The organism is Flaviramulus sp., assembly GCF_982512915.1.
This window is the reverse complement of the sequence record NZ_CEWOCJ010000009.1, coordinates 1-57,671: the sequence shown is the minus strand read 5'-3', so window position 1 is coordinate 57,671 and position 57,671 is coordinate 1. Positions and strand designations below refer to the sequence as shown.

Here is a 57,671-nt window from a genome sequence, read left to right as displayed (position 1 = left end):
GTATTACAACAACTTTTGTAGATGCTGATAATCCTGAGAATTTTGCAGCTGCCGTACAACATAATACACGTGCTTTTTTTGTAGAATCTTTAGGAAATCCAAAATTAGATGTTTTAGATATTGAAGCTATTGCAAAGCATTCAAAAGCAGCAGGTGTGCCATTTATTGTAGATAATACGGTTGCTACCCCTGCTTTGTTAAATCCCATAAAACATGGAGCTAATATTGTTATTCACTCCTTAACAAAATATATTGGTGGTCAAGGAAATTCATTAGGAGGTGCTATAATTGATGGTGGTAATTTTGATTGGGCTAATGGGAAATTTCCCGAATTCACCCAGCCTTCCGCAGGTTATCATGGTTTAAAATATTATGAAACTTTAGGAGCTTCTTCCTATACATTTAAATTAATTCTTGAAGGTCTACGAGATTTTGGAGGTGCTTTAAGCCCTACAAATGCTTTTAATATCATTCAAGGATTAGAAACACTTTCTGTTAGAATCAAACAACACAGTGAAAATGCTTTAGCATTAGCAAAATGGTTAGAAGCACAAGATGAAGTAGCTTGGGTAAATTATCCTGGTTTAGAAAGTAGTAATTATAAAGGCTTAGCTAAAAAATATTTGCCTAATGGTCAGAGTGGAATTGTTACCTTTGGCGCCAAAGGTGGTTTTGATGCAGCAAAAGCTATTGCAGATAACACTAAATTATTTTCATTATTAGCAAATATTGGAGATACAAAATCATTAATTATTCACCCTTCTAGTACAACACATCAACAATTAAATGAAGTAGAACAACAATCTGCAGGAGTAACTTCAGATTTAATTCGTTTATCAGTTGGAATCGAAGATTTAGAGGATTTAAAAGCTGATTTGAAAGCTGCTTTCGCAACCATATAATAAAATAAGTTAATTGAAGCATTTATTGCAACATATCATCATTAAAAACTTTACTACACAAAGTAAAGTCTTAATCCTAGAGATAAAATTGAGTTATCAAATTTTTGGGAAAGCTTTAGGTTCTGCGCCTGTTATACTTGTAAATCATGCGCTAACTGGTAACAGTAATGTTGCAGGCGAAAATGGCTGGTGGAAAGATTTAGTAGGAGCAGATAAAGTTATCGATACCAATCTTTACACCGTTGTAGCTTTTAATATTCCAGGAAATGGGTTTGATGGTTTTGTAATTGAAAACTACAAAGATTTTGTTGCCAGAGATATAGCAAAACTGTTTTTAATAGGCTTAAACAAATTAAAATTAGGCAAACTATTTGCAACAATTGGAGGTTCCTTAGGTGGTGGAATTGCATGGGAAATGGCGGTATTACAACCTGATTTCACAGAGCATTTAGTTGTAGTGGCTACCGATTGGAAATCGACTGATTGGCTGATTGCAAATTGTCAAATACAAGAGCAGTTTCTGCTAAATTCTAAAAACCCTGTTCACGATGCAAGAATGCATGCAATGTTATGTTACAGAACACCTGAATCTTTTAAAGAGCGATTTCAACGATCAAAAAATGAAGATTCAGAAATTTTTAATGTAGAAAGTTGGTTGTTGCATCACGGAAAGAAATTACAAGAACGTTTTCAACTTTCAGCTTATAAATTAATGAATCAATTGCTAAAAACGATTGATGTTACTAAAAACCGAAAATCTGATTTAAATGTTTTGGAAGCCATTCAGGCTAACATACATATCATTGGCGTTGATTCTGATTTATTTTTTACAGCTGAAGAAAATAGGCAAACTCATAAGCAATTGGCAGTAACGCATGCAAATGTTACTTACAATGAAATTAATTCGGTACATGGACATGATGCGTTTTTAATGGAATATGAGCAATTAGAAAAAATTGTAGAAGGCATATTTGTACCAGATTCAAAAAAGAAAAAAATGAAAGTATTAAAGTTTGGAGGAAAATCTTTAGCTAATGGAGAAGGCTTAAATAAAGTGATTTCTATCATCGAAAATAAAGTAAATGCTGGAGAAAAAATAACAGTTGTAGTTTCAGCTCGTGGTAATGCTACCGATGAGCTTGAAGACATTCTTAATAAAGCCCATAAAGGATTAGATTATAAAAATGATTTTGAATTTTTTAAAAATTATCAAAAAGAGCCATTAAGTACGATTGATTTTTCAGAAGAATTTTCAGTTTTAGAAAAATTATTTGAGGGTGTAAGTTTATTAAGGGATTTTAGTAAAAAAACTAAAGATGAAATTTTAGCACAAGGCGAATTATTATCTGTTAAGATAGTATCAGAATTATTGAAGTTAAAAGCTATTAAAGCGAAAGCTACAGATGCTAGAAAACTTATAAAAACGGATGGTAATTTTGGGAATGCTAAACCAATAGCACAACTTTCAAAAGATAATATTAAGGGGTATTTTAAAATAAATAGTAGCAATACCGTTCATATTGTTACGGGTTTTATAGCCTCAAACACCGATAACGAAACCACAACTTTAGGTAGAAATGGTAGTAATTATACAGCGGCTTTATTAGCAAATTATTTAGATGCTGAAGAGTTGCAAAACTACACACATGTAAGTGGTATTTATACAGCAAACCCGGATTTTGTCGAGGATGCTCAAAAAATAAGAGAGCTGTCATTTAGTGAAGCTAACGAGTTGGCCAATTTTGGAACCACAGTATTACATGCAAAAACCATTATTCCGTTAGTTGAAAAAAACATCAACTTACGTATTTTAAACACCTTTAATTCGGATGATGAGGGCACTTTAATTACAGCTAAACCAAACTCAAAAGAGGTAACATCATTATCCGTTTTAGATAATGTGGCACTTTTAAATTTAGAAGGTAGAGGTTTGTTGGGTAAAAGTGGTGTGGATGCCAGAATTTTTGGTGCATTAGCCAATAAAGATATTAGTGTAAGCATCATTTCTCAAGGATCTTCTGAAAGAGGTATTGGTCTTATTATTGATGCAGACCAAGCTACCCAAGCTGTTATTGCATTAGAACGCGAGTTTGAAAAAGATTTTTATTCTCAAGATGTTAATAAAATTGATGTGGTAGATGATGTGGCTGTAATATCCATTATTGGTATTGAATTAAGTTCATTTCATAAACCATTTAATGCCCTTATAAAAAATCAAATTACACCTTTACTTTTTAATAATACGGTAACGGGTAGAAATGTGAGTTTGGTAGTTAAAAAGAGTCAGCTTCATAAAGCTATGAATGTTATTCATGGTGAGATTTTTGGTATTTCTAAAAAAGTAAACATTGCTATTTTTGGTCATGGATTAGTTGGAAGTGCGTTGATAAATCAGATTTTAAAGTCTAAAAACGACATTGAAAAACGTAAAGGAATCCATCTAAATGTATTTGCTATTGCAAATTCTAAACAACTTCTTTTAAATAAAAAAGGTGTTGATTTAAATTGGAAATCGGATATAAAAACAATTCAGACTAAAAGTTCTATTGATGATATTATTGCTTTTGCAAAAGCAAATCACATGGAAAACTTAATTGCTGTTGATAATACAGCGAGTTCAAATTTTTATCAAAATTATATACCTTTGGTAGAAGCTGGTTTCGATTTGGTGTCTTCAAACAAAATAGCCAATACTATTACTCATGATTTTTATAAAGAATTACGAGTGAAATTAAAGGATAATAATAAACAGTATCTATACGAAACTACAGTTGGTGCAGGTTTACCTTTAATTGATACCATTAAGTTATTACACGAATCGGGTGAAAATATTACTAGAATTCGTGGTGTATTTTCTGGGACATTGAGTTATTTATTTAATAATTTCTCAGTGCAGAATAAACCTTTTAGTACCATTATTCAGGAAACAATTGATAAAGGTTTTACCGAACCAGACCCAAGAGAAGATTTTTCTGGAAATGATGTGGCTAGAAAATTATTAATTTTAGCAAGAGAGTTAGATTTGCAAAATGAATTTGAAGATGTTTCTGTTCAAAATTTAATTCCAGAAGCGTATCAGAATATTTCTGTAGACTCTTTTTTAAATCAGTTAGAAGTTCTTGATGATGAATTTCAGAATATAAAACAGAATCAAGAAACAGGTCATGTATTACGATATGTTGGGGATTTATCAGGTGATTTGTCACTGGATAAAGGGCATTTAGAAGTAAAATTAGTATCTATTCCAGAAGATAGTACTCTAGGGCATGTAAAAGGTAGTGATGCTATTTTTGAGATATTTACTGAAAGTTACGGTGAACAACCTATAGTGATTCAAGGAGCAGGAGCAGGAGCGGAGGTTACAGCTCGTGGTGTTTTTGGAGATATTTTAAGATTGTCTAAACATATAAATTAGTTTGTAACACTGATTCAGTTGAAGTGTGATAATAATTTTGAAGAAATAATTCAGCCAGTAATACACGAATCTTTTAAAAGTAAAACATTTTTTGAATTCGTGGCCAAACAAAATTAAATGAGCGAGAATAAGAAGAAATTTGAAACAGAAGCGATTCGGACACAACTAGAACGGACTGATTTTTTAGAACATAGTGCACCATTATATTTAACTTCTAGTTTTGTTTTTGAAGATGCTGAAGATATGCGTGCATCATTCACTGAAGAAAAGCAACGAAATATATATAGTCGTTTTACAAATCCAAATACATCAGAATTTGTTGATAAAATTTGTAAAATGGAAGGAGCGGAAAGTGGTCATGCTTTTGCTACAGGGATGGCAGCGGTGTTTTCAACTTTTGCGGCTTTATTAAATAGTGGTGATCATATTGTATCTGCGCGCTCAGTGTTTGGTTCTACACACACATTATTTACAAAGTTTTTACCTAAATGGCAAATTACAACCAGTTATTTTAATATTAACGAGCCAGAAACTATTGAACGTTTTATCACGTCAAATACAAAAATATTATATGCAGAGTCTCCAACAAACCCAGCTATCGATATTATCGATTTAGAGTTATTAGGAAACATCGCAAAAAAGCACAACCTTATTTTAGTAATAGATAATTGTTTTGCAACACCCTACATACAACAACCTATTAAATATGGAGCGCATCTAGTTATTCATTCGGCTACCAAGTTAATTGACGGACAAGGTCGTGTTTTAGGTGGCGTTACCGTTGGGAGAGCCGATTTAGTAAGAGAAATTTATTTGTTTTCTAGAAATACAGGTCCTGCATTATCACCTTTTAATGCTTGGGTTTTATCTAAAAGTTTAGAAACTTTAGCCGTAAGAGTTGATAAACATTGTGAAAATGCATTAAAAGTGGCTGATTTTTTAGAAAATCATCCTAAAATAAATTGGGTAAAATATCCGTTTTTAAAATCGCATCCACAATACGAAGTGGCTAAAAAACAAATGAAATTAGGGGGCAATATTGTTGCTTTTGAAGTAAAAGGTGGTATTGAAAAAGGACGTAATTTTATTAATGCGATAAAAATGTGTTCGCTTTCTGCTAATTTAGGTGATACGAGAACTATTGTAACACATCCCGCATCTACAACACACAGCAGTTTAGCAGAAGCAGACAGATTAGTGGTAAATATTACGGATGGTTTAGTGCGTGTTTCAGTTGGTTTGGAACATGTAGATGATATTATTTCGGATTTGGAGCAGGCGTTAAATTAGTATATATTAGCATCATGCTATCCAAAAAAACTAAATACGGTTTAAAAGCACTTACTTACATTGTCAGAAATGCAAGTGACGTACCTGTTCAAGTTGGAGCTATTGCCAAAGGTGAGCAAATACCTCAAAAATTTTTAGAGAGCATATTACTTACCTTAAGAAAAGCTGGTATTTTAGGATCAAAAAAAGGTAAGTATGGTGGGTACTATTTAAGAAAACAACCTTCTGAAATTTTGATGACAGAAGTAATGCGTGTTCTAGAAGGACCAATTGCTATGGTTCCTTGTGTTAGTTTAAATTTTTATGAAAAATGTGATGATTGCCCTGATGAGGTTTCTTGTAGTGTACATAAACTTATGATCCAGGTGCGTGATAGTACTTTAAATGTATTTAAAAACACAACCTTAGCTGACTTATCCAGTAATTAATACTGCGGATTTATCAATTCAATTGCTTTTTATTAATTCTTTTTCTTTTTTTATTCTATAAAATTCAATTATTCTAAAAAAGTATTAAAACTGTTTGTGCTTTAATAATAAGTTTTATATTTGTATTTCCTATTAAATCGATAGGATTAATATTAAATATTTTTTAAATGATTATTGATAGCGTTTTAACTAGACATACAAAACAAGAAAAAACATCAGACTTAACTGATAAGCCCAACGAAAAACTTAAAAGAAGTTTAGCGAAAACAATAAGTTGGAGAATTGTTGGGACACTTGATACGGTTTTAATTTCTTGGTTAATAACAGGTACTTTAGCTTTAGCTTTTTCAATTGGTTTAGTAGAATTGGTTACCAAAATGGTACTGTATTTTTTTCATGAGCGTGCTTGGAATAATATAAAATGGGGGAAATAATCATGGACAAGAATATAATAGATGAATTAAATATTCAATACAAAAAAGCCTTACCTAATGAAATTATCAAAAAGGCTTTTGAACTCAGTAATGAAGCTGTTGTAACTACAAATTTTAGGCCTTATGAATCAGCTATACTTCACGCCGTAAGTAATGTAAATTCTAAAATACCAGTTGTATGGTGTGACACCGGTTACAATACGCCGCAAACGTATAAACATGCCGAGGTTTTAATAGCGGATTTAGGTTTAAACATTTTTTTATATGTGCCAAAACAAACGGTCGCACATCGTGATGTGGTTATGGGAATTCCAAGTATTGACTCTCCGGAACACAGTTTATTTACTGAACAGGTAAAGTTGGAGCCTTTTAAACGTGCTTTGGAATTTCATAAACCAAAAGTTTGGTTCACAAACTTGCGCCAAGGACAAACTTCCTTTAGAGATAGTATCGGAATTTTTAGTTTAAGTAAAGATGACGTTTTAAAAGTAAGTCCTTTTTATTACTGGTCTGATGAAAAATTAGACACATATTTAGTAGAGAATAATTTACCAAACGAGTTTAAATACTTCGATCCAACAAAAGCTTTAGAAAACAGAGAGTGTGGTTTACATGCTTAAGAAAATTGATGAAATAAATATGGCTAATAAAGATACATCACACATAAATTCGCTTGAAAATGAAGCGATATATATCATAAGAGAAGTAGCTGCACAGTTTGAAAAACCAGTGCTGTTATTTTCAGGAGGAAAAGATTCTATCACTTTAGTTCGGTTAGCAGTAAAGGCTTTTTATCCTGCAAAAGTCCCGTTCCCTTTAATGCATATTGATACAGGTCATAACTTTCCTGAAACTATTGAGTTTAGAGATCGTTTAGTAGAAGAATTAGGTTTAGACCTAATTGTTAGAAATGTTCAAGATTCCATTGACGAAGGAAAAGTGAAAGAAGAATCTGGAAGATATTCTAGCAGAAACATGTTGCAAACTACAACCCTATTAGATGCTATTGAAGAATTTAAATTTGATGCCTGTATAGGTGGTGCAAGACGTGACGAGGAAAAAGCGAGAGCTAAAGAACGTATTTTTTCAGTGCGTGATGATTTTGGACAATGGGATGAAAAAAACCAACGTCCAGAGTTGTTTGATATGCTAAATGGTCAAATCGATCACGGACAAAATGTACGTGTTTTTCCTATTTCAAATTGGACAGAACTGGATGTTTGGTCTTATATCGAAAGAGAAAATATTGAAATTCCTTCTATTTATTTTGCCCACACAAGAGCCACATTTTTACGTGACGGTTTAATTTGGTCTGCTGATGATGAAGTTGTTTATAGAGATGAACACGAAGCGGTTGAAGATCGTTTAGTACGTTTCAGAACCGTTGGAGACATGAGTTGTACTGCAGCTGTTTTATCTGATGCAACAACAATTTCTAAAGTAGTTAAGGAAATTAGGGAATCTACTATTTCAGAACGAGGCGCACGTATTGACGATAAACGTTCAGAAGCAGCCATGGAAAAACGTAAACAACAAGGTTACTTTTAAAAATTTACTAGAGCAGATTTAATTTAATTAACATGAAAACTTTAAAAAAGGTTAAGGGAATTAGCCAATAGCATAAAAAATGGAAGTATTAAAAATAGCAACAGCTGGGAGTGTAGATGATGGAAAAAGCACCTTAATAGGTCGTATTCTTTACGATACTAAATCATTAACTACAGATAAACTAGAAGCCATTGAAAAAACAAGCAAGCAACGTGGATATGATTATTTAGATTTTTCATTAGCTACTGATGGCTTGGTAGCTGAAAGAGAACAAGGAATTACCATTGATGTCGCACATATTTATTTTTCAACACAAAAGAAAAGTTACATTATTGCTGATACTCCAGGGCATGTCGAGTATACCAGAAATATGGTTACCGGAGCATCAACATCACAAGCAGCCATTATTTTAATAGATGCAAGAAGAGGTGTAATTGAGCAAACAAATCGTCATTTTTTTATTAATAATTTATTGAGAATTAAAGATGTTGTAGTGGCGATCAATAAAATGGATTTGGTAAGTTATTCTGAAGAAATTTACAATAAAATCAAAGCTGATTTTTCAGAATTGATGCGTAAAAGAGATTATCAAGACCAAAAAATCACATTCATTCCGGTAAGTGCTTTAAAAGGCGATAATGTTGTTAATAAATCTAAAAACATGCCTTGGTATAGAGGCGAAGCGTTATTGGAGCATTTAGAGCAACTTGATAAAAAAGATATTTACAATGTAGGTACACCACGTTTTCCTGTGCAATATGTTATCAGACCAAAAACTGAAGATTTTCATGATTTTAGAGGTTACGCAGGAAAAGTTTATGGAGGTGAGTTGAGTGTTGGAGACGATATTATGGTATTACCTTCAAAAACAAAATCTAAAATAAAAGACATTTTTTTCTATGATCAAAAATATCAAACAGCTTCAAGACGCTCATCGGTTACGATAACTTTAGAGAATGATATCAATGTGAGTCGAGGCGATATGATTGTTAAATCTGGCGACTTGCCTATTATCGATAAACAATTTACAGCAACTGTTTGTTGGATGGATGTTCAGCAATTAACTACAGGTGCTAAATACGTGTTACAACATGGCATTAATAAGGTTTTAGCAAAAGTTGATAAGATTAATCATAAAATCAATCCAGATTATTCTGGTATTGAAGAAAATGTTTCTGGTTTAAAAGTAAATGATATTGCTTCGGTTACCTTCAAATTAAATAAACCTATTTTTTACGATCCATTTAAAAATCACAGAACTAATGGGTCTTTCATCCTAATTGATACACAAAATAATAACACCGTAGGCGCTGGCTTTATTCAATAAAAAGAGAATATGCAAAGTTTTAGAACAGAAATTGAAAATCCAGTTATTGAAAAAGATATTATCGAATTAGCTAATAAAATTGAGCTTTTCAATAATGGAAAAATAGACGAAGAAAAGTTTAGAAGTCTGCGTTTAGCTCGTGGTGTTTACGGGCAACGTCAAGAGGGCGTTCAAATGATACGTATCAAATTACCCTTTGGAAAAGTAAAGTGTAATCAACTAAAAAGAATTGCAGACGTATCCGATGAATATTCAAGAGGGCGTTTACATATTACAACACGCCAAGATATTCAAATTCATTATGTAGATTTAAATAGAACACCAGAACTTTGGGCAGAATTAGAGCGAGATGATGTAACCTTAAGAGAAGCTTGTGGGAATACGGTTAGAAACGTCACAGCAAGTGAAACAGCTGGTATAGATATTAATGAGCCTTTTGATGTATCGCCTTATGCAGATGCCTTATTTCGTTTCTTTTTAAGAAATCCAATTTGCCAAGAAATGGGACGAAAGTTTAAGGTGTCTTTTTCATCTTCAGATGAAGATACAGGGTTGTCTTACATGCACGATTTAGGATTTATTGCTAAAATTGAAAATAACGTTCGAGGTTTTAAAGTCATGATTGGTGGTGGTTTAGGCTCACAACCTCGACACGCAGACGTGCTTTACGATTTTCTACCTTCAGATAAAATTATTCCAGTTATGGAAGGGGTTTTACGAATTTTTGATAGGTATGGAGAACGTAAAAGTCGTGCTAAAGCTAGAATGAAATTTTTAATAAAGGATATTGGTTTAGAGGCTTTCAGAGAGTTAGTCAGCGCAGAGCAAAATGCTATAGAGTTTGATGTGGTAGCTATTAATGCAAATACATTTGAAGCCTCTAAACCAGTATCAGTTAATATGCCAATAGTTGAAATTAAAGACCAAATTGCTTTCAGTTTATGGAAGTCAACCAATATAATTCCGCAAAAGCAAGAAGGTTATGTGGCAATTGGGATTAAAGTGCTTTTAGGAGATTTTTATACGGATAAAGCACGATTGTTGGCGGATTTAGTTGAAAAATATGCTGCAGGAGAAATTCGTTTAACACTACGTCAAAACATATTGATTCCATTTGTTAAAGAAGACTTAATCCCTTTTTTCTATACAGAATTAGATAAACTTGGTTTTGTTGAGGCAGGATATAATAAGGCAGTTGATATTACTGCTTGCCCAGGAACAGATACGTGTAATTTAGGAATTGCAAGCAGTACAGGGATAGCAGATGAGTTGGAACGTGTTATTAAATCTGAATATCCACAATATTTAGAGAATAACGATTTGGTAATAAAAATAAGTGGTTGTATGAATGCTTGTGGGCAACATACTATGGCAAATATTGGATTCCAAGGCATGTCTGTTCGTACACCAAATAAATTAGTGGCACCTGCATTACAAGTATTGTTGGGTGGTGGAAATTTAGGGGATGGTAACGGTGTTTTTGCTGATAAAGTCGCAAAAGTACCTAGTAAAAGAGGTCCAGAAGCATTACGTAGAATTTTGAATGATTTTGGATCCCATGCGGAAGGAAAGAAATTTGTAGATTATTATAAAGAAAAAGGTGAACGTTATTTTTACGATTTGTTAAATGATTTACAGGATGTTACAAATTTAACTCAAGAAGATTTTATCGATTGGGGAACCAATGAAGCCTATGTTAAAGAAATTGGTGTAGGAGAATGTGCTGGTGTTGTTATAGATTTAATAGCTACTTTGTTTTTAGAAAGTGAAGAAAAAATAGAAAATGCCAAAGTATCCTTTGGTAATAAAGTGTATTCAAATGCTATATATCATGCTTATAGTTCTTTGGTTAATTCGGCAAAAGCTTTGCTGTTAGCTGATAATATATCAACAAATACTCAAGCAGGTATTATTTCTCAATTTAATGAGTTTTTTATTGAAAGTGGTAAAATTGATTTAGGGACTTCTTTTCCAGAATTAATTTATCAAATTAATAAACAGGCACCTACTGAGGCATTTGCTATAAAATACATAGAAAATGCGCGTGGTTTTTTACAAAAAGTAAGAGATTTTAGAGAACAAGAAACTAGTATTTCAAATATTTAAACAGTTAATAAAAGGGAATAATGAATTTCAAAACTCCAAAATTAACTGTTGTAGGAGCAGGACCTGGTGATGCAGATTTAATCACTTTAAAAGCGATAAAGGCAATAAAGGATGCAGATGTTATATTATATGATGCGCTAATAAATGAGGCATTATTAGAATACGCATCCAATAATACCGAATGTATTTATGTTGGGAAACGAAAAGGTTGTTATGCCTATCAACAAGATCAAATTAACGAACTTATTGTTGTAAAGGCTATAGAAAAAGGACACGTTGTACGTTTAAAAGGAGGTGATCCTTTTGTTTTTGGAAGAGGTGCCGAGGAAATTGATTATGTAAGACCATTTGGTTTAGAAACCTTTGTGGTTCCTGGTATTTCATCAGCATTAGCAGTTCCGGCTTATCAAGGCATTCCATTAACAAAACGAGGTACTTCAGAAAGTTTTTGGATAGTTACTGCAACCACAAAATCTCATCAATTATCAAAAGATATTTTTTTGGCAGCACAATCAACTGCAACGGTTGTTATTTTAATGGGCATGCATAAATTGGATGAAATTGTAAAAGTGTTTTTAGGAGAAAACAAACAAGAGACTTCGGTAGCCATCATTCAAAATGGTACTACAGAAAACGAAAATGTGGGTATAGGTACCATAAGTTCTATTCAACAAATTGTAAAAGAAAAGCAATTAGCATCACCAGCTATCATTGTAATTGGAGATGTTGTGAAAGAACGCGTTGTATTAAACTCTATTTATAACAAGGTAGCCGTAAACTATTAGATTTTGGAAAGAAATAATTTATACCCTATTTTTTTAAAAACAGTAAATTTAAACATACTCATCATAGGTGGTGGTTTTGTAGCAGAGGAGAAGTTAACGTTCTTATTAAAATCGAGTCCAGATGCATCTGTAATGATGGTATCACCAATGTTTAGAAAAGATACAATATCTTTGTCAAAAAAAGGAAACGTTACCTTAATTATGGATACTTACAAAGAAAAGTATTTAAAAGGAAAGCATATGGTAGTCGCAACGACTGATGTTCCGGAAGTGAATGTGAAAGTTTACAGGCACTGCCGTAAAAGAAGTATTTTAGTAAATGTAGCTGATAATCCACCGTATTGTGATTTTTACATGGGTGGTATTGTTACTAAAGGTAATGTAAAAGTGGCTATTTCCACTAACGGAAAATCGCCAACTACAGCTAAACGTTTACGTCAGTTTTTTGAGGATGTTATTCCTGAGAATATAGACGATTTGGTTAAGAATTTAAACGAATATAGAAAAACAATAAAAGGTAATTTTGAAGAAAAAGTGGAGACACTTAACGAATTTACTAAAGGATTAATTGAGAAAAAGGAATCTTAAAATGATTAAAACAGATATACTTATCATAGGAGCAGGACCAACTGGTTTATTTGCCGTTTTTGAAGCAGGATTGTTAAAATTAAAATGTCATTTAATTGATGCATTGCCACAACCCGGTGGGCAATGTTCAGAGATTTATCCAAAAAAACCAATTTATGATATTCCAGGATTTCCTGAAATTTTAGCTGGCGATTTAACAAAAAACTTGTTAGAACAAGGTAAGCAATTTGAGCCAGGTTTTACTTTAGGAGAACGTGCAGAAACTATACAAAAACAGGATGATGGTTCCTTTATTGTAACAACAAATAAAGGGACTAAACATCAAGCGCCAGTAGTAGCTATAGCAGGTGGCTTGGGATCGTTTGAACCCAGAAAACCAATTATTGAAGGGATTGAGAATTATGAAGATAAAGGTTTAGAGTACTTTATAAAAGATCCAGAGGTATACCGTAATAAAAAAGTAATTATTTCTGGCGGAGGTGATTCTGCTTTAGATTGGAGTATATTTTTAGCTGATATCGCATCATCTGTAACTTTAATTCATAGAAGAAATGAGTTTAGAGGTGCACTCGATTCAGTTGAAAAAGTTAGAGAATTAACACTACTTAATAAAATTAAATTAATTACGCCAGCTGAGGTAACAGCATTACATGGCGATGGAAAAATTGAAGCAGTAACGGTTGTTTCTGATGGAGAAACAAATAAAATAGAAACCGATCATTTCATTCCCTTATTTGGTTTATCTCCAAAATTAGGTCCTATTGGAAATTGGGGATTAGAAATTGAAAAAAATGCTATTAAAGTTGATAATTCCTTAAACTATCAAACTAATATACCTGGCGTTTTTGCCATCGGGGATGTTAATATCTATCCTGAGAAGCTAAAATTGATTTTGTGCGGTTTTCACGAGGCAACTTTAATGTGTCAAGCTGCTTATAGAATTATAAATCCTGGTAAAAAGTACGTTTTAAAATATACAACCGTAAGTGGAATTGATGGTTTTGATGGTACACGAAAAGAAGCTCCCAAAGCAGTGGTTCAATCCATTAATTAAAATCTAATTTAAAAAAAGACCTCAATATTTTTATGAAAAATCAAGGGCAATTTAGATTTACTTTCTTTACAAATAAATATGTTGAAACGCTTGAATTTTACAAGGATAAGCTTGGTTTTAATTTAGAGCATATTTGGGATAGAAATCAAAATGACAAAGGGGCATTGTTTCAAGCAGGCAATGGATTAATTGAAGTTATGAAGTTTCCAAATACACATGAAATTCAGATTTCTGGTTTGGATTATCGAACACCTCAGGGTGTTTTTATGTGTATACAAGTTTGGAATATTGATGAATTATACGATAAATACAAATCAATTAACATACCTTTCAAGCAGGAAATCACAAATCAATCATGGGGTCACAGAAGTTTTTCTATTACAGAACCTAATGGTCTTATTTTATTTTTCTTTCAAGAACAATTTTAAATTATTAAACATTTCAATTATAAGTTTAAGATCATGAAAAGCTATAACGTTTGTTTAAAAGACACCGTTAAAACATTTACAAAAAGATTGTTTTATTCATTGTTTGATTCTAATCAAGAGATAGCCCAAAAAGAGTATTTAGAAAAAACCTTCCTTAAAATTCTTAATAAGTTAGAGATTGAGAATGGAAAAGAAATTTGGAATGTTTTTAAAAAACAACTGCCTAAAATAAGACAAAAGTTAGATTTAGATGCTATTGCTTTTGAAAGTAATGACCCTGCTTCGCATTCTTTGCAAGAAATATATTTGGCCTACCCAGGGTTTCATGCTATTTCAATTTACAGATTGAGCCATGAGCTTCATAATTTAGGTGTTTATATTTTGCCCAGAATGATGAGTGAGTTCATTCATGGCGTTACTGGTATCGACATACATCCAGGGGCTACAATTGGAGATTCTTTTTATATCGATCACGGAACAGGTATCGTAATTGGTGAAACTGCAATTATTGGTAATCAAGTTAAAATTTATCAAGGAGTTACTCTTGGAGGTATTCAAGTATCTAAAGATTTAGCAAAAGTAAAAAGACATCCAACTATTGAAGATCATGTTTGTATTTATGCAAATGCAACTATTTTAGGAGGAGATATTGTAATAGGAGAAAACAGTACAATTGGTGCCAATGTTTGGATAACACAATCGGTTCCAAAAAATTCTTTAGTCACCTATCAAACTGAAATAAAAATAAGACCCAAAAAAAATGGCATTCGAGAATAGCATAATAGGTCAAATTGGAAATACGCCCTTAGTAGAAGCAACACATCTGATAAATAAAAAAGGCGTGCGGTTGTTTTTAAAGTTAGAAGGTAATAATCCTGGTGGAAGTGTGAAGGATCGACCTGCATTTAATATGATTAACCAAGCATTGAAACGTGGTGATATTAAAAGAGGAGACACGCTTGTTGAAGCTACTAGTGGAAATACAGGAATTGCATTAGCTTTTATATCAAAATTATTGGGTTTAAATATGGTGCTTATTATGCCCGAAAATTCAACCGAAGAGCGTGTTAAAACGATGAAGGCTTATGGCGCTGAGGTTATTTTAACTCCTTCTGATATTGGTATTGAAGGTTCCCGAGATTTGGCTTTTAAATTACGTGATGAGAATGGGTATACTCTTTTAAATCAATTTGAAAACAATGATAATTGGAAAGCGCACTATAAAACTACTGGGCCAGAAATTTGGAGAGATACCAAAGGTAAAATTACCCATTTTGTAGCAACCATGGGAACAACAGGAACTATTACTGGTACATCAACCTTTTTAAAAGAACAAAATAAAGATATTACTGTTGTTGGTGCACAACCTGCTGAAGGGGCAAGAATTCCAGGAATTAGAAAATGGTCTCCAGAGTATGTGCCTAAGTTTTTTGATCCAAAAAAAGTAGATATAGTAATTGATGTTTCAGAAGAAGATGCCAAAAAAACAACTCAAAGATTAGCAAAGGAAGAAGGTGTTTTTGCAGGAATGAGTAGTGGTGGTTCTGTATTTTGTGCATTAAAAATAGCAGATCAAATTGAAGAAGGTATTATCATTGCTATTATTTGTGATAGAGGTGATAGGTATTTATCTTCTACTTTGTTTGAATAACAAAAATATAGTTCCTATTTTTGTGCTCTAGTTCATAAATGTATTAATAGTGTTATCAAGAAAGGTAGAGGGAATAGACCCGTTGAAGCCTTGGCAACCCTTTAGCTTTAAAGAAGGTGCTAAATTCTACTAATAATTTTTTAAGATTATTGGAAAGATAACGAAAAGTTTTTTTCACTTTTCTTGATGACAGATAGATGTAAATAATATCAATGTCAAATATAAAACAAGCTTTACAAGATCGTATTTTAGTGCTAGATGGCGCAATGGGTACGATGCTACAAGCTTACAAATTTACCGAAACAGATTTTAGAGGAAATCGTTTTAAAGACTATCCAACGTCTTTACAAGGGAATAACGATTTATTATCTATCACTCAGCCACAAGCTATAAAAGAAATTCATGCTAAATATTTTGAAGCAGGGGCAGATATAGTTGAAACCAATACTTTTTCAGGTACAACTATTGCTATGGCAGATTACCAAATGGAAAATTTAGTATATGAATTAAATTATCAATCAGCTAAAATAGCTAAAGAAGTCGCTGATTTGTTTACGGCTAAAGAACCTCATAAACCACGTTTTGTAGCAGGCTCAATTGGGCCAACAAATCGAACAGCTAGTATGTCTCCAGATGTTAACGATCCTGGCTACAGAGCTGTAACATTTGATGAATTACGATTAGCTTATAAACAACAAGTTGAAGCATTAATTGATGGTGGTGTGGATATTTTATTAGTCGAAACTGTTTTTGATACCTTAAATGCTAAAGCAGCCTTATTTGCAATTGAAGAAGTAAAAGATGATCGAAATTTAGATATACCAATCATGTTAAGTGGTACTATTACAGATGCTTCTGGTAGGACGCTTTCTGGTCAAACTGCTGAGGCTTTTTTAATTTCAGTTTCCCATATCCCATTATTATCTATTGGTTTTAATTGTGCTTTAGGTGCTAACTTATTACAACCACATTTAGAAGCCATTGCAAACAAAACTGATTTCGCAATTTCTGCACACCCAAACGCAGGTTTGCCCAATGCTTTTGGAACTTATGATGAGTCACCCGAAGATATGGGTGAACAAATAGAAGAATATTTTAAAAAGAATCTTATCAATATTATTGGCGGATGTTGTGGTACATCACCCCAACATATTAAAGTTATTGCTAAAATAGCTTCAAAATATAAACCAAGAAGGGTTACTGAAATAGTTGAATAATGAAAGTGAAGCAAACAAAATACATGCGTTTATCTGGATTGGAACCACTAATCCTGAATGAAAACAGTAATTTTATAAATGTAGGTGAAAGAACCAATGTAGCAGGATCTAGAAAGTTTCTTCGATTAATTAAAGAAGAGAAGTTTGATGAGGCTTTAGATATTGCCCGTCATCAAGTAGATGGTGGTGCTCAAATTATCGATATCAATATGGACGATGGACTTATTGATGGAAAAGAAGCGATGGTTCGTTTTTTGAATTTGATTGCTGCCGAGCCCGATATTTGCAGAGTGCCAATTATGATAGATAGCTCTAAATGGGAAATTATTGAAGCTGGTTTGCAAGTTGTACAAGGTAAATGTGTTGTAAATTCTATTTCGCTTAAAGAAGGCGAAGAAAAATTTATTTGGGAAGCAAAACAAATAAAACGTTATGGTGCTGCTGTTATTGTGATGGCTTTTGATGAAGTTGGACAAGCTGATAATTATGAACGCAGAATCGAAATAGCAAAAAGATCGTATGATATTTTGGTTAACAAAGTTGGTTTTCCATCTGAAGATATTATTTTCGATTTAAATATTTTTCCTGTAGCAACAGGAATGGATGAGCATAAAAGAAATGCTATCGATTTTATAGAAGCAACACGTTGGGTTCGTCAAAATTTAGAAAATGTGAGTGTTAGTGGTGGTGTTAGTAACGTATCGTTTTCATTTAGAGGAAACGATGGTGTTCGTGAAGCGATGCATTCTGTGTTCTTATATCACGCCATTCAAGTTGGTATGAATATAGGTATTGTAAATCCAGCACTTTTAGAGGTTTATGATGATATTCCTAAAGATTTATTAGAGCATGTTGAAGATGTTATTTTAGATAGAAGAGACGATGCCACCGAACGTCTTTTAGATTTCGCTGAAACTGTTAAAGGCTCAAAAGTTGAAAAAGGCTTGGATTTATCATGGCGACAAAATTCACTTCAAGATAGAATTACACACGCTTTGGTTAAAGGAATTGACGCTTTTATTATTGAAGATGTTGAACAAGCTAGATTGGAAGCAGAAAAACCAATTGAGGTTATTGAAGGCCATTTGATGATTGGAATGAATGTAGTTGGTGATTTGTTTGGTGCTGGAAAAATGTTTTTACCACAGGTGGTAAAATCGGCACGTGTAATGAAAAAGGCAGTTGGCTACTTAAACCCTTTTATTGAAGCTGAAAAAGGCGATTTTCAAGAGCCTGTTGGAAAAATATTAATGGCAACTGTTAAAGGTGATGTCCACGATATTGGTAAAAATATTGTAAGTGTTGTGTTGGCTTGTAATAATTATGAGATTATTGATTTAGGGGTGATGGTACCCCCAGAAAGAATAATTCAGACAGCCATTGATGAACGTGTAGATGCTATAGGTTTAAGCGGATTAATAACACCATCACTTGATGAGATGGTTTATTTAGCGAAAGAAATGCAACGACAAAATTTTGAGGTGCCTTTATTGATTGGAGGCGCTACCACATCAAAAGCACATACGGCTGTAAAAATTGATACCCAATATCAAAATGCAGTTGTTCATGTTAATGACGCATCGAGAGCGGTAACGGTTGTTGGCGATTTATTGAACAAAAAAACATCACATGAATATACCTCAAAACTAAAAGCAGATTATGAGGATTTTAGAACTAAGTTTTTAAAACGAGGTAAGGAGAAATCATATATCTCAATTAATGAAGCTCGAAAACGTAAATATAAAATTGATTGGAATACCTCTAAAATTTTGAAACCTAAAGAATTAGGTATCCAAGTTTTAAAGCAATTGAGTTTAAAAGAATTAGAACCTTTTATAGATTGGAGTCCGTTTTTTAGAAGTTGGGATTTACACGGGAAATATCCTGAGATATTAACGGATGATGTGGTAGGTGAACAAGCTACTCAACTATTTGATGATGCTAAAGAAATGATGAAGCAAATTATTTCAAAACAATCCTTAAAACCTCAAGGTGTTTTTGGCTTATTTGAAGCAAATGCAGTTTTTGAAGATGATATTTCTGTTCAGAAAAAAGGAGAAGAAATAGCTGTTTTTAGAACTTTGCGTCAGCAATTAAGTAAAAGAGATGGGATTCCAAACATAGCGTTATCAGATTTTATAGCCCCAAAACAAACTGGAAAAACAGATTACATTGGTGCTTTTTGTACGGCTATTTTTGGAGCTCAAGAGTTAGCAACCCTTTATAAAGAGAAGGATGACGATTATAATGCTATTATGGTACAAGCTATTGCTGACAGATTTGCAGAAGCTTTTGCTGAATATTTACACAAGCAAGTAAGAACTAAGCATTGGGGTTATGACGCAAAAGAAAATTTAACTAATGAAGATTTAATTAAAGAAAGTTATAAAGGCATTCGTCCAGCACCAGGTTATCCTGCATGCCCTGATCATTTAGAAAAAGAAACAATTTGGGAACTTTTGGATGTTGAAAAAAATATAGGGGTAACTTTAACAGAGAGTTTAGCTATGTGGCCTGCGGCAGCAGTTTCTGGGTACTATTTTGGTAATCCGGAAGCTAAATATTTTGGTTTGGGCAAAATTACAGACGATCAAGTAACAGATTATGCCGTAAGAAAATGCATTACCAAAGAAAAAGCTAGAAAGTGGTTGCATCCAAATTTAGCTGAAGAGTGAGCAAGCGTTAGAGATTGAAACAGAAAGCCAGCAGCGAGGTATGAGCGAGGACTTGTATTGTAAAGCGCGACCCTTGTGGTAACGCCAAAAAAAATAATAACCATATTAAAAGTATCCTTTTTAAGGATTGAGATTTATGAAAGTAACCGAACATATTAAACAAGCTAAAGGGAATACGTTATTTTCGTTTGAAATTATTCCGCCGCAAAAAGGTAGAAATATTCAAGAGCTTTATGATAATATAGACCCATTGATGGAGTTTAAACCGCCATTTATTGATGTAACCACCTCGCGTGAGGAATATGTGTATATTGATAAAGGTGACGGGCTTTTAGATAGAAAAATAACGAGAATGCGACCAGGAACAGTTGGGATTTGTGCCGCTATTAAGCATAAATATAACGTGGATACGGTGCCGCATGTGTTGTGTGGTGGTTTTACGAAGGAGGAAACCGAGTATTTGTTGGTTGATTGCCATTATCTTGGTATTCAAAATGTTATGGCGTTGCGAGGTGATGCGATGAGTCATCAAAAATATTTTGAGCCTTCTAAGGGTGGACATCAGTTTGCTAAAGATTTGGTTAGGCAAATACAGAATTTAAATACTGGAAAATATTTACATGATGTGATGGAGGCTGAGCATAAATCGGACTTTTGTATTGGTGTTGCTGGGTATCCTGAAAAGCATATGGAAGCACCATCATTACAAACAGATTTGAGACGTTTGAAAGAAAAAGTAGATGCTGGAGCTGATTATGTGGTTACACAAATGTTTTTTGATAATGAAAAATATTTCAAGTTTGTAGAAATAGCTAAACAAGCTGGTATTCATGTGCCAATTATACCAGGAATTAAGCCAATTGCTGTAAAACGCCATTTACAATTATTACCGCAAGTTTTTAAAATTGATATTCCTGAAGAATTGATTAAAGAAGTAGAAAAATGTAAGGATAACGCTCAGGTTAGAGAAGTGGGTATTGAATGGGCAGTAAAACAATCTGAAGCACTTAAAAAAGCTGGAGTACCTGTTTTACATTATTATTCTATGGGTAAAAGTGATAATATAAAAGCGATAGCATCACAGTTGTTTTAAATATTCGGTTATTTTTGCTTCGCAAAATCTATTTATGAGGCTTTTTCTTTTTTGTGTTTTTCTTGTCTATTGTATTTTTTCTTTTTCACAAGAAAATCAAAACACATCATATTTTGATGTTAATTACTTTAAAGGGAATATTGCATTGCACAACAATGATATTCTTCATTTAATACAGGGGCATCCAGAAGGTTTTATTTTAAGTTGGAATAAAAAAACTTATGGGTTTAAGTATTGGGAACAACGTTTTAATTATCCAGATTACGGCGTTTCCTTTGCGTATCAAAATTTAAAAAATGATGTTTTAGGAAATGTACCTTCGATGTATGCGCATTATAATTTTTATTTTTTTAATCGTAACTTAATGTTTCGGATAGGTCAAGGTTTGGCATATACTAATATGCCCTATGATAAAGAAAATAATTTCAGAAATATTGCTTTTGGGTCTAATTTGATGAGTAGCACTTATGTGATGCTTAACTATAAAAAAGAACGAATTATTGATAATTTTGGTTTACAAGGTGGCTTGTCCTTTTTACATTATTCTAATGCCAATGTAAAAGCACCTAATGCGAGTATTAATTCGCTAACATTCAATTTAGGAGTTGTGTATAATTTGGATGATGAAGAACCAGAATTTCAAAAAACATTAGCGGAAAACGATAAAAAGTTTACAGAACCTTTAAAGTATAATATTGTATTAAGAGCTGGAGTTAATGAAAGTGATGTTGTTCGAAGTGGACAATTTCCATTTTATATTTTTTCTGGATATGTTGATAAACGACTTAACAGAAAAAGCGCTTTGCAATTTGGTACAGATGTATTCTTTTCAAATTTTTTAAAAGAATTGATTTATTATAAAAGTGTTTCATTTCCTGAAGAAGGTGTTTCAGGTAATGAAGATTTTAAACGTGTTGGCGTTTTTGTTGGACATGAATTGTTTGTAAACAAATCATCAATATTAACCCAGTTGGGTTATTATGTTTATTACCCATTTGACTTTGAAGGGAGAACGTATTTTAGAGTTGGATTAAAAAGGTATTTCGCTCAAAAATGGTTTGGAGCTTTAACTTTAAAATCTCATGGGGCTAAAGCAGAAGCTGTTGAATTTGGAATTGGCGTTAGGTTATGAAAAAATACATATACATCTTTTTTTTTAGTTTAATTTTTTCTTGCGATAGCGAAAATACTGGAGATTGTTTTCAAAAAACAGGAGCCATAATACAACAAGAAATTACAGTTGATGTGTTTGATAAAATTCTTGTAAATAGAGATATTGAACTCATAATATCCGAAGGTTTTCAGCAGAAAGTAATTATTGAAACTGGTAGTAATTTAATTAATGATGTTACAGCAGTTGTTGTAAATGGAAAGCTAACTTTAACTGATAATAATTCTTGTAATTTTATACGTGGTTACGGGATTTCGAAGGTGTTTATAACATCTCCAAACATCATTGAAATTAGAAGTTCGACACAATACGATGTAACTTCAAAGGGGGTATTGACTTATCCGAATTTAACTGTTTTTTCAGAAGATTTTAGTGTTCCAGATTCTTTTACTAGTGGTGATTTTAAATTACAAATTGATAATAATTCATTTAGTTTAGTTTTTAATAACTTATCTAATTGTTTTATTTCAGGTAGAACAAATACTATGAATATCACTTTTGCTTCAGGAACGTCACGATTTGAAGGAAGAAATTTATCGGCTCAAAATGTGACTATTTGGAATAGAAGTTCTAATGATATGATTGTAAATCCAATACAATCTATTGAAGGTAAAATATCAGGAGCCGGAAATGTTATTTGTGTCAATCAACCAACAAGTATTGAAGTAGAAGAGCAATACAAAGGGCGATTAATCTTTGAATAATTTAAAAGACTGTTTAGCGATTTCTAATTCCTCATTTGTAGGAATTACTAATATTTTAACTTTAGAAGCTTCTGAATTTAAAACTTTAATGTTTCCAGATCTTTCTTGATTTTTAATTTCATCAAGTTCAATACCCAAATAATTTAAATCGTTACAAACCATTTGACGAACTAACGCCGAATTTTCTCCAATACCAGCTGTAAAAATTATAGCATCTAAGCCATTTAAAATAGCGGTGTAACTACCAATGTATTTTTTTATGCGGTATACGTTCATTTCAAGTGCCAATTGGCAAGCTTTATTTCCTTTTTCAGCTTCTTTTTGAATATCTCTTAAATCGCTAAAACCAGTTAAACCTAACATACCACTTTTTTTTTGTAAAATATCGTTTACGTTGTCTAAACTATATCCAATTTTTTTAGCTAGATAGAAGATTATAGAAGAGTCTATATCACCAGATCGAGTTCCCATAATTAATCCATTATTCGGAGAAAATCCAAGAGAATGATCGATGCTTTTTCCATTTTTAATAGCTGTCATACTGCAACCATTTCCTAAATGAATACTAATTATTTTTTTTGAATTTTTTCTTCCTAAAAATTCGATAGCCTTTTCTGAAACGTATTTATGACTAGTACCATGAAACCCATATAAACGTATATGGTATTTATAAGTTAAATCAGTTGGAATAGCATATTTATAGGCATATTCGGGTATAGATTGATGAAATGCCGTATCGAAAACAGCAACTTGTTTTGCTTTAGTAAAAATAGATTCAGCAACTTCAATACCTTCTAAATTTGCTGGATTATGAAGCGGAGCTAAACTAGAAAGTGCTTTAATTTTTTCTTTCACTTCATTTGTTACTTCAGTAGTATTACTAAAGTAATTTCCACCATGTACCACCCGATGTCCAACAATATCAATAGCATCAGAGGATTTAATTAAGCTATATTTACTTTTTAAAAGTAGTTTAGAAACAAGTTCTAAGCCTTTTTTATGATTTGGAATGGCAGTTACAATTTCAATAGAATCATTTTCAGATTTAAATATAAATTTTGCATCATTAAAGCCAATACGTTCAATTAATCCAGAACATAAAACAAGTGCTTCTGGCATAGAAAATAATTGAAATTTTAAAGATGAACTTCCAGAATTTAAAACAAGTACTTTCATAGTTTAAATATCTTGAGCTTGAATAGCTGTAATGATAACCGTACTGTAAATATCATCCACTGTACAACCTCTGCTTAAATCATTCACAGGTTTATTTAATCCTTGTAAAACAGGACCAATAGCTAAAGCACCAGTTTCTCTTTGCACTGCTTTATAAGTGTTATTCCCTGTATTTAAATCAGGGAAAATAAGCACGCTTGCGTGTCCAGCAACCTCAGAATCTGGTAATTTGCTCTTCCCAATGCGCATATCAACTGCCGCATCATACTGAATTGGACCTTCAATTTTAATATTTGGAGCTTGTTTTTTAACAATTTCGGTAGCTTCTCTAACTTTTTCAACGTCGGCTCCTTTTCCAGAAGCACCAGATGAATATGAAAGCATGGCCACTTTAGGTTCAATTCCAAAATCCTTAGCGGTTTTAGCTGATGAAATGGCAATTTCTGCCAACTCTTGAGCATTCGGGTTTGGGTTAATGGCACAATCTCCAAATACAGATATTCTATCTTCTAAACACATAAAGAAAATAGAGGATACAATATTTACACCTGGTTTGGTTTTAATGAATTGCAACGCAGGTCGAAGTGTGTGTTGGGTTGTATGTACGGCGCCAGAAACCATGCCGTCTGCATGTCTTTTATGAATCATCATGGTTCCGAAATACGATACATCTGATATCATATCTCGTGCCATTTCCATATTCACGTTTTTATGTTTTCTTAGTTCATAAAGGGTTTTTACATAATCATCAAAATGTGGCGATTTTGTTGGAGAAACTATATTGATTTCATTTATGTTAAGTGGAATATCAAGTTTTTCGATAAGCTCTTTAATTTGGTCTTTTTCACCTAGTAATGTTAATTCTACAACATGTGCATCAATTAATCTAGCGGCTGCTCTTAAAACACGTTCATCATTGCCTTCTGGTAAAACAATGTGTTTTTTATTTTTTAAAGCACGTTGTAATAAATTATATTGAAACATTCTTGGAGTAAAAATATCAGATTCGAATGTTATTAAATCATTTGAAAGTTTATCGGTATCAACATGTTTCTCAAAAGTTGAAATAGACGTGTTTATTTTTTCAATATTCTCAGCATAAATTTTTGGTCTAATTGTTCCAATACTATTTGTTACAGAATAAGTGCCACCAGATACACTTATTATTGGTACGACGCTAGAAAGTCCTTCTATTAACTTTAAAATAGGTTCTTCAGGAATTAGGCCACCAGTTAAAATAATCCCCGAAATTTTAGGGTAGTTTTTTGAGATGTTAGCTTGAAGAGCTCCTAATATAATGTCAGCTCTATCCCCAGGTGTTATTACTAAAGCATTTTCTTTTAAATAGGTTAAGTAGTTACGAAGTTGCATAGCACCAACACTAAAATTTTCTGAAAGATTGTTTAACATGTCTTTACCAAAAAGAATTCTTCCATCTAATGATTTTACAATCTCTTTTATAGTTGGGCTAGATAGGCTATGAATAATAGGTATAACAGTAATGTTTGTATTTTTAATGCGTTCTTTTAATAAACTTTTTAACTCTTTTAGGTTCTCATGTTTTACTTTATTAGTCATTATTGAAAGCACATCTACCTCCTGTTTAAACGTATCAAAAGCTAATTGCACATTGTCAACAATTGTTTTTAGATCTCCTTTATCACCTCTTGTTACAATGATGACAGGAAGTCCCAAGTTTTTTGAAATTAATAGATTTAAATCTAATTCTATACTAGAATTTTCATGAGAGAAATCAGTACCTTCAACTAAAACAATATCAAATTGATTTTCTAAGTACTTGTATTTTCTAATAATTTCATCAATAACCTCTCCTGATTTGCCCTGATTGTATAAATTGAGAACTTCATTTCTGGTATAAGCAAAAGACTTTTTGTAATTGATATTTATTTCAAAATGTGAAAGTACCGTACTGATGTGGTTATCTAATTCGCCATATTCAAGATCATCTATAATGGGTCTGAAATAACCAACTTTTGCTGTTTTGCCCAAAAGCATTCGCATTAAACCAAGAACAACTATGGATTTTCCACTATTAGGCTCAATGGTTGCTACATAAATTCCTTTACTCATTGCTATTTTTTTTGCTTTAATACAAAGATACTTCGTTAACTTTTTTTAAAAACTTAGTTTGAATTATCTTAACACAAATTTAAGGTCTTATATTTCATGTAAAGATGACATTTGTCATGGTTGAAGTTATAAATATAAAAACCAAAAAAAACAAAGAAAAGATAAAAGAGAAATTTAAGAAGTTAGTTCTAAAAAAAGAGATTCTAAACTTGCATTTTTTTGATTTAGTTGAAGAATTTTTAGTTGATTCTCATGAGCAAAATCAAACACATAAGAGCGCATATCTTCAGAAGTTTTAAAAGTGATTTCGTAAACAAAATCATAGGTATTTACAACTTTGGCAACTTTAGGCAGTTTTAATAAAAATGCTTCTTCAATACGGTAATCAAATTCTACAATAACGGTTTGTTCTTTTTCATCTCTTAAGTCTTTTAGCTTTTTGTCTGCAACAATTTCACCTTTATTAATAATAATTACACGGCCGCACATAGCTTCAACCTCCTGCATAATATGAGTCGAAAGAAAAACGGTTTTAGTTTTGCCGATAGTTTTAATTAGGTTTCTAATATCTACTAATTGGTTAGGGTCTAAGCCTGTGGTGGGTTCATCTAAAATTAAAACTTCAGGATCGTGTAATAAAGCATTTGCTAGCCCAACGCGTTGACGATATCCTTTTGACAGCTGTCCTATTTTTTTATGAGACTCATTAGTTAATCCAGTAAGTAAAATTACTTCATCTATGCGTTCTTTTTCTACTTTGTAGATACTTGCATTAAAAGCTAAATACTCTTTAATATACATGTCTAAATACAACGGATTATGTTCTGGTAAATAACCAACACTTTTTTGAACTTGCACTGCATTTTTAGTAACATCAAATCCATTTACTTTTACCAATCCTTCGTTGGCATCAATATAAGTTGTTAAAATTTTCATCATCGTAGATTTTCCAGCGCCATTAGGACCAAGAAAACCAACAATTTCAGGTTTTTCAACTTTAAAAGACACCTTGTTTAATGCTTTTTGTTTACCATAAAGTTTTGAAACACCTGCTACTTCAATAGACATAATTAAAATTATTTGTTCAAAAATAATCGATTATATAATGTAAAGGAAGTTTTGATGTAAAATCTTTAAATCTTTTAAATAATTGAGAAAAAAGATTTTATTGTATTTTGATTTCTTAATTATTTAATTACTTTAGCGACATAATTACGACAATGACAGTATATTATACATATTTTAACAATTGGTTTTATTTCTTTTTTAGCAAAAGAAACGAGGCATTGTATGTATAATTTATAACTATAAATTTAAAATATGAGTCTCGATGAAAATCGAGACTTTTTTTTGTTCAACAATTGATTGAATACTTAAAATGAAACTAAATTTTGATTAACACAGTAGCCATACAAGGAGTAAAAGGATCTTTTCATCATATTGTGTCGCAGCAATTTTTTGACAAGCCTGTTGATGTTATTGAGTGTTTAACATTCGATATTGTTGTAGATTCATTAATCACAGAATCTTGCGATGCTGCTATTATGGCTTTAGAGAATTCTATTGCAGGATCTATAATACCTAATTACGCTTTAATTGATAAATATAACTTGCATATTGTTGGTGAACATTATTTAGATATTCAGCATAATTTAATGGCTTTACAAAACCAAGCCATATCTGATATTGCAGAAGTATATTCTCATCCAATGGCTTTATTACAGTGTAAAGATTTTTTTAAACATTATCCGCACATTAAATTAATTGAAGATAAAGACACTGCTGAGGTAGCTCAACGTATTCAAGAAAAGCAATTAAAAGGTGTTGGAGCTATAGCAAGTACCATGGCTGCTGAAATTTTTAATCTGGATATTTTAGCACATAGTATTCAAACTATAAAGCAAAATGAAACCCGATTTGCGATTGTTAAAAGGGTGAATTCTGAAGTGCCAGAAAATCAAATTAGTAAAGCTTCGGTGATGTTTGAAACTGATCATAAACGCGGTAGTTTAGCAGCTATTTTAAATGTAATGAGTGATTGTAAGTTAAACTTAACTAAGATACAATCGTTGCCAATTGTTGAAACTCCTTGGAAATATGCCTTTTTTGTGGATGTGACATTTGAAAAATATCAGGATTTTAGCAAAGCTAAATCTATTATAGATATTATGGGTGAAGGCTTTAAAGTATTAGGCGAATATAAAAATGCAAAGCTATGATTGAAGCAGCTAATAGATTGCAAACCGTTGAGGAATACTACTTTTCTAAAAAATTAAGAGAGGTAAATTTACTTATTGCTAATGGTAAACCTATAATCAATTTAGGTATTGGAAGCCCAGATATGCAACCACCACAAAAAGTAGTAGCTGCCATAGCAGATAGTTTTCAAAATCCTAATGCACATAAATACCAAAGTTATCAAGGGCTTCCAGAATTAAGAGAGGCAATGTCTAAATTTTACAAAGAGCATTTCTCTGTAAATTTAAGTTCGTCCACCGAAATATTACCATTAATGGGAAGTAAGGAAGGTATTATGCATATCTCTATGGCCTATTTAAATGAGGGAGATGAGGTTTTAATTCCAAATCCTGGATATCCAACCTATCAATCGGTTACAAAATTATTGGGTGCAAAAGGAGTGTTGTATGAATTAGACGAAGCTAATAATTGGTTGCCAGATTTTAATGCTTTAGAGAAATTAGACTTAACTAAAGTGAAGCTTATGTGGGTTAATTATCCGCACATGCCAACAGGAGCTCTACCAAAAAAATTTGTATTTGAAAAGTTAGTTGCTTTTGCAAAACGTCATAATATTTTAATTGTAAACGATAATCCTTATAGTTTCATTTTAAATGATTCTCCCAAAAGTATTTTAAGTGTTGAGGGTGCAAAAGAGGTTTGTTTAGAGCTTAATTCATTGAGTAAAACCTTTAATATGGCAGGTTGGCGTGTAGGTATGGTTGTGGGAGATAGTGTTCATATTAATAATATTTTGAAGGTAAAAAGTAATATGGATTCTGGGATGTTTTATGGCATTCAAAAAGGCGCTATAGAAGCTTTAAAATGCTCAAAAATGTGGTTTGCAACATTAAACAATGTTTATAAAGAGCGTAGAAATCTAGTTTGGCAATTAGCCGACGCTTTAAACTGTACTTATGATACAGAAGCTACTGGTTTATTTGTTTGGGCTAAGTTACCGCCAAATGTGAAATCTGAAGAATACATAGATTTGGTATTGAAAGAGAATCATATTTTTATAACACCTGGAACTATTTTTGGCACAAAAGGAGAAGGATACATCCGTTTTTCTTTATGTGCATCAACCGAAGCTTTAGGAGAAGCCATAGTAAGAGTTAAGTAATATGAAAAATATTTACATCATAGGGGTTGGTTTAATAGGTGGCAGTTTGGCTATTGATATTAAAAAGAATAATCCAGAGTTAGTTATTCATGGTATTAGTAGAAAAGAAACAACTTTAGACGAAGCTTTATCACTTAAATTAATAGATAAAAAAGCAACTCTAGATGATATCGAAAATGCTGATTTAGTGATCGTTTCAATTCCAGTAGATGCTACAGTGAAACTATTACCCTCTATACTAGACAAAATACCAGAAACAGGTTTGGTTGTTGATGCTGGTTCAACTAAAGTAGATATTTGCAAAGTTGTTGAAAATCATCCTAAACGCAGAAATTTTTTAGCAATGCATCCAATTGCTGGGACAGAATATTCCGGACCTAGTGCAGCAATATCTGGTTTATTTCAAGGTAAAACCAACATCGTTTGCGAAGTTGAAAAAACAACATTTAAACTTCAAGAAAAAGCATTAAAAATATTTACAGATATAGGGATGCGTATTCGTTACATGAATCCTGAGGCGCATGATAAACATATTGCATATATGTCCCATTTATCACATATCAGCTCGTTTATGTTAGGTAAGACAGTTATTGAAAAAGAAAAAAACGAACATGATATTTTTGATATGGCTGGCAGTGGTTTTGCATCTACAGTTCGTTTAGCAAAAAGTTCACCTGCTATGTGGACACCTATTTTTAAACAGAATAAAATCAATGTTATAGAAACATTGGAAGAGTATATTTCTAATCTCACGCATTTTAAAGACTTGATGAAACAAGACGATTTTGATGCTATTTTTAACGAGATGGAAAATACCAATCATATAAAAGATATTTTAAAAGGAATTAGTTAAGAGTAAAATTATGGAAAACAACAGAGAAATGAGAACGTGGTTAGATGATTTAAAATTAGATCATCCACTAGTAATTGCAGGACCATGTAGTGCAGAAACTGAAGAGCAAGTTTTAAAAATAGCACACGAGCTTAAAGATACAGATGTTAGTTATTTTAGAGCAGGTATTTGGAAACCTAGAACACGCCCAGGAATGTTTGAAGGTGTAGGTGCCTTAGGATTAAAATGGTTACAAAAAGTTAAAGCCGAAACTGGTATGAAAATTTGTACGGAAGTTGCCAATTCAGCTCATGTTAAATTAGCTTTAGAGCATGATGTAGATTTATTATGGATTGGTGCGCGCTCTACCGTAAGTCCATTTATTATGCAAGAAATCGCAGATGCTTTAGAGGGTACAGATAAACCAGTTTTAATTAAAAACCCTGTAAACCCTGATTTAGCTTTATGGTTAGGTGGAATTGAGCGTATTTATAAAGCCGGTGTAAAAAATATTGGAGCAATTCATAGAGGGTTTTCAACTTATGAAAAAACAAAGTACAGAAATAACCCTGAATGGCAAATGGCCATTGAGTTTCAAAATAAATATCCAGATATTCCTTTAATTAACGATCCTTCTCATATTACAGGAAAACGTGATATGATTTTTGATGTTTCTCAAACCGCTTTAGATTTAAATTTTGATGGATTGATGATTGAAACACATTACGATCCAGATAACGCTTGGAGTGATGCTGCACAACAAGTAACTCCAAAAACCTTAGTTCAAATCATGAAAGATTTGAAAATCAGAAAAGAAACTGATGCGGAGGCTGATTATAATAAGCAACTTGATAATTTAAGAGCACAAATTGATGTGGTTGATAATCAAATTATTGAGCTTTTAGGAAAACGTATGAAAGCTGCTGATGGGATTGGCGCACTTAAAAAATCTAAAAATGTAGCGGTTTTACAATCTAAACGTTGGAACGAAATTTTAGGTAAAATGGTACTTGAAGGCGAATCAAAAGGACTTAGTGAAGAGTTTATTTTGAAAATGTTTAAAGCGATTCATCAAGAATCAATTAATCATCAAGAAAAAATAATTAATGGTTAACACATAAAAAAAGCCTCGTATTGCGAGGCTTTTTTTTTAAGAAAAATTATTGTTTATTTCTTTTAAAAATAAATCGTGTAATAAAAATACCTTGACCATCGCCTTTACCAGCTTCACTTTCAACAGCACTGGTTACAAAAGCTAATTCCCAGCCTTCTTCAATCATAGTGTTAATTTTTGATTCAATTAAGGCATCATTGGCTGCAATATTTTGAAAGCGTATACCACCAAGATTGTAGAAGTTTAATAATTTAGTCTCATCAAAGCCTTTAACTCTAATTTCTGCTCTGTCAGATTTATTTCTCGTGTTGTCATCCTCAGTCTGAGTACTTGTAAAATCTTTGTAATTTTTTTGTTCATTGGCACTTATCATTCTAGAACGTCCTAAACCATTTGGAACAATAGACTCAACTGTAGTTACAACTTTATACTCTACTTGAGCATGTGTTTCGATAAAGGCAAATAAAGAAATGCTTAATAAAATTAATAATTTTTTCATGTTGTTGATTGGTTTTTTATGATTATGCATCCAATATAACCATTTTCTTAACACGAAAAGTTGTTAATTTGTAGTATAATTTTGATTAATGACAGGACAAGTATATAAATCTACCGGAAGCTGGTATACAGTTAAATCCAATTTAGGAAAAACTTACGAATGCCGAATAAAAGGGAAATTCCGTATAAAAGGCATTAAAAGTACAAACCCTATAGCGGTTGGAGATGTTGTAGATTTTGAATTGGAAACTGATAATAATCAAGTGTCTGGAGTAATTCATAAAATTCATGACAGAACCAATTATATAATACGTAAGTCGGTCAATTTATCAAAACAAACCCACATAATAGCCTCAAATATAGATCTTGTTTTTTTAATGATTACCATCAATAATCCGCCAACTTTAACCAGTTTTATAGATCGATTTTTAGTTACCTCAAATGCTTATTCTATCAAAACGGTTTTGCTTTTTAATAAAATAGATACTTATGATGAAGAAACTCTCAATGAAGTAAAATATTTAGCACATGTTTATAGAAATATAGGTTATGAGTGTATTGGGGTTTCTGCTAAAACAGGAAAAAATGTAGATAAGATAAAGGCCTTGATGCGAAATAAAATTACTATGTTTTCAGGGCATTCAGGTGTTGGTAAATCTACACTAGTTAATGCTATTGAACCCGATTTAAATATTAAAACAAAAGAGATTTCAACCTTACATATGCAAGGTCAACATACTACAACCTTTGCCGAAATGTTCGATTTGAGTTTTGGTGGTCAAATTATAGATACACCTGGTATTAAAGGTTTTGGTGTAGTAGATATGGATAAAGAAGAAGTGGGTGATTATTTTCCTGAAATTTTTAAATTGAAACAAGATTGTAAGTTTAATAATTGTTTACACATCCAGGAACCTAATTGCGCCATTAAAAACGCTTTAGATAATGATGTAATTGCATTCTCACGTTACCGTAGTTATTTACAAATTGTAGAAGGTGAAGATGAGCATTATAGAACTGATAGCTGGGAAAAGGAGTAAAATTTAATTTATGAAAGCTGTTATCCAACGCGTTTTAAAGGCAAGTGTAACTATAGAAGGCAACAAAGTAGCAAACATAAATAGTGGGCTTTTAATCTTATTAGGTATTGTAAATGATGATACTCAAAATGACATTGATTGGCTTTCAAATAAAATAGTTAATCTTAGAATTTTTGGAGACGAAAACAATGTGATGAATAAATCACTTTTAGATGTTGATGGCGATGCTGTAGTTGTAAGCCAGTTTACACTTTACGCTTCTACAAAAAAAGGAAACAGGCCAAGTTATATAAAAGCAGCAAAACCAGATATGGCCATTCCTTTATACGAATCTTTTGTAAAACAAATAGAAACAGATTTAGCTAAAAAAGTTCAAACTGGTCAATTTGGTGCCGATATGAAAGTTGAACTTCTAAATGATGGGCCAGTTACCATTATTATCGACTCAAAAAACAAAGAATAAATAGTATTAAATTTTTATATTTATAAACAATACAAATTCACATGAGTTTATTTCAAAATTCAGTTAAAGAAAAATTTCTAAACATTTTAAAAAAAGAGGTTGTTTTAGAGAAATGGACTATTTACAAAAATCATTTTCTAAATCCTGGTATTCAAGAAAATATTAGAAATAGCAAAGAAGAACAATATAAAGGAGAATTTTTAATTGATTTGTTAGTAAATGTTCTGGGTTATACTAAAAATCCAACTCTAAATTTCCAAAGAACTAATCAAAGAAAATTTGAGTTAGAAACTTTGCCTAAAAAATCACAAGATTGGTATTTGTTGTCTTATACAGATTTTATGAAAGAATTAGCCAAACTTAAAATAAAACTTACCTTATTTCAAGAAGTAGAATGGGAAGATTATTTTACAACATAACAACAAAAGTCTATTACCCCAAAAACCCAAATAGAAACTAAAGATTAACAAATAGACCAAATGGTTTGCCAACTTTATGGCTTAAATGAGAAGAAATTAATACTATAGAAAAGTATATAACACACTAAAAATGAACATACAAAACGCCCAAAAAATAGTTGATAATTGGATTAAAACCCATGGCGTTCGTTATTTTAACGAGCTAACAAATATGGCGCAACTTACCGAAGAAGTAGGCGAAGTGGCACGAATTATTGCACGCCGTTATGGGGAACAAAGTGAAAAAGAAAGCGACAAAGACAAAGATTTGGGTGAAGAGCTTGCCGATGTGTTATTTGTAGTTTTATGTTTAGCCAACCAAACCGGTGTCGATTTGCAAGAGGCTTTTGATAAAAGAATGGATAGGAAAGCAAAACGAGACCATGATAGGCATCATAATAACGAAAAATTAAAATAATTTATAAGTATATTTGAGCGCTTCTTTTAAGAGGCGTTTTTTTAATATACCATAATGAATATTACACTACAAAAATCTAAAATAGCTAAACAATCTTCGGTAGAAATTACAGGTTCTAAAAGTGAATCTAACCGTTTACTATTATTACAAGCATTATATACTGAGTTTCACCTTGAAAATGTTTCAAATTCTGATGATAGTGTTTTAATGACAAAAGCTTTAAAGTCAACTTCAAACCTTATTGATATTCATCATGCAGGTACTGCCATGCGATTTTTAACGGCCTATTTTTCAATACAAGAAGGTAGAGAAATCACACTAACAGGTTCTAAGCGCATGAAAGAACGCCCTATTAAAATTTTAGTAGAAGCACTTCAAGAACTAGGAGCAGACATCAGTTACATAGAAAATTCAGGGTATCCACCAATCAAAATAACTGGTAAAAAATTAACTAAAAACAAAGTGTCTTTAAATGCTAATGTAAGCAGTCAGTATATTTCGGCATTGTTATTAATAGCTTCAAAACTTGAAAATGGTTTAAAGTTAACTCTTGAAGGTAAAATTACTTCGGTGCCTTATATAGAAATGACATTAAGTTTGTTGGATGAAATAGGAATAGAAACTACATTTACAGTAAACAATATTACAGTAAAACCTTCAAATAAAATACTTCAACCTAAAATACTTACGGTAGAATCAGATTGGTCTTCAGCTTCATATTATTTTAGTATTGTTGCTTTAAGCGATGTGGGGACTGAAATTACATTATCCTCTTATAAAGAAAACTCACTTCAAGGTGATTCTGCATTAGTTGAAATTTATAAACATTTTGGAGTTAATACTATTTTTTATGATAATGAACTTACTTTAAAGAAAGAAACTATTAACATTCAACCTTTAGAATTAGACTTGAAAAATGCACCAGATATAGCTCAAACCATTGCAGTTACTTGTTTTGCTTTAGGTGTTGCATGTGATTTAACGGGGCTTCATACTTTAAAAATAAAAGAAACCGATAGGCTAGTAGCATTGAAAACTGAAATTGAAAAATTAGGTGGTCACGTTGAAATCACAGATGAATCTTTACATTTAACGGCTGCAAATACTATCAAAGAATCCATTACTATTTCAACATATAATGATCACAGAATGGCTATGGCATTTGCCCCTTTGGCTTTAAAAGTGCCTATTTTAATTGAGGATGCTGAGGTGGTTTCCAAATCATATCCAACCTTTTGGGATGATTTAGAATCTATCGGATTTAAAATAACTAAATAATAATCACGCTTTTACTTGACAACGCCTATTTTCAGATTGTATATTTGCATCCGTTTGTCATATAAATATATTATAAACGATTCAACAATTAAACAAATAAACGGTTCAACATGAAGTTATCACACTTTGGTTTTAATTTACCAGACGAATTATTAGCAGAATATCCAGCTGAAAACAGAGATGAGTCTCGCTTAATGGTTTTAAATAGAAAAGAGCAAACCATCGAGCATAAAATGTTTAAAGATATCATCAATTATTTCGATGAAGATGATGTTTTAATTTTAAATAATACTAAAGTTTTCCCTGCTAGATTGTATGGCAATAAAGAAAAAACAGGCGCTAGAATAGAGGTGTTTTTATTAAGAGAGTTAAATGAAGAGCAACGTTTATGGGATGTTTTAGTTGATCCTGCTCGTAAAATAAGAATTGGGAACAAGCTTTATTTTGGTGATGATGATACGTTAGTTGCTGAGGTTATTGATAATACAACTTCTAGAGGCCGTACGCTACGTTTTTTATATGATGGATCTTACAGAGAATTCCGTTTAAAATTAAACGAATTAGGTGAAACACCACTTCCAAAATACATAAAAAGATCTGTTGAGCCAGAAGATGAAGAGCGCTATCAAACTATTTACGCTAAAAAAGAAGGTGCTGTAGCTGCACCAACTGCTGGACTTCACTTTTCTAAGCACCTATTAAAACGTTTAGAAATTAAAGGTGTAAATTTTGCTGAGGTTACTTTACATGTAGGTTTAGGAACTTTTAATCCTGTTGAAGTAGAAGATCTATCTAAACATAAAATGGATAGTGAAGAGCTTACAATTGATGATAAAGCAGTTGAAATAGTAAATAAAGGCATAAAAAATAAAAGACGCGTTTGCGCCGTTGGTACCACAGTAATGCGTGCTATAGAAAGTTCAGTATCATCAAATGGAATGTTAAATGAAATTGATGGTTGGACGAATAAATTCATCTTCCCACCTTACGATTTCAGTATAGCAAACAGTATGATTTCAAACTTTCATACACCAAAATCAACTCTTTTAATGATGGTTTCTGCCTTTGCAGGTCATGATTTTATAAAACGTGCTTATGATGAAGCTGTTAAAGAAGGTTATAAATTTTATAGCTATGGCGACGCCATGTTGATTATATAATTTAAATTATAATTTTTGGGCCTCTTTTTTAAGAGGCTTTTTTTTAATCAGGGCATTACCAAAAAGGGTAGCACTTTAGGCTTTATATTTTTTGAAACTACACTAACTTCAAACAAAATATTTGGTTTCGTTAATCTCAAAAAAGGATTCTGCTGTAATCGCTAATTCGAAATTTAGTATCAATTCATAATTCGCAAATCAAAAATCGTAAATCGCAAATCCTTTCACTATTTTTGCATAAACTATGGTATCACAAAAAAAAGATATTCGAGCATTAACCAAAGAGCAATTACGAGATTTCTTTGTAAAACAGGGTGACAAAGCTTTTAGAGGCAATCAAGTTTTTGAGTGGCTTTGGCAAAAATCTGCACATGCTTTTGAGGATATGACGAATATCTCTAAAGAGACACGCCAAATGCTTGAAGATAACTTTGTTATCAATCATATTAAAGTAGATAACATGCAACGCAGTAGCGATGGTACCGTTAAAAATGCAGTAAGATTGCATGATGGTTTAATAGTTGAGTCTGTTTTAATACCAACTGCTACTAGAACAACGGCTTGTGTTTCTAGTCAAGTAGGATGTAGTTTAGATTGTAGATTTTGCGCAACAGCACGTTTAAAACGTATGCGTAATTTAAATCCAGACGAAATTTACGATCAGGTAGTAGCTATAGATAAAGAAAGTAGATTATATTTTAATAGGCCACTAAGTAATATTGTATTTATGGGTATGGGTGAGCCACTCATGAATTACAACAATGTTATAAAAGCTATTGATAAAATAACTTCCGATGAAGGTCTAGGCATGTCGCCAAAGCGAATCACAGTTTCAACTTCGGGTGTTCCAAAAATGATTAAAAAAATGGCTGATGATGATGTTAAATTTAATTTAGCAGTGTCACTACACTCAGCTATTGATGAAGTTCGAACTTCAATCATGCCATTTAACGAAACTTTTCCATTGAATGATTTGAGAGAATCTTTAGAATATTGGTACGAAAAAACAAACCGTAAAATAAGTTACGAATATGTGGTTTGGAAAGGTATAAACGATAGTCAAAAAGATATTGATGCCTTTGTTAAGTTTTGTAAACATGTACCCTGTAAAGTAAATATTATAGAATACAACCCTATTGATGATGGCGAGTTTCAGCAAGCAAATAACGAGGCTTTAGAAAACTATATTAATTCCTTGGAGAAAAATAGAATTGTAGTTAATGTTCGTAGAAGTAGAGGTAAGGATATTGATGCTGCTTGTGGGCAATTGGCAAATAAAAGCTAAATTTGATTAGTGAAAATAGTAGAACAAATAAAGCAACCTATAGCGTATGAAATGGATCTTTTCGAACAAAAGTTCCAACTTTCTATGTCTAGTAAAGTGGCTTTACTTAATAGGATTACCCACTATATAGTAAACCGTAAAGGGAAACAAATGCGACCAATGTTTGTGTTTTTAGTTGCTAAAATGGTTTCAAATGGTGAAGTAAGTGAGCGAACCTATCGAGGCGCTTCCGTTATTGAGCTTATTCATACAGCAACTTTAGTACATGATGATGTTGTTGATGATAGTAATCGAAGACGTGGATTCTTTTCTGTAAATGCACTTTGGAAAAATAAAATAGCAGTTTTAATTGGCGATTATTTATTATCAAAAGGTTTATTACTGTCTATTGATAATAATGATTTCGACTTGCTTAAAATCATATCGATTGCTGTTAGAGAAATGAGTGAAGGCGAACTTCTTCAAATTGAAAAAGCTCGAAAATTGGATATTACAGAAGCTATTTATTATGAAATTATCCGTCAAAAAACTGCAACCTTAATTGCTGCTTGTTGTAGTTTAGGAGCAGCTTCTGTTAAACCAGAATCGCAGCATGTTGAAACCATGCGAAAATTTGGAGAACTTATTGGAATGGCTTTTCAAATAAAAGATGATTTGTTTGATTATAGCGATGACCAAATTGGCAAACCAACAGGTATCGATATTAAAGAACAGAAAATGACGTTGCCTTTAATTTACACCTTAAATCAAGCTTCAAAAAAAGATAAAAAGTGGTTAATCAATTCTATAAAAAATCATAATAAAGACAAAAAAAGAGTAAAAGAGGTTATTGCTTTTGTGAAAAGAAACGGAGGTTTAGATTATGCCATTTCTAAAATGAAAGCATTTCAGGATGAAGCATTGTTATTGCTAGAATCATACCCAAAGTCGGATTTTAAAAACTCACTAGTATTAATGGTTAATTACGTTATTGATAGGAAGAAGTAGTCTTTCTAGGTTTAAGTAAAAATTATTTTTTGTAAAATAATTGAACCTATTTTTGTTATTTAATTTTGAATCAATGCAACAAACATCAAATACCATATTAATGGTGCGTCCGGTAAATTTCAGGATGAACGAACAAACATCTATTAATAACTATTTTCAAGAAGATATAGATAAAAAAAACACTGAAATTAATCTTTTAGCACAACAAGAATTTGATGCTTTTGTTGAAAAGCTAAAGCATGTAGGTGTGCAAGTAATTGTTGTGAATGACACTAAAAATACGGATACACCAGATTCTATTTTCCCAAATAATTGGGTGTCTTTTCACGAAAACGGTAATGTAGGTTTGTATCCCATGTTTGCTGAAAACAGACGTTTAGAACGCCGAGAGGATATTTTGGAAACTCTTGAAGTTGAAGGTTTTTTGATTAATAATGTTTATGATTACACTAGTGCCGAAGCCGAAAATATTTTTCTGGAAGGTACAGGGAGTATTGTTTTAGATAGATCTAATAGAAAAGCATATTGTGCTTTATCACCAAGAGCAGATGAGGATTTGTTCATAGAATTTTGTGAGGATTTTGAGTATACTCCAGTAATTTTTAATGCCTATCAAACTGTAAATAGTAAACGTAAAGCAATTTATCATACCAATGTAATGATGTGTATTGGTGAAACTTTTGCGGTTGTTTGTCTAAACAGTATTGATGATAAAAAGGAACGTAAAAATGTATTGTCTCACTTAAAACAAGATGATAAAGATGTTATTGATATTTCTGAAAATCAAATGAATAATTTTGCAGGTAATATGTTACAGTTAAAAGGTGCTAATAATACCTCCTTTGTGATTATGAGTCAAGCAGCATATGACATATTAACAGAAAAGCAAATAAATACTATTGAAAAACATTCTAAAATATTGTTTTCGTCCTTAAAAACTATTGAGACTTGTGGAGGCGGGAGTGCACGATGTATGATGGCAGAGGTTTTTTTACCTAAACACTAATTTTTAAACTAAGATGGAGGTAGATTTTGGTAGCTGTACATAAAAAGTACTGCCTTCACCTTGAGTGCTTTCTACCCATATTTTACCATTATTAAGTTCTACAAGTTCTTTGCAAATAGAAAGCCCCAAACCAGTGCCTTTTTCATTGTTAGTGCCAACGGTAGTAAAAGAATTATTTTTAAATAGTTTTTCAAGATTATTTTTAGAAATACCAATTCCGGTATCTGCAACGCTTAGAATACAACTACCATTACTAATATGATTAGAAACCGTTATTGTATCGCCATTTTTACAAAACTTTAATGCGTTAGCAAGGAGATTTTGGATAACAATTTCAATCATACTTCTATCTGCATAAGCAAAATCTCTTAGCGAGTGATCTACCAAATTAATTCCTTTACTCTCCATTCTTTGATCAATAAGTCTTACCTTTTCTTCAAAAACTTCTTGAACATCAAATAATGTTGGTTTAGGCTCTAATGATTGCATTTGAGATTTAGACCAGTTTAATAAATTAAATAATAATAAGGAAGCGTTATTTGCATTTTCACTTAACTCAGGAATTAAATTATAAAATTCTTCTCTTGTTAAGGAGCCATCTTTAAGTAAATCTATAAAACCATTTATAGACGAAAGAGAATCTTTTAAATCATGTGATACAATAGAAAAGAGTTTGTCTTTTACATTGTTTACATTCTCTAAATGTTTGGTTTGCTCTAAAATCGCTTCGTTTTGTAATTCAATTTTGATATTCTTTTCTTCTAACTCTTGAACGTATTTGATGTTATTATTACGTTTTAAAAAGATAAAAATTAAAAAAGTAGATACAATAGCTAGGGCACCTAGCAGTGCATAAAAAATAAGTTTTAATTTATTGTACCTTTCATCAGACGCTTCATTATTTAAATTTTTACTTTTGTTAGAGTTTGGAATATTTAAAGGTGTTTCTAGAATCTTGTTTAATTCAATTTCTTGTTGGTCTAAGTTGTTGTTTCCTATTAAAGCTTCTTTTTTATTGAGTTTATTGTTTAACTCATAATATTCTCGTTGCCATATAAAAGCTCTATCGTATCTCTTTTTTATCGAGTCAAGAGTTTTCATTAAATCATAATGCTTTAAAAGCTCGGTACTGTTGTCAATCCTTTTCGCAATATCGCCCGCTTCTAGTAATTGTTTTTCAGCAATAACTAAACGGTTTTGTTTGATATTTAAATCACCTAAATTATTTAAAGTAACCAATAAATTAGATTTGTCTTCTTTACGAATATTAATATTATAACCTTTAATGAGATATTTTGAAGCTTCATCAAAGTCGTTAAATTTTAAATATTCACCACCTAGTTTTGGGTAAATATATCCTCTAACAGAATCATTTTTAGAAGCATTACTAGCTAAAACTTTTTCGTAATATTCTATAGCTTTTCTGTGTTCTTTTTTTCTTGAATAAAGTTCTGCTAATTTGCTACAAGAGCCATTAATACCTTCAACATCATTCAGTTTTTCTTGCTGTACAAGCGCTTTTTTATAAAATTCTAAGGCTTTTTCAAAAGCATTTATATTATAATAAGCATTGGCTAAGTTGCCATAAGCTAAATCAAGATCTTTAGTTAAATTTCTACTTTCTAATTCTTTAATCGCTTCGAGGGCATATTTTAAACCTTTACTATAATTACCTCTACCAATTTCAATTAAACCTATGCTATTATTAACTTTAGCAATATTAAGGGTGTCTTTAAGATATTCAAATAATGATTTTGATTTATTATATCCGCTTATAGCATTAATGTAATCGCCTTTTTGAGCATATATTAATGCTTTGTAAAAAGTAATTTCTGCGATGCCTTTTTTGTAGTTAATAGAGTTTGAAAGTTTTTCACTTTCAATAATGTATTTTAGGGCTCTATCGTACTCTTTTACTTTAAAGAGAGATTTTACAAGTTCTAATGAGGTTTCAATTTTAGTAGTGTCCTGATCTTGGAAAGCTAATTCTAAAGCGAGGCTATCTATCTCATTGGTTTGAGAAAAACCAATTAAAACAAACAAATTCACAATTAATAAAATAATTATTTTCCTCATATTAACATTTAAATTACAACTAGGCACTAAAGCACTCACTTTTGGGTTTTTATATTTGAGAGAATATAAAATGCTTTAATAAGTTATAATTGTCAGTTCGTGTTGCTTTTTTCCAACAAGTTGGATTTAATAATAGCTTTACTCAGCAAAAGTTGATAAAAGCACTATCAAAATCTAATTTCTGCGTTTTAATACCAATAAATTAGATGAAATACCACCCAAAAAACAGCCTAAAAATCGACGAATAGATTAACGGCAAAAATCATAGAAAAACCGCTATTTTACCGATAAAATACAATATAGTTTTCATTTTTTTTCAACAATTTCATACCATTACTTTTAACAGAATTTTTGAAATTATTTGGTTTAAAATTCAAAGCTTCTTGTCGCTAATTTCTACTTACTAAGCTTTTATGTAAATCTTAAAAAAACATAAAAAACTTGTTATCTTTGCAAACCTATAAAAACGTCAAAATGAATCTTGAGAATATCTTATCAAATCACGTAAAAGAAGCTGTGAAATCTAATTTTAATGTTGCATTAGAAACAGTCGAATTTCAAGCAACTAGAAAAGAATTTGATGGAGATATTACGGTTGTGATTTTTCCCATGTTGCGATTTGTAAAAGGTAATCCGGTTCAAATTGGCGAAATCATAGGAAATTATTTAGTTGAAAAAGTTATCGATGTTAAAGCTTTTAATGTAGTAAAAGGGTTTTTAAATATCGAAATAGGTGATTTCTTCTACCTCAATTTTTTCAACATTAATAAAGCAAATGAAACTTTTGGTTTTGTTTTTCCAAAAGCGGAAGAAAAAGCTATAATGGTAGAGTATTCTTCACCTAACACAAACAAACCACTTCATTTAGGGCATGTAAGAAATAACCTTTTAGGTTATAGTGTCGCAGAAATTTTAAAAGCTTCAGGTAAGAAAGTTTACAAAACTCAAATTATAAACGATAGAGGTATACATATTTGTAAAAGTATGTTGGCTTGGAAACATTATGGTAAAGGAGAAACTCCGGAAAGCACTGGTTTAAAAGGTGATAAATTAGTTGGTAATTATTATGTGAAGTTTGATCAAGAGTATAAAAAAGAAATACAAGATTTAATCGCTAAAGGAAGTACTGAAGAGCAAGCTAAAAAAGAAGCGCCTATTTTATTAGAAGCTCAACATATGCTATTAAAATGGGAGGCAGGCGATGAAGAAGTAGTGAGTCTCTGGAAAAAAATGAACGGTTGGGTTTATGAAGGATTTAATGAAACTTATATAAACTTAGGTGTAGATTTTGACACATTGTACTATGAAAGCAATACCTATTTACTAGGAAAAGAGTTTGTAGTTGAGGGTTTAAAATCAGGAGTTTTTATAAAAGAAGCAGATGGCTCAGTTTGGTGTGATTTAACAGAAGACGGATTAGATAAAAAAATAGTACAACGTGCTGATGGAACAGCGGTTTACATGACACAAGATATAGGTACTGCTATCCACCGAATTAAAGATTTTCCAGATGTTGGTGGTATGGTTTATACGGTTGGTAACGAGCAAGATTATCATTTTCAAGTTTTGTTTTTAATCCTTAAAAAATTAGGTTTTGATTGGGCTAAAAATTTATATCATTTAAGCTACGGAATGGTAGATTTACCAAGTGGTAAAATGAAAAGTAGAGAGGGAACTGTTGTAGATGCTGATGACTTGATTGCTGATATGTCTCAAACTGCAGAGGAAATTTCAGAGGAATTAGGTAAACTTGATGGATACTCAGTAGAAGAGAAAAAAGAACTATATAAAACCATAGGGTTAGGTGCTTTAAAATATTATATTTTAAAAGTGGATCCCAAGAAAAGAATTTTGTTTAACCCTAAAGAATCTATTGATTTTCAAGGAAATACAGGTCCTTTTATTCAGTATACCTACGCTAGAATTCAATCGATTTTAAGGAAATCAGAGTTACAAACTGTTATTGGATCAGATGTTAATGGAATTGCACTTCATCTTAAAGAAAAGGAGTTAATAAAACAAATTCAATTATTTCCAGAAGTTGTTCAAAATGCTGCTGAAAATCACAGTCCAGCTTTAATAGCAAACTATACTTACGATTTAGTAAAAGAGTTTAATTCTTTTTATCAAAATGTATCTATTTTAGGTGCAGATGATCCTAATGAAAAAGTTTTTAGAATTCAACTTTCTAATATGGTTGCAAATACTATAAAAAATAGTTTCAGTTTATTGGGTATTCAGGTACCAGAAAGAATGTAGTTTTGGGTTTAAAAAAGTTTTAAAATCACTTTACCCTAACACTATCAGGAACTAATTTAGTGTAATCCCCATTATTTCTGATTACATCACGAACAATAGATGATGCGATGTACGAGGTTCTGGATGATGTTAAAAGAAAAACAGTTTCAATTTCAGAAAGGCTCCTGTTAGTATGTGCAATTGCTTTTTCAAATTCAAAATCTGCTGGATTTCTAAGCCCACGTAAAATAAAATCTACACCAATTTCTTTGCAAAAATCTACAGTCAATCCTTTGTAGGTTGTCACTTTTACTTTAGGTTCATCAGCAAAAGCTTCTTCAATAAATTTTTTGCGTTCATCCAAGGAGAACATATATTTTTTATCTGAGTTCACTCCAATAGCAACAATAATTTCATCAAAAAGGGTTACACCACGTTTTATAATATCGTAGTGGCCTAAAGTTAGCGGATCAAATGATCCTGGGAATAAAGCGCTTTTCATATGTTAAAATTACAATATTTATTTTAAAGCTTCCTCAATAGCATTATCAAATAAATCACTCATACTTATACCAGCTGCTGTTGCTTGTTGCGGTAGGATACTAGCCCGAGTTAAACCCGGTATAGTGTTTACTTCTAATAAATGTGGCTCGCCATTTTTAAAAATATACTCACTTCGGCTAAAGCCTTTCATTTTTAAAATATTGTAAACTTTTTCAGCAATCGCATTTACTTTATTTTCTTGCTCTTTTGTTAATCTTGCGGGTGTTATTTCTTGAGATTTTCCTAAATATTTAGCTTCATAATCAAAAAAATCATTTTCACTTACAATCTCTGTTATTGGTAATACTTTTGTTTTTCCTTTATACGTTATAACTCCAACTGAAACCTCTGTTCCATCTAAAAAGGATTCAATAATAATTTCATCGTCTTCTTTAAAAGCGATATCAATCGCATTTTGTAAATCTTCTTTTTTATGAACTTTAGAAACCCCAAAACTACTTCCGGCTTTGTTTGCTTTAACGAAACAAGGTAGTCCAACTTTAGAGATGATATCGTTTTCGTTAATATTATCACCTAAATTTAGATAGTAAGATTCTGCAGTTTTTATACCATAAGGTTTTAAAACGCTTAAACAATCTCGTTTATTAAAAGTTAAACTGGCTTGATACATATCACAACTAGTTTGTGGGATATTTAATAATTTAAAATAGGCTTGCATAAAACCGTCTTCACCTGGAGAACCATGTATGGCGTTAAAAACACAATCAAAGTTTATTTTTTTATCATCAACTTTAACAGAAAAATCATTTTTATCAATAGGAAATTCTTTATCATTTGCATCAACGTACACCCATTTTTCTTTAAAAATATGGATGCGATATGCGTTGTATTTTGAAGAATCCAAGGTTTCATAAACCACGTTTCCACTTTTTATAGAGATTTGATATTCACTGGAATACCCACCCATAATAACGGCTATATTTTTTTTCATTGATGTAGAAGTAATTTAGTACGCGTCTAAAACTTAAAATTAAACGTAACTAATATAAGTTAAGCTAAAATATCATATAAATTGCAAAAGAAAAAACAGTTCTGTTTTTTATATATTTGCCTAATAGAAATTTTATACATGAGTATTATTAAATTCATTACCAGTAAAACTTTTTTGAAGCAAATTTTATTGGCTATTGCAGCAATTTTTGTGCTATGTTTTATACTCTTACAATGGCTAAGAATGACTACTAATCATGGGAATTTTGAAACGGTTCCGGATTTAAAAGGAAAATCTATTAATGTTGCTCAGGTAGAACTAGAAGATAATAATTTAGTACTACAAATTCAAGATTCTGCCAACTATAATCCTGATTACCCTAAGTTTTCGGTTATTGAACAAGATCCATTAGCAGGAGCTAAAGTTAAAGAAGACAGAAAAATATATATTACATTAAATCCTTCTGGATATAGAAAAATTAGAATTCCAGATGGCTTAATTGATAAAACATACCGACAAGTAAAACCAACACTAGAAGCTTTGGGTTTTAAAATTGGAAAAACAACTTATGTTGATAATATTGGAAAAGAAATGGTTTTAAAACTAACCTATAAAGGAACTACTATAGAAACTGGCGATAAACTTCCAAAAACATCTGTAATAGATTTGGTTTTAGGTAACGGAAACAGACCATAAATATGGAAGATTTCACACCTGAATTACCTGAAGAAGATGATAATGATCTATATGAACATTATGCATTTGCCGTAGAAAAGGGGCAAAACCCACTAAGAATAGATAAATATTTAATGAATTTTGTTGAAAATGCCACGCGTAACAAAATTCAGGCAGCTGCCAAAAATGGGAGTATATTTGTAAACGGATTGGTAGTAAAATCCAATTATAAAGTAAAGCCATTTGATAAAATCAGAGTCTTATTTACGCATCCTCCTCATGAAAACTTATTAGTTGGTGAAGCTATAGACATTGATGTGGTTTATGAGGATGATACGCTTTTAGTTGTAAATAAACCAGCTGGTATGGTAGTTCATCCTGGTCATGGTAATTATTCGGGAACTCTTATTAATGCCTTAATATACAGATTTGATAATTTGCCAAACAATTCTAGTGAACGTCCAGGTTTAGTTCATAGAATTGATAAAGATACGAGTGGCCTATTAGTTATTGCAAAAACCGAACAAGCTATGGCTCATTTGTCTTTACAGTTTGCCGAAAAAACAAGCGAGCGTGAATACGTTGCTATAGTTTGGGGGAATATTGAGGAAGATGAAGGGACTGTTGAAGGCCATATTGGGCGACATCCTAAAAATAGATTACAGAATACAGTTTTCTTAGGTGATGAAGCTGATAAAGGTAAACCTGCCGTAACTCATTATAAAGTACTTGAGCGTTTAGGGTATGTGACTTTAGTTTCATGTAAGTTAGAAACTGGACGAACGCATCAAATCCGGGTTCATATGAAGCATATAGGGCATACCTTGTTTAATGATGAGCGTTACGGAGGCGAAAAAGTTTTAAAAGGAACCACGTTTACTAAATACAAACAATTTGTAGATAATTGTTTTAAAATATTACCACGTCAAGCATTGCACGCAAAAACACTTGGATTTAAACATCCTAAAAATAATGAGTTTATGCGTTTTGATACTCCTATTCCTAATGATATGCAAAACTGTATTGAAAAGTGGCAAAACTATTCTAAACATCAAGAAATAGAGTAGGTAACTTCATTTTTTTTATTTTTGCCCATAACCTTTAAATCTTTTTTGTTCAAGGGTTTATCTTTATTTTCATGAAAATTTAAAAGTATTTTTAAAAATATCAACACCCTTAGGCAACCATTTGTTTAAAATTTGCGTCTTTATAAATAGAAAGCAAAATGAAATCATTGTTGAAAGTTATTCAATTACATAAAAACGAACCGATGCTTATTAAAAAAGCGATTAAGCAAGATCGAGAGGCACAAAATGTTTTGTTTGAAATGCATGCTCCAAAAATGTTGAGCGTTTGTAGATATTATGTAAAAGATTTTCAACATGCAGAAGATGTGATGCTCAATGCATTTTTCAAAGTGTTTTCTAATTTGATTAGTTTTAGAAATGAAGGTAATTTTGAGGGTTGGATTCGAAGAATTATGGTAAGAGAATCTATTTCATTTTTAAGGCAACAAAAAAAAGTAGAGTTTTCAGTAGATGATATTTTGATATATGATGATTACTCTAACAATATAGATACTAATATTGAGGTTTCTCAAATACAAGAATTTATTGACGAACTTCCCGAAGGGTATAAAATAGTATTTGTAATGTATGCGATTGAAGGTTATAAGCATCATGAAATAGCAGACATGCTAAAAATAACAGAAGGCACTTCAAAATCGCAATTATTTAAAGCTAGGAAAATGTTACAAGAAAAAATCAAAGAATTAAATAAAACAACAAGCTATGGCACCACTTAAATATGAAGATCAGTTAAAAGAAAAGCTTGAAATTAGAAGGTTACAGCCATCAGAAAATGCTTGGGAAAAACTATCCAATCGTTTAGATAAAGAAGATAAAAAGCATCAAAAACCTTATTGGTGGCTTGGTTTAACTGCTAGTATTGTGGGAGTTATATTTATAGGATCTCAATTTTTCAATAATCATACTATTGTTGAAGAACCGATAAAAGTTGTAACAATACCAGAAGTAAATGTGAAAAAACATGAAGCTACAATTACAATCACAACAGAAGATTTAAAACCTATTGAAGAATTAACTTTTACAATTGATAAAATCAAAATTATTGAAAAGTATGAAGATGAAAATCTAATTAAATCGACTATTAATGATGCTTATAAAGTAGCTACTAATCCAAAAAAAGAAAACGATTCTAATAGGATTGGTATAGCCCAAGAAATTAAATTTTTAAAAAACACTTTAACTTTTGAAGAGCAAAAAATTCAAGAAGTAGTAGCTCAAGTTACTATTTTGAAGAACCAAAATAATGACGTTACAGATGACGAAATTAATGCGTTACTTAACCAAGCTCAAAAAGAAATTAAATTAAATAGATTACTTAACGAAACTACAGGAGTAGTTGATGCTAATGTGTTGCTTCAAGACGTTGAGGCTGAATTGGATCAATCCTTTAGAAGTAAAGTTTTTGATGCTATTAAATCTAGTTATAATTCGGTAAAAACTGCAGTTGCCCAACGTAACAATTAATAAATTTTCCCCAAAGCTGGAATCTAAAAAAAAGTAAAATAAATCACAATCAATTATTAACAGATACTGAAGCAAATTCAGTATAATACGAACAGTTATGCAAACAATTACAAAGTGTTTAGGACTCCTATTACTGTGTTTAAGTGTACAATTCATTCATGCACAAGACACCATTCAAAATGTAAATAATAATGATAAAATCGCAAGATTAAAATATATAAAGGAAGAAATTGAAAATCAAGAGAGAGAATTTTTAAAAGCGGAAGTTGAAGCTATAAATATTCGACTGAGTAATGGATATATTACTAAAGAAGTGGCCGAGAATCTTAAAAAAGAAGTAGCTAAAAAACGAGCTTTAAATATTGAAAATAGGATTGCTATAATTAATAATAAAATTGCTTTATTAGAAAGAAATGATGATGGTTATGACGCTAGTAGTGATGAAGAAATTTCTGAAATAGGGTTTAGTTTTGGTAACGAGCAAGATGGGTTTGCTGGTATTAGAATAAAGAATAAAAACAAACCAAAAAAATATGATTTACGTACTTCTAGTGATTTTGTCTTAGCTTTTGGTTTAAACAATGCGATTATTGAGGGTGAAAAATTTGATGATTCACCTTATGAAATTGGCGGTTCTCGTTTTTTTGAAATTGGTTGGGCTTGGAAAACTAGATTATTTAAAAATTCTAATTTTTTACGTTTAAAATATGGTTACTCTTTCCAAATTAACGGATTAAAACCTACTGATAATAATTATTTTGTTCAGCAAGGCAATCAAACTATGTTAGAGGAATTTCCTGAGGATCTAAAAAAGTCTAAACTTTCTATTACTAACTTAGTATTCCCAATTCATTTTGAATTTGGACCATCTAAAAGAATTGATAAAGATACTTATTATAGATATTCAACAAATAAACAATTTAAAATAGGACTTGGTGGATATGCTGGTTTTAATATTGGAACACGACAAAAATTGAAATACGAACTAGATGGCGAACGAATAAAAGATAAACAAAAACGTGATTTTAATACATCAAATTTAGTATATGGTTTAAGTGGTTACGTGGCAATTGATGAGGTAGCTCTTTATGTAAAATATGATTTATCACCAATATTTAATAACCAAGCTATCAAACAAAATAACATATCAATTGGAGTTAGGTTTGATATGGATTAGAAATAATTATTAGTATTTCTGTTAATCAAAAGGGCGAAAATTTAAATTTTCGCCTTTTGATTAATTTATAAGTTAATATTAGTTTTTAGCATCTTTCAATTCTTTTTGTAGATGATCTAAATATAAAATACCATTTAAATGGTCAACTTCATGTTGAAAAATAACTGATGTAAAATCTTTAATCGTTTCAGTTTTATGATTACCATCCATAGTATCATATTCTATCTCGATTGCCAAGGCTCTGTTGCTTAAGGTTTCTCTTCTTTCAGGAATAGACAAACAACCCTCTTTATTAGTTTGTTTTTCATCAGAATACTTTACAATTTTTGGATTTAGGTATACTTCAAAAGGTAAATTTTCTTTATCTAAACGTTGTACCCATATAATATTTTTTAAAATTCCTACCTGCGGTGCTGCTATTCCTAAACCCATAGAGGCACTATCTCTAACAGTAGCATAAAGGCGTTTTACAAAATTTCGTAAAACAGGATTATTTCGGTCTGGTTTTATATAGTTGCTTTTTGTTCTTAGCAATAAAGAGTCATTAACGTTAGTTATTTTAAAAACTCGCATCGGTTTTAAACTATCTGCATTCATTATCAGTTTAGTGTTTTCAGAAGAAAATAATTTTTCAGATACAGATTTTGTTCCAAAGCATCCTGTAATTAATAAAGCTGTAAAAAAAAGAAAGAGATTATTTTTCATAAGATCGAATTCATTCTGAGCTAATTATAGGTTTACCATTCGTTAATTCTATTAGAATCTAATTTAATAAAAATAAATAATAAAATAGTAAATGCCCAGAGTCCAGAACCTCCATAACTAAACATTGGTAAGGGTATTCCAATAGTTGGAATTAGCCCCATTACCATTCCAATATTCACTAAAAAGTGTATAAAAATTATAGAAGCGACACCATAGCCATAAACGCGACTAAATTGAGATTTTTGTAACTCTGCTAAATGCAAAATACGAAGCAATAACAATACAAAAAGTATTACCACTAATGCACTACCTAAAAACCCCCATTCTTCACCTACAGTACTAAAAATATAATCTGTGTGTTGCTCAGGCACAAACTTGCCTGTTGTTCTAGTTCCTTCCATAAAGCCTTTCCCGGTTATACCTCCAGAGCTAATTGCTTTTTCAGATTCATTTAAATTATAGGCAAAAGTCTGTTTCATTCTCTCCAATTTTTCTGGGTCTTTCTCAAGTCTGAGCCAAAGACTAATTCGTTCTTGTTGGTGGGGTTTTAAAATGCTTTGATAAAAGAATTTTAAGCCAAACGATATACTTATAGCAGCTAATGCAATTAAAAGTGATTGGTAGATTCTAAGTTTCTTTTTGCTTAAAAAATGATAAGTAATTATAAGTGTTATTGCTAAAATTGAAGTAATTAACTGTCCGAATTTTAAAGATAAAATAGATATTAAAATAACTGATATTCCAATGGTTAAGTAATATTTCGGAAGCCCTTCTCTATACAATACAAAGAAGAAAGCGCCATATACAATGGTGCTACCTGTATCGTTTTGAAGAAGCACTAGAATAGCAGGTATTATTATGATGATAAATGTTTGAATTTGATCTTTAAGTGTTTTAATATTTGTATTTAAATCGCTTATATACTTGGCCACCGCTAAAGAAGTGGCCGTTTTAGCAAACTCGCTTGGTTGTATTGTAAAACTACCAATACCATACCACGAGGTTGCGCCATTTACATTTTTCCCAAAAATAAAAAGTCCAACAAGTGATAACATTGAAATTATATAAATAATACTTGAAAAACGTTCGTAAAATTTTGTATCAATAGCTAATAATAGGATTATTAATCCAAATGTTAGAAAAATAAAAATAAGCTGTTTCCCAAATGGTTGAGAAAAGTCGAAATAATTTATTGTAGTACCTGTGTGCGATGCAGATAAAATATTTAACCAACCAAAACCAACCAATAGTAAGAATAAAACAATTGTAATCCAATCGAATTTAAAATGCCTATTAGTTTCCCTAACCATTAATTATCAAGTTTATTAATTTTATCAAGCTCTTTTTTTAATTGTAAATATTCTTGTTCTTCAACAAGTTGTAAAGTTGAGTTGCCATTAATTGCAAAAGGTTTATCGGAAAGTGGTTTTTCATATTCATTTTGAAGACTATGTTTTATAAGCCATTCCTCTAAATCGGTTCTGGTTATGGTGCCTTTTATATATTTTTCAATAATTAAACTGGCTATTCTTCCAGCAAAACGGCTTCCCCAATAACCATTTTCAACAAAAACAGCTATGGCTATTTTAGGGTTGTCCTTAGGGGCGAATGCCACAAAAATAGAATGGTCTGTTAATTCTGTTTTAACACCATTTATTTTAGTGTAATTTTGTGCAGTACCTGTTTTTCCACAAATTTCAATATCTGGTACTTGTAAAGAATAGGCAGTTCCTTTATTATAAACATCAAACATACCCTGTATAACGGGTTCAAAATGTTCTTTGTTTATAGTGGTATATTTTGGGGTGGTATAGTTAGCATCAATAGACTCGCCTTCTATAGATTTTATGATGTGAGGTGTGTAATAATACCCTCTGTTACCAATGGCGGCAACCATATTAGCTAGTTGAATTGGGGTGGCTTCTACTTCGCCTTGTCCAATGGCGTTAGATACATTGTATGTTGAAACCCAAAGGTTTTCTCCATACCATTTATCGTAAAAATCTCCGTCAGGGATGCGTCCTTTGCTTCCAATTTTTAAGTCATAACCCAAATAGTCACCAAGACCAAAGCTTTTAACATGATTGCTCCATACATTCATACCATCTCCAGCATCTTCATATTTATCAATAATACGTCTATATACATTTGCAAAATAGGCATTACAGGATTGTGCGATACCATCATTCATAGCTAATGGGCTTGCGTGACTGTGGCAACCTGTTAATCTTCTACTGCCTATATAATAACCCATTCTGCAATAAAATCTATCCTCAGTTGTAACTACATTTTCTTGTAAACCTACTAGTGCATTTATAACTTTAAAAGGAGAGCCAGGTGGGTATTGTGCCAACAAACTTCTGTCATATAAAGGTCTAGCTATCGTATCGTTATATAATTTTGTGAAATTTTTAGAGCGTTCTCTTCCTACTAATAAATTAGGATTATAAGAAGGCGCCGATACCATGGTTAGAATTTCTCCACTACTAGGTTCAATAGCTATAATGCCACCGCGCTTATTTTTCATAAGCAACTCACCATATGCTTGAAGTTGTGCATCAATGGTAATGGTTATATCTTTCCCCTGTTCAGGGATAGTATCAAATATACCATCTTTGTAAGGCCCAATATTTCTGTTAAATCTGTCTTTTTGGATAAATTTAATGCCTTTTACACCTCTTAATGTATTTTCATAGGAAGCTTCTACTCCCTGCTTCCCTACTAAATCTCCCATTTTATAGTAAGGGTCTTTATTGATAATGGCATTATTAACTTCTCCTATATCCCCTAAAACATTAGCTCCTATGGTGGTCTGATAATGTCTTAACGAACGTTTTTGAATATAAAACCCACGAAATTTCCGCATTTTTTCTTGTAAAACTGCATAATCTTCTTTTGATAAATGCGGTACAAAAACGGATGGTAATCTAGGCGAGTAACGATAAGCTTTGTTATATGTGTTTATGAATTGTTGCTTTTCTATTTTTAATAAAGAACAAAATTCTAGAGTATCTAAAGGTTCTACTTCTCTAGGAATTATCATAACGTCGTATGATGGTTGGTTTGCTACTAAAAGCGCACCATTTCTATCATATACAAAACCTCTTTTTGGATAATCATAAACTTTTCTAATTGCATTATCCTCATATAAATCATGAGAACTGGCATTGTAAACTTGTAAATAGAAAAGTCTTGAAATAAATAATATTCCAACAGCTATTACAGAAATAAAAAGTAAAAATTGTCTCATTTAGCTTTTCTACTAAAGATTATATTTATGGTCATACATAATAAAATAGTGAATATACTTGAGAATAACGTTTTTTGAAGTACTAAAATTATTTTGGAGAAGTTAAAAATTTCAAGTGAAAATAGCATGAGATGGTGCATTATAGTTAGGAACGTTAAATAGTTGAGTTTAGCTCCAAAATCTACACTATTGAATTTTACAGTTTGATGTTCGTAAATTGTTCCAAAAGAAAATTTTAAAGCCACGGGTCTAACATAACCTATAAAAACACAAGCTGCAGCGTGAATACCACCTGTATCTAAAAAGAAATCAATAATAATTCCTAAAAAAAAACTGAGTAAAATTAATATGATTCGATTGTTTTTAACTGGGAATAAAGCAATAAATAAAATGTATATATATGGGTTTATATATCCCAAAAAATTGATATGATTAAATATTAAAACTTGCAAAATTACTAACGCAAAAAAACGCCATGTATGTATTGAAAAAATACTATTCATTTTGGGATTTTTCTAAATTAGTAATTTCTTTAACTTCAATGTTTTCAATAATGTAAACATGTTCAATATTAGTCATGTCGTTAAAAAGTTTAACTTCAATTTGATAATAATTTTCAGCATCGTCTAATTTGAAACTTTCAACAGTTCCAATATCTATTTTTTTTGGAAAAATAGAAGAACGACCAGAGGTTATTATAGTATCTCCAACTTTAAATTTTGCAACTTTTGGGATATCGATAAGTTGAATTAATTGAGGAGATTTGCCATTCCATGTTAGTGTTCCAAAATGATTTGTTTTTTTTAATTGGGCACTAATTCTGCTAGTTGTATTTAAAATTGATAAAACAGTTCCATAATTAGCACTTGTTTTATCAATAATACCTATGATACCTTTTGATGAAATTACGCCAAAATCTTGTTTAATGCTATCGTTTTTTCCTTTGTTTATAGTTAAAAAGTTGTTTGTTAATGAGTAACTATTTTTAATAATATTAGCATTATAAAATTTGTAAGTCTCATCAAAGGATAAACTATCAATAAAGGTAGAATCTAATTTAATTATCGAATTTCTCAGAAGTGAACGAAGTCTTGTGTTTTCTTCCACCAATAATTGATTTTGAGATTTTAAGTTAAAATAGCCACTAATGTTATTTATCGAATTGTAAACACCACCTGTAAGTAAGTTAGCAGAATTAATAAACTTACTTTTATGGTAAGAATGTGATTGAACTGTAAATAATATTGAAATACCAAACAACAACAAGAATAACAAAAAGTTTTTGTTTCTTATTATAAAGTTAATAATTTGTTGCATGGTTTATAGACCTATTTTATCAATACACTTTTGTATTTAGGTAAATTCTTAAGCGTTATTCCTGTCCCTCGTACAACAGCTCTTAAAGGATCTTCGGCTATGTAAACTGGTAAATCTGTTTTTTGCGATAAACGTTTATCTAAGCCACGCAACATAGATCCACCACCTGCTAAATAAATACCTGTATTATAAATATCGGCAGCTAATTCGGGAGGTGTTTGCCCAAGAGTTTCCATAACAGCATCCTCTATTCTCAAAATAGATTTATCAAGAGCTTTAGCAATTTCTCTATATGAAATGGATACTTGCTTTGGCTTACCAGTTAATAAATCACGTCCTTGAACACTCATATCGTCTGGTGGTAATTCTAAATCTTCAGTAGCAGCACCAATTTGAATTTTTATTTTTTCAGCAGTACGTTCACCTACATATAAGTTATGTTGCGTACGCATGTAGTAAACAATATCGTTTGTAAATACATCACCAGCAATTTTAACTGATTTGTCACATACAATACCCCCCAAGGCAATCACTGCAATTTCAGTTGTACCACCTCCTATATCAACCACCATATTTCCTTTTGGTTGCATAATATCTACACCAATACCAATAGCAGCAGCCATAGGTTCGTGAATCAAGTATACTTCTTTTCCATTAACGCGCTCACATGATTCTTTTACAGCACGCATTTCAACCTCAGTTATACCTGAAGGAATACAGACTACCATACGAAGAGCTGGTGTGAAAAATTTCTTTTTTAAAGCTGGGATGTTTTTAATAAACAGACTTATCATTTGCTCAGAAGCATCAAAATCTGCAATAACTCCATCCTTTAATGGTCTAATAGTTTTAATGTTCTCATGGGTTTTACCTTGCATTAAGCTAGCTTCTTGTCCAACGGCAATTATTTTGCCAGAAATACGGTCTCTGGCTACTATAGAAGGCGCGTCAACAACAACTTTGTCGTTATGAATAATAAGTGTATTTGCAGTGCCTAAATCTATTGCAATTTCTTCGGTTAAGAAGTCGAAAAATCCCATGTGCTAAAAGTAGTATTAGAGTTTAATAAAAAGAACTCTGTAAAAGTAATAAAAGTTAATAAATATATATTACATATGTTGTTCAAAATAGTATTATTATTAATACACATTCGTTTTGGATTCTATTTATGGGTTTAAACTCATATTTTTTTAAAATTTAACTTTTTATTTTCGTTAATGTTAGATAGCTAACATTTTGGATAGTATTGACTTATTAGTTTTACTTAAATTATAAATTAATAAATATCATTTAAAATGAAAAGAGAATTACTTTTAAAAAAAATCATGAAATGTAGCTTTATGATGTGTTGCTTTTTTTTGGCAACCTTTCATGTAAGTGCTCAAGATGTGACGTTTACTAGTGTAAACACTATTACAAATGTTTTAACTATATCAAATCCTGGTTCTTCCACGATAGATTTAACAAACTATCAATTATGTCTAGGACCAGGAACTTATGTGCAAATAGGCTCTCTTACTCCTGTAAATGGTAGCTTAATGTTAGCCGCAGGTGCAGACGTAACGTTATCATATACCATGAATGATACTATGGATGGTTTAAGCTTATTTAGTAATACTAATTTTGGGTCATCTAATTCTGCTGACTTAATAGCTTACGTGCAATGGGGCGCTACGGGGCAACCTAGAGTAGCTCAGGCGGTAAGGACGCTGGGATAGTAGCTTAAATTTTGTCTCAGGAGGAGCGCCATATACAACCACTATGGGAGGTTCTGCAGCATCGTGGACTGCTTGTGATGCTGAAGGAGGCGCGATTCAAATAGCAGGAACAACAGATACAACAGCTAGTATTTGTGTAGGTGAAGGAACAAATGATTTAATAGCTGTAGAGTTTGTAGACATGGGTGTTTTATCAGGCGAGAATTCAACATGGGTAATAACAGACCAAGCAACAGGAAACATTTTAGGCGTACCAGCAACACAACCTGCAGGCGGATTTAATTTAGAAGGCGCACCAACAGGCATCTGCGATATTTGGTACTTACGTTATACAGGCGATATCGGATTAGCAACTGCGAGTAATGTGTCAGACTTATCAGGATGTTTTGATTTATCAAATCCAATATCAGTAAGCAGAAATGCAGTAAATGGAGGCGCGATTCAAATAGCAGGAACAACAGATACAACAGCTAGTATTTGTGTAG

General features: G+C 31.6%; 53 protein-coding genes, 1 pseudogene and 1 riboswitch (1 of these 55 running past the window's edge). Of the genes and pseudogenes, 41 read left to right on the top strand and 13 right to left on the bottom strand.

Annotation, left to right across the window (positions count from 1 at the left end):
• The 20 genes from AC1XJX_RS08160 to AC1XJX_RS08065 form a co-directional block, all read left to right on the top strand.
• A protein-coding gene (locus tag AC1XJX_RS08160; RefSeq protein ID WP_482003481.1) for an O-acetylhomoserine aminocarboxypropyltransferase/cysteine synthase family protein crosses the window boundary here: on the top strand, window positions 1-902 show its 3' portion. Its footprint begins 373 nt before the window's first position; only the last 902 of its 1,275 coding nucleotides appear in the window; the start codon falls outside the window, past its left edge; its stop codon occupies window positions 900-902.
• Window positions 903-915: 13 nt separating this feature from the next.
• Complete coding sequence (thrA, locus tag AC1XJX_RS08155) at window positions 916-4,317, top strand: bifunctional aspartate kinase/homoserine dehydrogenase I (RefSeq protein WP_482003480.1); 3,402 nt, start codon at window positions 916-918, stop codon at window positions 4,315-4,317.
• Window positions 4,318-4,434: 117 nt separating this feature from the next.
• Entirely contained in the window at window positions 4,435-5,607 is a 1,173-nt protein-coding gene (locus AC1XJX_RS08150) for a trans-sulfuration enzyme family protein (protein ID WP_482003479.1), read from the top strand.
• Between the two features lie 14 nt (window positions 5,608-5,621).
• Window positions 5,622-6,035: an RrF2 family transcriptional regulator gene (locus tag AC1XJX_RS08145; protein WP_482003478.1), complete on the top strand. Its 414-nt coding sequence runs from the start codon at window positions 5,622-5,624 to the stop codon at window positions 6,033-6,035.
• Between the two features lie 167 nt (window positions 6,036-6,202).
• The gene (locus tag AC1XJX_RS08140) at window positions 6,203-6,469 is read left to right on the top strand and encodes a DUF2061 domain-containing protein (protein WP_482003477.1); all 267 of its coding nucleotides are present in this window, start codon (window positions 6,203-6,205) and stop codon (window positions 6,467-6,469) included.
• A 2-nt stretch (window positions 6,470-6,471) separates the two neighbouring features.
• Window positions 6,472-7,089, top strand: a complete 618-nt coding sequence (locus AC1XJX_RS08135) for a phosphoadenosine phosphosulfate reductase domain-containing protein (RefSeq protein ID WP_482003476.1) — start codon at window positions 6,472-6,474, stop codon at window positions 7,087-7,089.
• Window positions 7,082-8,017, top strand: coding sequence for a sulfate adenylyltransferase subunit CysD (cysD, locus tag AC1XJX_RS08130; protein WP_482003475.1), 936 nt, complete (start codon window positions 7,082-7,084; stop codon window positions 8,015-8,017). The genes AC1XJX_RS08135 and cysD overlap by 8 nt, the downstream gene beginning before the upstream one ends.
• 79 nt (window positions 8,018-8,096) lie before the next feature.
• Window positions 8,097-9,344, top strand: a complete 1,248-nt coding sequence (locus AC1XJX_RS08125; RefSeq protein WP_482003474.1) for a sulfate adenylyltransferase subunit 1 — start codon at window positions 8,097-8,099, stop codon at window positions 9,342-9,344.
• A gap of 9 nt (window positions 9,345-9,353) precedes the next feature.
• A complete protein-coding gene (locus tag AC1XJX_RS08120; protein WP_482003473.1) occupies window positions 9,354-11,450 on the top strand; it encodes a HEPN domain-containing protein in 2,097 nt (698 codons plus the stop codon).
• 20 nt (window positions 11,451-11,470) lie between these two features.
• On the top strand, window positions 11,471-12,235 hold the full coding sequence (gene cobA / locus AC1XJX_RS08115) for a uroporphyrinogen-III C-methyltransferase (RefSeq protein WP_482003472.1): 765 nt from the start codon (window positions 11,471-11,473) through the stop codon (window positions 12,233-12,235).
• A 3-nt stretch (window positions 12,236-12,238) separates the two neighbouring features.
• On the top strand, window positions 12,239-12,823 hold the full coding sequence (locus AC1XJX_RS08110) for a precorrin-2 dehydrogenase/sirohydrochlorin ferrochelatase family protein (protein ID WP_482003471.1): 585 nt from the start codon (window positions 12,239-12,241) through the stop codon (window positions 12,821-12,823).
• 1 nt (window position 12,824) lies between these two features.
• Window positions 12,825-13,877: an NAD(P)/FAD-dependent oxidoreductase gene (locus AC1XJX_RS08105; RefSeq protein ID WP_482003470.1), complete on the top strand. Its 1,053-nt coding sequence runs from the start codon at window positions 12,825-12,827 to the stop codon at window positions 13,875-13,877.
• A gap of 32 nt (window positions 13,878-13,909) precedes the next feature.
• Entirely contained in the window at window positions 13,910-14,305 is a 396-nt protein-coding gene (locus AC1XJX_RS08100) for a VOC family protein (protein WP_482003469.1), read from the top strand.
• 33 nt (window positions 14,306-14,338) lie between these two features.
• The gene (gene epsC / locus AC1XJX_RS08095) at window positions 14,339-15,082 is read left to right on the top strand and encodes a serine O-acetyltransferase EpsC (RefSeq protein ID WP_482003468.1); all 744 of its coding nucleotides are present in this window, start codon (window positions 14,339-14,341) and stop codon (window positions 15,080-15,082) included.
• Entirely contained in the window at window positions 15,066-15,956 is an 891-nt protein-coding gene (cysM, locus tag AC1XJX_RS08090; RefSeq protein WP_482003467.1) for a cysteine synthase CysM, read from the top strand. Before epsC ends, cysM begins: the two co-directional genes overlap by 17 nt.
• Window positions 15,957-16,005: 49 nt before the next feature.
• Window positions 16,006-16,120, top strand: a riboswitch (SAM riboswitch).
• 48 nt (window positions 16,121-16,168) lie between these two features.
• Entirely contained in the window at window positions 16,169-17,173 is a 1,005-nt protein-coding gene (locus AC1XJX_RS08085) for a homocysteine S-methyltransferase family protein (RefSeq protein WP_482003466.1), read from the top strand.
• Window positions 17,173-19,848 (top strand): methionine synthase, encoded by a 2,676-nt coding sequence (gene metH / locus AC1XJX_RS08080; RefSeq protein WP_482003465.1) that lies wholly within the window; start codon window positions 17,173-17,175, stop codon window positions 19,846-19,848. Before AC1XJX_RS08085 ends, metH begins: the two co-directional genes overlap by 1 nt.
• Window positions 19,849-19,984: 136 nt before the next feature.
• Window positions 19,985-20,941, top strand: a complete 957-nt coding sequence (metF, locus tag AC1XJX_RS08075; protein WP_482003464.1) for a methylenetetrahydrofolate reductase [NAD(P)H] — start codon at window positions 19,985-19,987, stop codon at window positions 20,939-20,941.
• Window positions 20,942-20,975: 34 nt separating this feature from the next.
• Window positions 20,976-22,073, top strand: a complete 1,098-nt coding sequence (locus AC1XJX_RS08070; protein WP_482003463.1) for an acyloxyacyl hydrolase — start codon at window positions 20,976-20,978, stop codon at window positions 22,071-22,073.
• Entirely contained in the window at window positions 22,070-22,816 is a 747-nt protein-coding gene (locus AC1XJX_RS08065; RefSeq protein WP_482003462.1) for a head GIN domain-containing protein, read from the top strand. Before AC1XJX_RS08070 ends, AC1XJX_RS08065 begins: the two co-directional genes overlap by 4 nt.
• Here the strand turns inward: AC1XJX_RS08065 and AC1XJX_RS08060 are convergent.
• The 3 genes from AC1XJX_RS08060 to gldA all read right to left on the bottom strand — a co-directional run bounded on the left by AC1XJX_RS08060 (window position 22,802) and on the right by gldA (window position 27,151).
• Window positions 22,802-23,992, bottom strand: a complete 1,191-nt coding sequence (locus AC1XJX_RS08060; protein ID WP_482003461.1) for an acetate/propionate family kinase — start codon at window positions 23,990-23,992, stop codon at window positions 22,802-22,804. The two genes, AC1XJX_RS08065 and AC1XJX_RS08060, sit on opposite strands and share 15 nt — an antisense overlap.
• 3 nt (window positions 23,993-23,995) lie before the next feature.
• Window positions 23,996-26,083 carry a phosphate acetyltransferase gene (gene pta, locus AC1XJX_RS08055; protein ID WP_482003460.1) on the bottom strand — a complete coding sequence of 696 codons (2,088 nt, stop codon included), beginning with the start codon at window positions 26,081-26,083 and terminating at the stop codon, window positions 23,996-23,998.
• Between the two features lie 174 nt (window positions 26,084-26,257).
• The gene (gldA, locus tag AC1XJX_RS08050; RefSeq protein ID WP_482003459.1) at window positions 26,258-27,151 is read right to left on the bottom strand and encodes a gliding motility-associated ABC transporter ATP-binding subunit GldA; all 894 of its coding nucleotides are present in this window, start codon (window positions 27,149-27,151) and stop codon (window positions 26,258-26,260) included.
• A gap of 323 nt (window positions 27,152-27,474) precedes the next feature.
• Between gldA and AC1XJX_RS08045 the strand changes: the two genes are divergently transcribed.
• The 4 genes from AC1XJX_RS08045 to AC1XJX_RS08030 are packed head-to-tail and all read left to right on the top strand — an operon-like array spanning window position 27,475 to window position 31,390.
• Window positions 27,475-28,302 (top strand): prephenate dehydratase, encoded by an 828-nt coding sequence (locus AC1XJX_RS08045; protein ID WP_482003458.1) that lies wholly within the window; start codon window positions 27,475-27,477, stop codon window positions 28,300-28,302.
• Window positions 28,299-29,444: a pyridoxal phosphate-dependent aminotransferase gene (locus tag AC1XJX_RS08040; protein WP_482003457.1), complete on the top strand. Its 1,146-nt coding sequence runs from the start codon at window positions 28,299-28,301 to the stop codon at window positions 29,442-29,444. The genes AC1XJX_RS08045 and AC1XJX_RS08040 overlap by 4 nt, the downstream gene beginning before the upstream one ends.
• 1 nt (window position 29,445) lies before the next feature.
• Window positions 29,446-30,297 (top strand): prephenate dehydrogenase, encoded by an 852-nt coding sequence (locus tag AC1XJX_RS08035; RefSeq protein ID WP_482003456.1) that lies wholly within the window; start codon window positions 29,446-29,448, stop codon window positions 30,295-30,297.
• Window positions 30,298-30,307: 10 nt separating this feature from the next.
• Window positions 30,308-31,390: a chorismate mutase gene (locus AC1XJX_RS08030; protein ID WP_482003455.1), complete on the top strand. Its 1,083-nt coding sequence runs from the start codon at window positions 30,308-30,310 to the stop codon at window positions 31,388-31,390.
• A gap of 46 nt (window positions 31,391-31,436) precedes the next feature.
• Here AC1XJX_RS08030 and AC1XJX_RS08025 read toward each other — a convergent pair whose 3' ends face one another.
• Complete coding sequence (locus AC1XJX_RS08025) at window positions 31,437-31,889, bottom strand: hypothetical protein (RefSeq protein ID WP_482003454.1); 453 nt, start codon at window positions 31,887-31,889, stop codon at window positions 31,437-31,439.
• 88 nt (window positions 31,890-31,977) lie between these two features.
• Between AC1XJX_RS08025 and rsgA the strand changes: the two genes are divergently transcribed.
• The 9 genes from rsgA (at window position 31,978) to ctlX (ending at window position 39,983) form a co-directional block, all read left to right on the top strand.
• Window positions 31,978-32,928, top strand: coding sequence for a ribosome small subunit-dependent GTPase A (gene rsgA / locus AC1XJX_RS08020; RefSeq protein WP_482003453.1), 951 nt, complete (start codon window positions 31,978-31,980; stop codon window positions 32,926-32,928).
• Between the two features lie 10 nt (window positions 32,929-32,938).
• The gene (gene dtd / locus AC1XJX_RS08015; protein ID WP_482003452.1) at window positions 32,939-33,391 is read left to right on the top strand and encodes a D-aminoacyl-tRNA deacylase; all 453 of its coding nucleotides are present in this window, start codon (window positions 32,939-32,941) and stop codon (window positions 33,389-33,391) included.
• 41 nt (window positions 33,392-33,432) lie between these two features.
• On the top strand, window positions 33,433-33,810 hold the full coding sequence (locus AC1XJX_RS08010; RefSeq protein WP_482003451.1) for a hypothetical protein: 378 nt from the start codon (window positions 33,433-33,435) through the stop codon (window positions 33,808-33,810).
• Window positions 33,811-33,940: 130 nt separating this feature from the next.
• Window positions 33,941-34,267: a nucleotide pyrophosphohydrolase gene (locus tag AC1XJX_RS08005; protein WP_482003450.1), complete on the top strand. Its 327-nt coding sequence runs from the start codon at window positions 33,941-33,943 to the stop codon at window positions 34,265-34,267.
• A gap of 54 nt (window positions 34,268-34,321) precedes the next feature.
• Window positions 34,322-35,545 carry a 3-phosphoshikimate 1-carboxyvinyltransferase gene (locus AC1XJX_RS08000; protein WP_482003449.1) on the top strand — a complete coding sequence of 408 codons (1,224 nt, stop codon included), beginning with the start codon at window positions 34,322-34,324 and terminating at the stop codon, window positions 35,543-35,545.
• Between the two features lie 110 nt (window positions 35,546-35,655).
• Window positions 35,656-36,705: a tRNA preQ1(34) S-adenosylmethionine ribosyltransferase-isomerase QueA gene (queA, locus tag AC1XJX_RS07995; protein WP_482003448.1), complete on the top strand. Its 1,050-nt coding sequence runs from the start codon at window positions 35,656-35,658 to the stop codon at window positions 36,703-36,705.
• Between the two features lie 244 nt (window positions 36,706-36,949).
• Window positions 36,950-37,990 (top strand): dual-specificity RNA methyltransferase RlmN, encoded by a 1,041-nt coding sequence (gene rlmN / locus AC1XJX_RS07990; protein WP_482003447.1) that lies wholly within the window; start codon window positions 36,950-36,952, stop codon window positions 37,988-37,990.
• Window positions 37,991-37,999: 9 nt separating this feature from the next.
• Window positions 38,000-38,977: a polyprenyl synthetase family protein gene (locus AC1XJX_RS07985; RefSeq protein ID WP_482003446.1), complete on the top strand. Its 978-nt coding sequence runs from the start codon at window positions 38,000-38,002 to the stop codon at window positions 38,975-38,977.
• Window positions 38,978-39,050: 73 nt separating this feature from the next.
• The gene (gene ctlX / locus AC1XJX_RS07980) at window positions 39,051-39,983 is read left to right on the top strand and encodes a citrulline utilization hydrolase CtlX (RefSeq protein WP_482003445.1); all 933 of its coding nucleotides are present in this window, start codon (window positions 39,051-39,053) and stop codon (window positions 39,981-39,983) included.
• 3 nt (window positions 39,984-39,986) lie between these two features.
• On the opposite strand, the gene AC1XJX_RS07975 is transcribed toward ctlX, so the two are convergent.
• Window positions 39,987-42,059, bottom strand: a complete 2,073-nt coding sequence (locus AC1XJX_RS07975) for a tetratricopeptide repeat-containing sensor histidine kinase (RefSeq protein ID WP_482003444.1) — start codon at window positions 42,057-42,059, stop codon at window positions 39,987-39,989.
• Window positions 42,060-42,533: 474 nt separating this feature from the next.
• Between AC1XJX_RS07975 and argS the strand changes: the two genes are divergently transcribed.
• The gene (gene argS, locus AC1XJX_RS07970; RefSeq protein WP_482003443.1) at window positions 42,534-44,318 is read left to right on the top strand and encodes an arginine--tRNA ligase; all 1,785 of its coding nucleotides are present in this window, start codon (window positions 42,534-42,536) and stop codon (window positions 44,316-44,318) included.
• A 25-nt stretch (window positions 44,319-44,343) separates the two neighbouring features.
• Here the strand turns inward: argS and coaD are convergent, their stop codons facing one another.
• A complete protein-coding gene (gene coaD / locus AC1XJX_RS07965; RefSeq protein WP_482003442.1) occupies window positions 44,344-44,799 on the bottom strand; it encodes a pantetheine-phosphate adenylyltransferase in 456 nt (151 codons plus the stop codon).
• Between the two features lie 18 nt (window positions 44,800-44,817).
• Window positions 44,818-45,792: a D-alanine--D-alanine ligase gene (locus tag AC1XJX_RS07960; protein WP_482003441.1), complete on the bottom strand. Its 975-nt coding sequence runs from the start codon at window positions 45,790-45,792 to the stop codon at window positions 44,818-44,820.
• 138 nt (window positions 45,793-45,930) lie between these two features.
• Between AC1XJX_RS07960 and AC1XJX_RS07955 the strand changes: the two genes are divergently transcribed.
• From AC1XJX_RS07955 to AC1XJX_RS07935, 5 genes are all read left to right on the top strand, one after another.
• Entirely contained in the window at window positions 45,931-46,488 is a 558-nt protein-coding gene (locus tag AC1XJX_RS07955) for a PASTA domain-containing protein (RefSeq protein ID WP_482003440.1), read from the top strand.
• Between the two features lie 2 nt (window positions 46,489-46,490).
• Entirely contained in the window at window positions 46,491-47,534 is a 1,044-nt protein-coding gene (locus AC1XJX_RS07950) for an RluA family pseudouridine synthase (RefSeq protein ID WP_482003439.1), read from the top strand.
• A 158-nt stretch (window positions 47,535-47,692) separates the two neighbouring features.
• Window positions 47,693-48,271: an RNA polymerase sigma factor gene (locus tag AC1XJX_RS07945; protein ID WP_482003438.1), complete on the top strand. Its 579-nt coding sequence runs from the start codon at window positions 47,693-47,695 to the stop codon at window positions 48,269-48,271.
• Entirely contained in the window at window positions 48,258-49,019 is a 762-nt protein-coding gene (locus tag AC1XJX_RS07940; RefSeq protein WP_482003437.1) for a hypothetical protein, read from the top strand. The genes AC1XJX_RS07945 and AC1XJX_RS07940 overlap by 14 nt, the downstream gene beginning before the upstream one ends.
• Window positions 49,020-49,116: 97 nt before the next feature.
• Window positions 49,117-50,196, top strand: a complete 1,080-nt coding sequence (locus AC1XJX_RS07935) for a hypothetical protein (RefSeq protein ID WP_482003436.1) — start codon at window positions 49,117-49,119, stop codon at window positions 50,194-50,196.
• Window positions 50,197-50,274: 78 nt separating this feature from the next.
• Here AC1XJX_RS07935 and def read toward each other — a convergent pair whose 3' ends face one another.
• From def to AC1XJX_RS07905, 6 genes are read right to left on the bottom strand one after another with little or no spacing between them, the layout of a single operon-like run.
• On the bottom strand, window positions 50,275-50,901 hold the full coding sequence (gene def, locus AC1XJX_RS07930) for a peptide deformylase (RefSeq protein ID WP_482003435.1): 627 nt from the start codon (window positions 50,899-50,901) through the stop codon (window positions 50,275-50,277).
• Window positions 50,902-50,933: 32 nt separating this feature from the next.
• Complete coding sequence (rodA, locus tag AC1XJX_RS07925; RefSeq protein ID WP_482003434.1) at window positions 50,934-52,211, bottom strand: rod shape-determining protein RodA; 1,278 nt, start codon at window positions 52,209-52,211, stop codon at window positions 50,934-50,936.
• Window positions 52,211-54,151 (bottom strand): penicillin-binding protein 2, encoded by a 1,941-nt coding sequence (mrdA, locus tag AC1XJX_RS07920; RefSeq protein WP_482003433.1) that lies wholly within the window; start codon window positions 54,149-54,151, stop codon window positions 52,211-52,213. Before mrdA ends, rodA begins: the two co-directional genes overlap by 1 nt.
• The gene (locus AC1XJX_RS07915; RefSeq protein ID WP_482003432.1) at window positions 54,148-54,654 is read right to left on the bottom strand and encodes a rod shape-determining protein MreD; all 507 of its coding nucleotides are present in this window, start codon (window positions 54,652-54,654) and stop codon (window positions 54,148-54,150) included. The genes mrdA and AC1XJX_RS07915 overlap by 4 nt, the downstream gene beginning before the upstream one ends.
• Window positions 54,647-55,468 (bottom strand): rod shape-determining protein MreC, encoded by an 822-nt coding sequence (mreC, locus tag AC1XJX_RS07910; protein ID WP_482003431.1) that lies wholly within the window; start codon window positions 55,466-55,468, stop codon window positions 54,647-54,649. Before mreC ends, AC1XJX_RS07915 begins: the two co-directional genes overlap by 8 nt.
• A gap of 11 nt (window positions 55,469-55,479) precedes the next feature.
• Window positions 55,480-56,508, bottom strand: a complete 1,029-nt coding sequence (locus AC1XJX_RS07905) for a rod shape-determining protein (RefSeq protein WP_482003430.1) — start codon at window positions 56,506-56,508, stop codon at window positions 55,480-55,482.
• A 255-nt stretch (window positions 56,509-56,763) separates the two neighbouring features.
• Between AC1XJX_RS07905 and AC1XJX_RS07900 the strand changes: the two genes are divergently transcribed.
• Together AC1XJX_RS07900 and AC1XJX_RS07895 are read left to right on the top strand one after the other, a co-directional pair.
• Window positions 56,764-57,186, top strand: coding sequence for a hypothetical protein (locus AC1XJX_RS07900; RefSeq protein WP_482003429.1), 423 nt, complete (start codon window positions 56,764-56,766; stop codon window positions 57,184-57,186).
• A 43-nt stretch (window positions 57,187-57,229) separates the two neighbouring features.
• A pseudogene (locus tag AC1XJX_RS07895) lies at window positions 57,230-57,671 on the top strand (hypothetical protein); the annotation flags it as partial.

Bases quoted from the DNA above. Each gene is read 5' to 3' on its own strand.
- AC1XJX_RS07905 (WP_482003430.1), bottom strand. From the start codon at position 56,508: ATGGGATTTTTCGACTTCTTAACCGAAGAAATTGCAATAGATTTAGGC.
- AC1XJX_RS08060 (WP_482003461.1), bottom strand. From the start codon at position 23,992: ATGAAAGTACTTGTTTTAAATTCTGGAAGTTCATCTTTAAAATTTCAA.
- AC1XJX_RS08140 (WP_482003477.1), top strand. From the start codon at position 6,203: ATGATTATTGATAGCGTTTTAACTAGACATACAAAACAAGAAAAAACA.
- AC1XJX_RS08150 (WP_482003479.1), top strand. From the start codon at position 4,435: ATGAGCGAGAATAAGAAGAAATTTGAAACAGAAGCGATTCGGACACAA.
- AC1XJX_RS08070 (WP_482003463.1), top strand. From the start codon at position 20,976: ATGAGGCTTTTTCTTTTTTGTGTTTTTCTTGTCTATTGTATTTTTTCT.
- AC1XJX_RS08105 (WP_482003470.1), top strand. From the start codon at position 12,825: ATGATTAAAACAGATATACTTATCATAGGAGCAGGACCAACTGGTTTA.
- AC1XJX_RS08030 (WP_482003455.1), top strand. From the start codon at position 30,308: ATGGAAAACAACAGAGAAATGAGAACGTGGTTAGATGATTTAAAATTA.
- AC1XJX_RS08035 (WP_482003456.1), top strand. From the start codon at position 29,446: ATGAAAAATATTTACATCATAGGGGTTGGTTTAATAGGTGGCAGTTTG.
- AC1XJX_RS07975 (WP_482003444.1), bottom strand. From the start codon at position 42,059: ATGAGGAAAATAATTATTTTATTAATTGTGAATTTGTTTGTTTTAATT.
- AC1XJX_RS08145 (WP_482003478.1), top strand. From the start codon at position 5,622: ATGCTATCCAAAAAAACTAAATACGGTTTAAAAGCACTTACTTACATT.
- ctlX (WP_482003445.1), top strand. From the start codon at position 39,051: ATGCAACAAACATCAAATACCATATTAATGGTGCGTCCGGTAAATTTC.
- queA (WP_482003448.1), top strand. From the start codon at position 35,656: ATGAAGTTATCACACTTTGGTTTTAATTTACCAGACGAATTATTAGCA.
- AC1XJX_RS08010 (WP_482003451.1), top strand. From the start codon at position 33,433: ATGAGTTTATTTCAAAATTCAGTTAAAGAAAAATTTCTAAACATTTTA.
- def (WP_482003435.1), bottom strand. From the start codon at position 50,901: ATGAAAAATAATCTCTTTCTTTTTTTTACAGCTTTATTAATTACAGGA.
- AC1XJX_RS07940 (WP_482003437.1), top strand. From the start codon at position 48,258: ATGGCACCACTTAAATATGAAGATCAGTTAAAAGAAAAGCTTGAAATT.
- dtd (WP_482003452.1), top strand. From the start codon at position 32,939: ATGAAAGCTGTTATCCAACGCGTTTTAAAGGCAAGTGTAACTATAGAA.
- cobA (WP_482003472.1), top strand. From the start codon at position 11,471: ATGAATTTCAAAACTCCAAAATTAACTGTTGTAGGAGCAGGACCTGGT.
- rsgA (WP_482003453.1), top strand. From the start codon at position 31,978: ATGACAGGACAAGTATATAAATCTACCGGAAGCTGGTATACAGTTAAA.
- AC1XJX_RS08120 (WP_482003473.1), top strand. From the start codon at position 9,354: ATGCAAAGTTTTAGAACAGAAATTGAAAATCCAGTTATTGAAAAAGAT.
- AC1XJX_RS08135 (WP_482003476.1), top strand. From the start codon at position 6,472: ATGGACAAGAATATAATAGATGAATTAAATATTCAATACAAAAAAGCC.
- AC1XJX_RS07900 (WP_482003429.1), top strand. From the start codon at position 56,764: ATGAAAAGAGAATTACTTTTAAAAAAAATCATGAAATGTAGCTTTATG.
- AC1XJX_RS08005 (WP_482003450.1), top strand. From the start codon at position 33,941: ATGAACATACAAAACGCCCAAAAAATAGTTGATAATTGGATTAAAACC.
- mreC (WP_482003431.1), bottom strand. From the start codon at position 55,468: ATGCAACAAATTATTAACTTTATAATAAGAAACAAAAACTTTTTGTTA.
- AC1XJX_RS07945 (WP_482003438.1), top strand. From the start codon at position 47,693: ATGAAATCATTGTTGAAAGTTATTCAATTACATAAAAACGAACCGATG.
- argS (WP_482003443.1), top strand. From the start codon at position 42,534: ATGAATCTTGAGAATATCTTATCAAATCACGTAAAAGAAGCTGTGAAA.
- mrdA (WP_482003433.1), bottom strand. From the start codon at position 54,151: ATGAGACAATTTTTACTTTTTATTTCTGTAATAGCTGTTGGAATATTA.
- coaD (WP_482003442.1), bottom strand. From the start codon at position 44,799: ATGAAAAGCGCTTTATTCCCAGGATCATTTGATCCGCTAACTTTAGGC.
- AC1XJX_RS08100 (WP_482003469.1), top strand. From the start codon at position 13,910: ATGAAAAATCAAGGGCAATTTAGATTTACTTTCTTTACAAATAAATAT.
- AC1XJX_RS07915 (WP_482003432.1), bottom strand. From the start codon at position 54,654: ATGAATAGTATTTTTTCAATACATACATGGCGTTTTTTTGCGTTAGTA.
- AC1XJX_RS07935 (WP_482003436.1), top strand. From the start codon at position 49,117: ATGCAAACAATTACAAAGTGTTTAGGACTCCTATTACTGTGTTTAAGT.
- AC1XJX_RS07950 (WP_482003439.1), top strand. From the start codon at position 46,491: ATGGAAGATTTCACACCTGAATTACCTGAAGAAGATGATAATGATCTA.
- AC1XJX_RS08000 (WP_482003449.1), top strand. From the start codon at position 34,322: ATGAATATTACACTACAAAAATCTAAAATAGCTAAACAATCTTCGGTA.
- AC1XJX_RS08125 (WP_482003474.1), top strand. From the start codon at position 8,097: ATGGAAGTATTAAAAATAGCAACAGCTGGGAGTGTAGATGATGGAAAA.
- AC1XJX_RS07955 (WP_482003440.1), top strand. From the start codon at position 45,931: ATGAGTATTATTAAATTCATTACCAGTAAAACTTTTTTGAAGCAAATT.
- rlmN (WP_482003447.1), top strand. From the start codon at position 36,950: ATGGTATCACAAAAAAAAGATATTCGAGCATTAACCAAAGAGCAATTA.
- gldA (WP_482003459.1), bottom strand. From the start codon at position 27,151: ATGTCTATTGAAGTAGCAGGTGTTTCAAAACTTTATGGTAAACAAAAA.
- cysD (WP_482003475.1), top strand. From the start codon at position 7,082: ATGCTTAAGAAAATTGATGAAATAAATATGGCTAATAAAGATACATCA.
- metH (WP_482003465.1), top strand. From the start codon at position 17,173: ATGAAAGTGAAGCAAACAAAATACATGCGTTTATCTGGATTGGAACCA.
- rodA (WP_482003434.1), bottom strand. From the start codon at position 52,211: ATGGTTAGGGAAACTAATAGGCATTTTAAATTCGATTGGATTACAATT.
- AC1XJX_RS08025 (WP_482003454.1), bottom strand. From the start codon at position 31,889: ATGAAAAAATTATTAATTTTATTAAGCATTTCTTTATTTGCCTTTATC.
- epsC (WP_482003468.1), top strand. From the start codon at position 14,339: ATGAAAAGCTATAACGTTTGTTTAAAAGACACCGTTAAAACATTTACA.
- AC1XJX_RS08040 (WP_482003457.1), top strand. From the start codon at position 28,299: ATGATTGAAGCAGCTAATAGATTGCAAACCGTTGAGGAATACTACTTT.
- metF (WP_482003464.1), top strand. From the start codon at position 19,985: ATGAAAGTAACCGAACATATTAAACAAGCTAAAGGGAATACGTTATTT.
- AC1XJX_RS08065 (WP_482003462.1), top strand. From the start codon at position 22,070: ATGAAAAAATACATATACATCTTTTTTTTTAGTTTAATTTTTTCTTGC.
- AC1XJX_RS07960 (WP_482003441.1), bottom strand. From the start codon at position 45,792: ATGAAAAAAAATATAGCCGTTATTATGGGTGGGTATTCCAGTGAATAT.
- AC1XJX_RS08085 (WP_482003466.1), top strand. From the start codon at position 16,169: ATGTCAAATATAAAACAAGCTTTACAAGATCGTATTTTAGTGCTAGAT.
- cysM (WP_482003467.1), top strand. From the start codon at position 15,066: ATGGCATTCGAGAATAGCATAATAGGTCAAATTGGAAATACGCCCTTA.
- pta (WP_482003460.1), bottom strand. From the start codon at position 26,083: ATGAGTAAAGGAATTTATGTAGCAACCATTGAGCCTAATAGTGGAAAA.